This is a genomic window from Herbiconiux gentiana (genome assembly GCF_024978135.1).
In the GTDB taxonomy this organism is placed as follows: domain Bacteria; phylum Actinomycetota; class Actinomycetes; order Actinomycetales; family Microbacteriaceae; genus Herbiconiux; species Herbiconiux gentiana.
This window is the reverse complement of record NZ_JANTEZ010000004.1, coordinates 113,378-168,711: the sequence shown is the minus strand read 5'-3', so window position 1 is coordinate 168,711 and position 55,334 is coordinate 113,378. Positions and strand designations below refer to the sequence as shown.

Below are 55,334 nucleotides of genomic sequence, written 5' to 3'. Positions count from 1 at the left end.
GTCGTGACCTTCGCAGTTGGAGCCTAAGCGCTAGGTGGGCAGATTCGGCGACAGGCCACGCTATCCGTGAGGACGGAGTGGCCCGCCCAGGTTGATCGTGCCGCTTTCCCAACTCGAACAATTGTCGGAGCTCCTGAGAGAAGTGCCTCCCAAGCCTCATGCCTCACCGAGTGCACACCCGACTGACCACTAGGCTCTGACGCAGCGGGGACCGCGGTGCATCCCCACAATGCGCCGCGGTCCCCGTCTAAACAAACGCTTGTAGCCGCTCGATTGCCTCATTCGGAGTCTCAAAGGCACCGAGTTCGTAACCGAACTGCGACCAGTCCGCGTCATCCGCGTGGCCAAGGCGATACCCATCGGTCTCACGCTCGATCCTCCAGGGAGTCTCGACGAGGACCCCATCCAGCTCTCGAACAACCCAGAAGTGGTCGTCCTCGATGCCCCTGGCCAACATGATCATGATGGTCAGGCTAGACCCGAAGCGTCACTACCCGGAGGGCCCTATTTCTGGGGGTACGACGACAGCATCCTGACCTGGACGCGTCCGCGCTGAGACCGCCCATCACAGGTAGTCTGCCAACATGGCCAAGCACGAGCCCCGCGCGATCAACCGTCGAACTGTGATCGGAGCTGTCTGGGCAACACCGGTCATCGTCGCCGCCACAGCAGTGCCGGCGATGGCAGCGAGCGCCCCGCTCTCTCAGTTGTCGCTCGAGGTATCCCCGCCGTCCCCCTACGAGAACCGCACCAGCTTCGTGATCCGAGCGACCAACGAGGGTGCTGCCGCTATCCCGGCCGGAGCTTTGACGGCTTACCTTCCGTTGAACGGGTTCTGGTTCAGCGGGTTCAGCGGCGACATCGCCTGGAACTACGGCCCTGACGATCCCACCGGTGAGTCCTACACCTTCGTCTACAACGCATCGGTCCCAGCAGGGGACACGGCCGGACCACTTCTGCTCATCCTCGGTAAGAACGACCCCGACCAGTCGCCACCACCGGTAGCGACCCTGACTATGTCGGCTTCGGGCTATTCGTCAGTCTCTGGCAGCCTCCCGCTGCTCTAATCGAGTCGCAACCGGTCCCGGGCACTCGGGTCAGTCGGCGCTGCCCGTGGACGCAAATCGTCTACCCGTCGGGGACTCAGGGCCGTCCGCCTCCAGCGCATCCCAGCGAAGCTTTCGTTGCAGGAAGACGTCTCGCTCCGTCCAGTGGCATCTGAGCCGGCCTGCTGGCACCCATGAGACCTTGCCGCTTCCGCGAGATGTTCAATCTCGACCCTTTTGTTGACGATCGCTCGTAGGTAGGCCGGTGTTAGCGCGGCTCGCGCGCCTGTTCGGTACGCCCAGATGTCCCCGGTGTCATACCTTCCATCGAATGCCGCACTGTCGTCTCCCTCGGCACCGACTGTCAGTGACCGTATAGGCATTTTGGCGGGTTGTCGGAGGCGCTGCCTACGATCGGGAAGGCGACCAGCCGTACGGTGTCATTCGCGAACTCACATTCGGTGCCGACAAACACACGGTCATTTGGTACCGACTGGTTACCTGGTCGCCAAGCTCGAGCGGACGCAGGCTGGTCGGATACCACCAGGATCCGAAGGTGCTGGCCGATCTCGCCTGGGAAAATTGCGTCAGTCGCGGGTCAGCGAGACGCGCCCACCAGAACCGTCTATCTGGGACTAACACCGGGCGATAAGGCAGAAGGCGGCACGGCTCTCCAGTTCCGATCACGAAGTTGGCACGGCGACGAAAGGTCCTTTGTAATCGACCTTCGGCAGATCATTCACTCTTCGCAGCTCGGACGCTAGACGGCGGATCTGCTTCTTCAGATCTAATGTCGGCTCTCGATAACTCCAGTGCTCGACTGCAAAGTGCGCAATTGCGTTCTTGTCCGGCGAACCGCTGAGAATTGGCGCACCCTCGAGGGGCTTCGAGTACCGCCCACCATCCCAAGTGGCCGCCCTGGATGGGTGAGTGGCTTCAAACGCCGCGTTCAGCAATTCGGCCGGCACATAATTCTCGATCTCACGGCCAGCGGTAACCCAGGCGAAACCGCCGGCAGAATCCTCGAACTCCTCAACGATCCGACGCTTCGTTGCGTTTAGCGGCGCTCGGGGAGACTTCTTGTCGCTGTCGATTAGAACGACCAGATTGCGATTCAACCGTCGTAGAGAGATGAATTCGGTAATTTCGCGCTGGCTTGCGTCGAGCTGGGAAAGCAACCTGCCTCCGTAAAACATGATCGAGTAGTGCACACCTTCAGTTAGGTGTGGATCGACGGTGCGCAGCCAGAACTCCAAGTAGATCCGATCCGAGGGCCCCTCGACCCAGATGACGGCGTTCGATTGCACAATGTCCGAGGCTCGGAACCCGAGATCGGTGGCAATCTTCCAAACATCCGTCGGCGAAACTGCTGCGTCAATAGTCGAGCCGCCAGATTCGAGTTGCACGTGAGATATAGAGGCGATGCTCGAATCGAGTATGTGAGCCGAGTGGGTGGCGATCAGGTAGTGATTCGAGGTTTCGGTCGCTAAGTAACGCAGAAGACGTTTCTGCATCAGAGGGTGCAGGTGGACCTCCGGCTCCTCAATACAGACCAGTTCGCCATCAAGAATCGTGGCCGCAACTGCCAGAATGATGACCTCGTGAACGCCCGTTCCTAGACTGTCCAAGGGCAGGACCCGGCCTCGGCTTTGGACCAGGATGTCGTCCTGAGTAGCTGGTACGCGGAGTCGGGCCGTCGGATCCTCGAGGACTATACGCGTGAAGCGATTTATAGCTTCAAACTTTTCGGCGTTTTCCTCGTAACCATCGAGGAGGGGGTTCTCTAGGCGCGCCAAGCGCTTGATTAAGCCGATCCCGCTGTGATCAATGACCCCGTCGTCGGCGTCGCGAATCTGGCGAAATGCGGCGATCGTCGAAACTGCCGGCACAGGAATTGATCGTGCGATCTGGCTAATCAACGCTCGAAACTTTGCGGCCTGGTTGAGATTCGTGCCGACGTTGTACGAAGCGAGCAGGGCAGCAAGGCCGTGGCGCATTTGCCGCTCCGAGTAGTCGAGCTCACTCCAATATGCGCTGTACTGCTCTGCGGCCGTTTGCATCTGCGCTGACGAAACCAGAGGCTCCTTACCCATCCCCGGGCCCGACTCGAAGTCGAACCAAGGGTCTCCCCGCGGGCCCACAGGTCGGAATGCCGGCAGCGACAGCAAGGCATCAAGCTCCAGAAGCTGCTGCAGTAATTGGTGGTCGGGTATCTCTTCGCTTCTGAGCTTGGTTTCCAAAGCACCTCGAACATCAGCAGAGATAGAGAGCGCGAATTCAACGCTGCCGTCGTAGTCGTTCGGCAGATCAAGATCAGTCGGACGGCGAAACTCCTGTTTCCGGAGTAGTGGTAGATACCTCTGGGCAACTCTTAGAACATTTGACTTGCCGCTATTGTTCTGCCCCACCAGGAGGTGGAGCTTCGACATTGGCCCCACCCGCTGAATGTCTTCCCTGCGGAAACTCCGGTACCCACGCAGACCCAAGCCACTAATCACGGTGCAAGTGTGGCACGCCTTCGCTGCGGACTCATTGGCGGTTTCACTCGCGCCAAACACGACTAGCGACGCTCGCGGATGCCGCTGGATGCCATAGTTGTCGAATAAATTCAGGAGGTGGGAAGTTGGGCATCAAGCTCTTTGGCAACGGAACACACTCCGGCCCTTCCTACTTAGATGACTCCAACATCGTCGACCTGACTCGCGTGACATTCATTACCCCTGGGTCGACCGTTCTAGTCGCCATGGAAATTGATCGAATAGTGCAGCAGGGTGTCGATCCCGTGTTCATCCGTCCCCAGAGCGGTGATGTATCGAATTACCTTGCCCGCATGCGACTCGGACAGTTCCTGACTGACCTCGGAGTACCTCACGACCTGCCTCACGTGCGCGAGCACAATGTTGGGAACGCCTTAGCTGAGCTGACCCTATTTTCTAACTCCGCGGAAGTGGCAGATCTTGGAGCACAACTTCACGGATTGTGCGAACGCATCGACGAAGACCTGGCGGCGTCGCTCTACGTCTGCGTATGCGAAGCGGGAAACAACGTTCAGTATCACTCTGGACGCAACGTCGGCTACTTCGCCGCCCAAATGACGCACAACAAGACTAGATTTCGGTTCGCAATTGGAGATGCGGGACGGGGGCTCCGAGCATCTCTCGCGCATAAGGGTGCGACAGACGATCTTTCCGCAATCCAGCTGGCACTCGAAGAGGGCGTGTCAGCCATCGACGAAGACGGCAGGGGCTATGGCGTTCGAGACATGACCGATGGGCTAGTCGCTATTGGTGGCAACATCGCGATAACCTCCGGCACGGGGTTTCACATAGAGAGTCCCACCGGGCCGGTCAGGAGAGACTTCGAACGGTCAGTGCAAGGAGTGCTCATCCACGGGTTCGTTCCAATCAAGTAGCGTCCAGGGAAGGCGTCACACTATGGTGTGAGATAATAAACGTGGCACTATTTGACAGTGCCTTTATTTGTTGGTAAGGGTCGTGATCATGTTCAAGATTGAGCTACCGCGCCTTGTGGGAACCCGGGAAGCTGCAACTGAGCTACTCGAGCAAAAGCAGATTCCAGTGGAACTCGCTGGCGCAGACGTATACATCCTTGGCCGAAGCCTCGCGACATCGACGATCTCATTCGCCGATGAGTTGCTGAAGCAGCTCTCTGCTCGTCATGCCGGGGACATTATCCTGGTCGGAACACCCGGCCGTTTCGAGAACGACATCAAGAACGCAGCGGCCCGTCGGAAGCTTGACAGCGTTCGGCTGGGAACGCAGCAAGACGTCGCTCTGTTCTAGTTTTTCTTCCGTGAGAATTCGCGGATACGTTCCACCACCGCGATGAATGCAACTTCCTCGTGTTCGGTGCTGGTGAAGACGTCCTTTGAGGCGTACTTTTGGCCGACCTCGATGTATTTTTTGGCGAGCTCCACTACCTCTGCGTCGGTAGTGCGAGCGGCCGAGATGATGATGTCGGTGTAGATCTCATCTAAATGCGCATCCCTCTTGGAATCCACAGCCTTACCCCCGCTGCCGTACTTTCGATACGCGTTTCGACCACGGCGCAAAGCTTCCAGGGTGGCACTCGCATCTTTGCGGTTGTTAGTTCTCCGCCTGGAACTGGACTTCCACGAGTTGTTGACTAGGGCACTGATAACTCGCGACCCTGCGAGGCCAACGAGAAGTGATCCGATGAGACCCCACCAGAACTCCGGCGGCACCGCTACGTTCACGGATTCCGCTGCTAGAGCGTTCGCGATGCGCATGAGGGGATCCTACTGCGAGCTAACACTTCAACTCCCACATCGCGGGCGCGACGGCCGCTCAGCTTGAACTGACGACTCTGCTTGTCCTAAAGAGATGGGCCGTACTCATCGCATGACCCGATTGTGCAAGCAGTGGCAGAGGGATTGCGGCATGCAGGTCGGGAGAAGTGTCCGCCCAAGGTGGACACACCCCCCGCCTGATTTCATGCCATCCGTCCCCGCAGTTTCCTGGTTGCATAGGCGGCGGCCGACCGGCCAATTAGTTCCTCCGACATCGCCGTAGATGGATTGATCGTCTGATTGAACGTGACGTTGCTACCACTGCCCGCGGCCGCACCTCCCGCAGTCACGTAGGTGGGCTGCACTGGCGTTCCGTACCTGAGTGCGGCGTCGTTGACGCCGTAGATCTCGGCGGCTGAGGCCAGGTCCATCGAGGTGGACGGGTAAAGACCATTCGTCGCGGCGTCCTGGGCGGCGAGGGAAGCCAACCCGACAGCTCCCAAGCCTCCATTGATCCCATCAAGCAGAGCTCGGTGAGAACTAGCCTCAGACGCTCGAATCATGTACTCGCCGTTGGATGCGCGAATGATGATGTCGTCGGAGGTGCCGGAACCGGGGCCATAAATCGGCCCGCCCGTCGCGTACCCGTCTGGACCTCGATTCGCTGCAGCTTCGTCCTGTCGGATGACATAGGCGGGGATGTTGATTCCGCGGGCCTCCCAGAACGAAACGATGGAGGCGATCCTGTCGCTCATCGTTTCGGCACCGGTCAGGGTCACGTTTGTCACGACGTCGGTCGGGATGAGCCCAACCTGATCGGCGAGTGCCTTGGCCGCGTCCTCGGTGAGCCCCATCTCGGTGGCGGTGCTAATGAATTCCGCTCGACCCTTCTCCATCGCGTCCCGCGCTGCCTCGGTGTCTCCGGTCTGAGTGACGATCGCTGACGACAGGGCCAGCGTGGATGATGCGAGGCTGTCCAGCATCTCGTTATTGGCACGTCCGGCTGCTTCCGAGTCGTCAAGGGTCGCGGTCCAGCCCTCTGCACCCATCGCCTCTTCGATGTCATCAATTGCCTGCTCGAACTGCCGGGTCGCATCGCGAGTATCGAGGTTCGCTTTTCCGAACCCTAGGATCTGATCGGCGAGGGCGTTGATGTCGTCCGCGGCCTTCTGCGAAACGGTTCCGACACCCTCGATCGCTATGGCGGTGTCGTCGGCGGTTTCGCCGGCGTCACCCATTGCCTCCTTGTTGTCCCGCCACTGCGCCTGAGCCTCGGACAGCTTCTCGTTCTGACCGCTCAGCCGATCCGTGAGGGTCTGGTACTGGTCCTGGTTGATGTCTCCCAAGATGTCGAAATCGCCGTCTTTGACTGTGGCGGCGTACTTCTGTGCGATGGCATCCACTTGGGCCATGGCGTCACGGTTCCCGAGCGCAGCGTCAGTTGCGATGTCCAGGCCGATTCCTGCTTTGCGGGCCAGGTTGAAGGTGCCGTCTGCCTCAAGCTGGTTGATGACGAGCTGGCGGGTGTTCTTCGTGAACGCCCCGGTGTTCTCGTCCAAAGACGCGGACAGGTCATCTACGGCCTGCTGCTGGTCGGCGTTGATCTGCAGGAACTGAAGGCCGATAACGCTTGCGGCGGCGATGGCGAGTCCCCACGGGCCGGTGAGGACATTCGCGACCCCAGACAGTGCCCGCCCGGTGATCGGCATCTGGGTGGTGATCGTGGTGAATGCGTCGCGGAGCTCGGCCAGCTTGACGACACCGAACCCTGCAGCGCCGGCCAGCAGCCCGGCTCCCGCGGTGAAGCCGGCAACGCCGAGAATGGCGTCCTTGACCGGGTCGGGGAGGTCGTTGAACCCGTCGACGGCGTCAGTGACGTTCTGCACGAGATCACGGAGAACGTCGTTCGCGCTCGACCCCGTTTCGATGAGCGCAGTATCGAGGGCACCGCCCAGAGCCTCAATGTCACCGTTCAGGTTGTCGAGTCGTGTCGCGGCAGTCTCCGCGGCATAGCCCTGATCATTGACGGCCTCCGTCCACTCTCTGATGCCTTCGGAACCCTCTTGGTACAGAACCGACGCCGCCCGAACCGCATCCGCTCCAAAGATCGTCTTGAGGGTCGCGTTCTGCTGCTCAGTCGTCAGACCGCTGAGACCGTCCTTGAGCTTCCCGGCATACGCCTCGAGCCCGATGAACTGGCCCTGTGCGTCGTAGGCGGTCAGGTTGTACTTTTCCATCGCCTCTCGCGCCTCCGCGGACGACGGCGTAAGAGACTGCAGCATCGTCTTGAACGACGTACCAGCGTCAGACCCCAGCAGGCCCTTAGAGGCGAATGCAGCAAGCGCGGCGGTAGTCTCTTCGATCGAGAGGCCCGTCTGCTGGGCAACCAAACCGCCCTGGTTTAGCGCGGCGGCGAGATCGGTTACGTCACCCATCGCCTTGCCCGCACCGGCGGCAAGTAAGTCGGCGACGTGAGAGACGTCCGAACCCTTCAGCCCGAAGGTCTGCAGAGCCGTCGCCGCGATACCCGCAGCGTCAGCAACTTCCAGGTTTCCCGCTGCCGCGAGGTCGAGCGCTCCGGTCAGCCCTCCGTCAAGAACGTCAGCGGTTGAGATACCAGCCTTCGAAAGTTCCTCGATCGACTGAGCGGCCTCCGTCGCGGAATAGACCGTCGATGCCCCCGCTCTGAGCGCGGCGTCGCGCAGTAGATCCATGTTTTCGGCGGACTCGTGTGTTGCGGCCTTCACCGCTGAGAGCTGCTGATCAAAGTCAGCGAACTTCTTCACGGCCAGGGCGACGCCAGCGCCCGCAGCAGCACCGATGGCGAGCATGCCGCCGCTCAGCTCGCGAATACTTGTGGAGCTTTTTCCGATCTCCTTGTTTGCTGAATCGGCGAAGTCGACAGTCTTCTTTCGGGCCTGCTCCATAGCAGCCAGGTAGTTGCTCACCTGAGCGGAGAGGGTTACTTTCACGACGCGATCGGCCATGGGGGTCACTCCTTGTGTTTGAATTCGTTTTGAAATACGGGTTTGAATACATCGGATGGGCAAAAGAAAGCCCCAACACCCGGTGTTGGGTGTCGGGGCGGAAGAATGGGGAAATTCCCCACTCTCAGAGCGGCGAGGGTTACCTACTGAGGAATAACGCCGTTCTCGTCGGGGCGGACTCGCCGGTACATGAGTAGGAGGTGGTTGATGTTCTTGAGGATGATCGGCATCTGGAACGTATTCGCCTCCTCCGCGAGGTAGAAAGACATCAACTTCAACGACTCATGCAGGACAACCCGCGTGTAGTCAGGCGACTTCTGCGCGACGTGAATCTCCGCCAAATACTGGCTCGCAAGGTGCTTGCGCTTGCTTTCATCGAAGGCAAGCAGCAAGCCGGCCGAGATCCGTTTCACGTCCGCATCAAAGCGCTCCTTGTCGATCAGGATCTCTTCACCATCGCTCCCCACGATCCACGTAAGCGGCTTGTCCGGTTGGTCTTGGTCTGTCACGTCTCTCCTTGTCTCGCCGGGGCAGGTGAGTCGTTTGACTCACCAGGATTGTGGGCTAGATGTCCTCTGGGCGGAACACCCCATCCGGGAAGGCAGCCCACGCCTCATCATCGCCAGGCAGAACTTCAATGCCGCGGGCCTCAGCCCACGCGTTGCGGGCGCGCATCCACTGGGCGTAACGTTCGGCGTCGTCGCGGCCCTCCCACCGCTCCTGATCGAACACAGCCAGACGAGCCGGCAGACCGCCGTTCTTCGCGACCTTCTCGCGCCGCCTCATGTCGCCGCGCTCGCCCGCCGAACACCCACACGCTGCTGAGGCTTCCTGCCGGCCGACTCCTCCTCACCCATCGGGATGCGAAGCGATGCCATGCATTTCGCGAGAGTCACGGCCTGCTGCCGAAACTCAACAATTGCGGGGTTTGCCTTCATACCTTGAGGGGAGGCAACGACCACATCACCGTCATCTATTACCTTCTGCAAACGATCAAGCGTGTCCGCAATGCGGCAAGCCTGCAGCAGTACAGACCTCTCGTGCTCGTCCAGCTCGAAGTCATCCATCACCTGCTTCCAGAGGCGTCTGCCGCCCAGCCTGAGCCCCACAGGGGGCTTCGCCTTCGTCATTGTTCCTATCCTTTCCGGGGCTCATACAGGCCCTCACGACCCAATAGGGCGATTGATCCAGCCTCCGGAGACGTACGTCGCCTACACCCGGAGGGGCGGGAGGAGCCGGTTTGGGGTGGGTCCCCCCTGGGTGCCTGCATCGTCGTGATTGGTGGTCACATGCGTCTCATCACACCAGCGCGTGTTGGGTCGTGCTCTTCCGTGAATCCGCCGGTGATGGTGATGCTCACTTCGGTGCCGGGTTTCACCACTGTGGTGATGTCTGGGCTGATGACGAGGGCTGCGGATCGTTTAGATGCGTAGCCGGCGGCGAGGAACAGCGCTCGAGCCTGCTCCTCGGGAAGGGTGAGCGTGTGCCGTCCGATCGTCACGGTGCCCGTTGTGTTGTCTGTGCCGGTCACGGTCACACCATGTAGGCGAGGGCTCGTGCCATGCCACCGGATGTGAAGTAGTGCTCCATGACTGCGAGGTCTTTCGCCGCTTCCGCGATGGCCGGGTTGGCGGATGCGTAGGAGTTGTAGACGTCGCGGTAGCCGCGGTCGAGTGCGACCTCGGCGACTGCCGATGCGAGCGCCTTGTCACCGCTGGTGAGTGCGCGTTCCATGACTCGGGCGGCGTCGTCTCGGTCGGCGAGCTTCGCGGCGCGGTCCTGGGCGTCTCGGTAGCTGATGATGGAACTCGAGTCGTAGCCGACTGTTCCCATCACGGTGCGGCGCAGCGAGTCACGCCTGTCAGTCGCGAGCTTGTTCTCTTCGGCTCGAATCGATGCCATTCGCGACCGCGCTGCTTCCTTCATCTCTGCGAGGTCGGCTTTGCGGCCCTCGGGTGAGAGGTTGGGGTTGTTCTCGATCGCCTTCTGGTCATCCCCGATGGTCTTCTGAAGGCTCTTAGCTCGAGCTCGCACTGCTTCGATCTGCTGGTCAAGTGCTTCAAGGCTCATGGTGTTCTCCTTTGTCGGTAGTGTTCGAGGTCTTCGCGGGCGATAGTCCATCTCCCGTCGATCTGTGTTGCGGTGAGGCGGTGTTCTGCGATCGCGAGTCGTACTGCTCGGGGTGTGATGTGGAGCAGTTGAGCTGCGGTTGCGGTGCCTACTGATGTTGATGTTCGCTCGGCTTCCGCCTTGGTTGCAGGCTGGGTTCCGGTTGCGGAAGCGACCCAGCTGAGGCCGGCGACCTTCAGCGCGACGAGCACGTTGCTGATCTCCGCGTCAGCGCCCCGCACATCTATGCGGTGGCGGTCGAGGTCGCACGTCCGGTAGAGCCAGGCTGCGACTCGTGCAGGGACCACCACTACCGGGGCTGAGCCGCCGTGAAGGTATGACTCTGGTTCCCGCGCTGGCATCGTCGATGTCCTCCCGCCCACGCACTAGGCATCAACTGGCTTCCTTCCTTCCGGGCGTCGCCGTTGGCCAGTCGATTACCCGCCCATCGTTTGCTTCTTCGCGCTCGCCTAATTGCCTGTCCTGTCCTGTCCTTTCCTCGCCTGTCCTGTCCTCCGTCGAGCCCGTTACGTCACGCGTTACGTCACCCGGTACAGGGAAGGAGGGTTTGGCTTTGGCTCTCGCCTTCCGTTGCCGGAGTCTGTTGTTCTCTCGCCTCGCCTCGACGACGGTCGCAAGCTCCTGACCCATGCGCCGTTCCCAATCGGGTACGACGATCGCGTCGCCATTGGGTCGCCAGAGATCGGCCTCCACGAGCTCACCCAGTGTTCGAGCGTCTACCCCTTCAGGGTGCAGAAACCGCATCGCGCGTCTTGGAATAGACCCATCGGTTCCCGCCTCGTTCGACCACATAAGCGAGCCGGTGAAGGTCCGCCACGCTTTGTCACTAAGGCCGTCCATGATGGGGTCAGTGAGCCACCGGGCGGGTAGTCGTGTATCTGTCAATCGGAGTCACCTCCTTTCATAGGAGAGGGGCCAGCGGGATCGCTCCGCGCTGGCCCCTCGGGGTCAAGTAGTCGTCGCCGCACCTACGGCCATTCGGATTCGCCCTCCCGCTCCGTGCGAGCTGCAGCCTCTATGAGTCGCACGGCGAGGCGGACTGCCTCGTCAGGGAAAAGGTCAGCCTGAACACCGCATAGGTTGACGATGACGACAGGGGACGTCTCCTCGAGCGCCCCCGTCTCCGTGGTGATCGCGCCTGCTGCTCTCGTCTCGATCGTCGTCATGATCGCTGTCCTCTCGTAGCGGGTCGTTCGGGCATCCTGTCGGCGATCCGGTCTAAGTCCTGCTTGTCGTACAGCACCCGGCGGCCGCGCCCCTTCGGCGTAATATCCTTCTGCTCTCGCAGTGCGTCGAGATCACGGAGGCTGAGGCTGAGGTAATAGGCAGCCTGCTCGCGCGTCATCAGCCTGGGCGCGAATTCGACTCGCGTCACGTAGAGGGACATCAGGCGTCGCCTCGGAGGTAAGCCGGGACCGACGCTGACGGGGCGTCACACCAGCCTTGCTGCTTCAGCAGGCTGGCAGGTGTGACGCCGAGAGAGCCGGCGATCTGCGCCAACTCGGTCATCGTGGTGTCGGCAAAGATTCGACGTCGCGGAGTTGCGTTGCGGTCGACTGCTGCCTCCACGAATTCACCAACGGTCGTGTCGGCGGCCGTCGACAGCGTCGCGAGCTCTTCCAGTAACGCTGGACGTCTCCCGGCGTAAAGGTCACGAGCTCGTCCGACCGAAACCTGCAGGATCTCAGCCAGAACTATGCAGCTCCATCCATGCGCACCGCACTCATTGCGGATCTGAGCCGCAATCGCCTGGCGCAGACTTAATGAGCTCTTCGCTTGTGGGACAATGGTGTCAAGCATTTCGGACTCCCTCGTGGTTGTTGGATTCGAACTGAGCCCCCGCCTCGTCCGCGGGGGCCTTCTTTTTTGAGCCCCAGACGAGCCCGCGCCGGGACTGTCTGAAGGTGTAAAGACTTGTCAGGATTCGCACGAGCGGCCCCGAGTCGGACTGGTTGAGGCGGATCGTGAATCCGTCGGGCCACGAGATGAGAACTTCGCCGTCAAGGCGTCGCACTACCTCATCCCCCGTCGGGTCCGCGTAAGTCAGCGGGTTGAATCCGAGGGCTTCGCCAGCTCGGATTGGGGAGCTCATGTCTAAGAGGCCTCCCGGGCGAACTGAGCCTCGATCCAGGCGTCGATCTGATCTTCACGGAACATCCGTCTCCCGCCGATCAGTGCCGAACCGGGTGCGGTCCCGCGGTGAATCATCCATCGGATCTGAGCCTCCGATTTGCGCAGCCGTTCGGCTGCTTCCGCCAAGGTGAGGAGCTTGGTCACAACATCTCCATTCAGGATTGAGATTGACTGTACGCAATCGAGCATAGCCGATTTTGATTGGGATCTCTAGCGAATATGATTGCGGCGTGCCTTCCGAAGAAAACACCCTGTCCAGAGACGAGCGCCGCTTTGCCGAGCAGGTGCGGATATTGCGAGAGGAAAATGGGTGGACGCAAGCCGACCTGGCCGAGCGTATGCAGCAGCAGTCCCTGGCCTATGTCACGCAATCCACGATTTCGCGGATCGAGAAGGCAACTCGCCCTGTTCGCATGATGGAAGCGCAGGCCTTCGCCCAAATCTTCGGGAGAAGCACCAGTCTGTTGATTCATCCAGACTCGAGAGAGAAATTTATTCAGATTGCCGCGTCGAACCACAAGCACGGCAGGGGGTCGTACGTGAAGCTGAAAGAGGGAGCGCGAGAGATGGCCGAGGCGCAAGCGCGCGTCTCGAACGATCTAGAACGCCTTGAAGAGTTGTTCGGCGACGGGTCAACGCTCCATGAAGACTCGCGGCCGATCTTGGAAATGCTTCGTCACAACATGACTCGGTTCGTGGCGATAGACCCGATAGCTGAGACCACCGAGATCATCGAGGCGGTGAGAAAAAGGCGTGTCGAGCATTCAGAAACGCCCTGACGGTAAGTGGCGTGCCCGATACCGTGATGCGGACGGCAAAGAACACGCCCGGCACTTCAAGTTCAAGAACAACCCACGCGACCCTGAGAACTCCGCACAGCACTGGCTCGATCAGGTCACGACTGCCGTTCATACTGGGCAGTACGTCACGCCCGACCGTGGACGGCTCACCCTCGGGGACTACTTCGACGAGATGGCCGCTCGAAAGGACTGGGAGAGCTCCACACATCGCCAGATGCGTCTGGCGGTCGACGACAGCGGTATGCGCGGACGTCGTCTTCAGTCCATACACCGCGCCGACGTCGAGACCTATGTCCGGGCAATGGTCGACCGGAAGCTCGCGCCTCGAACGGTCAAGACGCGGCTAATGCACCTCGGGGCAATCTTCAACGGTGCCGTGCTGGACAAGCGCATCGCCTCCAACCCCGCCACCGGAGTCAAAGGTCCAGCGCTCACCAGGAACCGCTCAACGGCCGCTGACGCCCCCGACTCGATCGGGCCAACCTTCCCGTCCTCTGACGACGTCTCAGCGCTTCTCGCGACCGCCGAGGGGACCCCGTTCGCCATCGCCATTGCAATTGCCGCGTTCGCTGGCCTCAGGCTAGGTGAGATCTGCGGCCTCACCGCCGCCGACGTTGACCAGGCCGGGGGAGTGCTCCGTGTCCGCCGGCAAGTGCAGCGCGACGCCTCAGTCTCGACAGCGATCGAGATCCGCCCGCCCAAGTACGGATCCGTCCGAGACGTGCTCGTTCCCGAGCAGCTCGTCGAACGCATCCGCGAGCACATCTGCGTGCACGGCACGTACGGTGAGGTTGGATGGCTGCTGCCCGGGCGGGTGCTTCCGGCGGGGCTCGCCGACGTCGCGTTCCCCATAGCTCCCGGTGGCGTCGGACCGATGTGGCCCCGAGCTTTCGAGACCGAGTGGACACGCACCCGCCGAGCAGCCGGCGTCGACACCAAGTTCCACAACCTCCGCCACTACGCGGCGGGCGGAATGATCGCAGCCGGATGCGACGTCGTCACCGTGCAGCGCCAGCTCGGACACAAGAATCCGAGCCTCACCCTCGACGTCTATGCGGCCCAGTTCCGTGGCCCCGACTCGCGGGCGAAAGATGCTCTCTCGCGACTCATGGCCGACACTCTTGCGGACTAGGCGCGGACTGAAGCGGCCTAGTCCCGCGTGATCACTGGCCTGTAATGGCTGAGAGCGCAATTCCCCCCATCTCCACCAGCGCCGTTGTCGTACGTTGTTGTTTTCCGGCCCTCGCCCATCCGGGCGGTCGGGCAATCCGTCTTGTCGACGAATGCTCAGCTGAGCTATCCTCGGGTCATGGAGACCATCAGCCCACGTCGTTCAGTCGCAGCCGTCGGCCTGGTCGCCGTCGTCGCCGTCGTCACCTCGGCCTTGAGCGGATGCTCGGCCGGCGCAGGCCCGGCGTCGTTCGACCGGGTGCAGTCGGCCACGCTGCAGATCGAGGCCGAGGGCACGTTCGCCGATCCCGAGAACGGGCAGAGCGGCGAGCAGCCGGGGGCGGGCTCGGGGTTCTTCATCTCCTCCGGGGGCCTCGCGGTCACCAACAACCACGTCGTCGCCGGTGCGGGCACCATCTCGGTTCGGGTCGGTGGAGACGACGGCAAGGAGTACGACGCCCGGGTGCTGGGTGCCTCGGAGTGCCTCGACATCGCCGTGCTGCAGGTCGACGGCGAGTCCTTCCCGTTCCTCGGCTGGCAGAAGGGCGACATCACCACCGGCGAGCAGGTCTACGCGGCGGGCTTCCCGCTCGGCGACCCCGACTTCACGCTCACCCAGGGCATCGTGTCGAAGAACGACACATCCGGTGAGTCGGCCTGGGCATCTCTCGATCACGTCATCGAGCACGACGCGAAGATCAGGCCCGGCAACTCGGGTGGCCCCCTCGTCAACAAAGACGGCGCGGTGGTCGGGATCAACTACGCGAGCATCGGCGAACTCGACTACAACTTCGCGATCCACCGCGACGAGGCGCAGGCGGTGCTCGACCGCCTGATCGACGGCACCGACGTCCAGAGTCTCGGAGTGAACGCCCAGGCCCTCCCGGTCGACGACCAGGGCGAACCGCTGGGCGTCTGGGTCAGCTCGGTCGATGCCGGTTCGCCGGCCGATGCTGCGGGAGTCCTCCCGGGCGACGTGCTGTTGCGCATGGCCGGCACGACCCTCGCCACCGAGGGCACGCTCGAGCAGTACTGCGACGTCCTCACCACTCAGGGCGCCGACGACACGATCGACGTCGACGTGTACCGTCCGGGTGACGACACCTTCTACCGGGGCCAGTTCAACGGAACCGCTCTCACCGCCGTGGTGGTGCCAGGTGCCGACGCGGGGTCGGCGCCGACCGACGACGGCCGGGAGTACGCGACGATCACCGACGACACGGGTGTGCTGAGCGTCGACGTGCCCGTCGAGTGGGCCGACGTCGACGGAGCGTCGTTCACGGGTCCGGGTGGGCACGAGTTCCTCGATGTTCGAGCGAGCACCGACCTCGAGGCTTTCGCTTCCTCGTGGGGCACGTCGGGCGTCACCGTCTCGGCGGCCGAGGCGGCGGTCGATCTCACGCCGGAGAGCATCTTCGCCTCGTTCGGCGGGTACACGGCTCAGTGCACCCTGAAAGAGACCGACGGGTACTCCGACGGGGTCTACACCGGGCAGTACCAGTACTACACGGGCTGCGGGGGCGTCAGCGACTACGTCATCGTGGTGGCGCAGCCGAGCGACGCCTCGTACGTCATGGTCGTCTCGGTCGCCATCGCCGACCCGGGCGACCTCCCCGCCATCGAGCACATCATGGGGAGCTTCGCGGCCACGTTCGAGTGACCCCGGCTCAGACGGCGGGCTCAGACGGCGGGCTCGCCCGTCGGGTCGGGGGCGGTGGGGTCGTCGAGGGCGGTGCCGCCGAGCGGTTCGCCCGCCCACTCCACGCAGGTCCACCCGTCGTCGGGGGAGCCCTCGAGCACGACCACGGCGGTGTTGGCCAGTTCGAGCGAGATGCTCGTCGACTCGTCGATGTTCTGCGAGAACCACGCCGCCCAGGTGCGGATGGCGGCGCCGTGGCTGAACACCGCCACCGTTCCCTCCGGATGCGCGGCGGCGAGCTCGGCGATGGCCGCCGAGTACCGTGCCACGAACTCGGTGCCGTTCTCCCCGCCGGGGATGCGTGCCTCGATGTCGGTCCACCACGACAGCAGCGTGCGCATGTAGCTCGTGACCGATGGCCGGTCGCTCCGGCCCTCGAGGTCTCCGGCGGAGATCTCCTGCAGGCCCTCGAGCACGACGGGATCGAGCCCCAGGGCGGCGGCGAGCGGTGCCGCGGTCTCCTGCGTGCGCCGCATCGTCGAGACGGCGATCGCATCGATCGACTCGGCGACGAGCGCGGCCGGCACGGCGGTCGCCTGCTCCCGGCCGAGCTCCGTCAGGCCGGGGCCGGGCACGACCGTGCCGATCTCGCCGTTGACGTTGTCGATGGTCTGGCCGTGTCTGATCAGGAGGAGTCGCATCCCGCCCAGCCTACGGCTGCCCACCGGTCAGCGCCCGCAGCCGATCGCGCAGGCGCTCCGCGTCGAAGGGTGCGTGACCGGCCGCGTCGTTGTCGAAGTACACCACCACGTCGCGCGGGTCGCCGTCGGGGGTGCCGCTCCCGTCGAGCCAGCGCCCGATCCGGGCGGCCCAGTCGTCGAGCTCCTCGTCGGTGTAGCCGCTCGTGTAGAGCTCCCGGGATCCGTGCAGCCGCACGTAGACGAGGCTCGACGTGATCGCCCGCGGCTCCACCCAGCGCCCGGCGGTGTCGGCGATCACCAGGCCGATGCCGTGGGAGCGCAGCAGCGCGGTGGGGCCGTCGCCGAGGAACGACGGGTGCCGCACCTCCAGGCTATGCCGGAGCGGCAGGTCTGCCTCGATCTCCAGGTGCACACGACCCTGCAGCCGGTCGTCGTGACCGCGGGCGAGCGTCAGCGCCTGGCTGGTGCTGCGGGGCAGCTGATCGAAGAAGCTCTCGAGCAGCGGGCCGTCGAAATCCTGCCGCTCGGGCAGCTGCCAGAGCACCGGGCCGAGCTGCGGGCCGAGGGCCAGCACGCCCGAGGCGAAGAAGTTCGCCAGAGCGGTCTCGACCCCCGCCAGCCGCTTCATGTGCGTGATGAACCGGCCGCCCTTGACGGCGAAGACGAAACCGGGCGGCACCTCCGAGCGCCAGCGCCGGTAGCTCTCCGGCCGCTGCAGCGAGTAGAACGAGCCGTTCAGCTCCACGCTGTCCATCCGCTCGGCCACGTAGGCGAGCTCTCTTCGCTGCGTCAGCCCGGTGGGGTAGTAGTCGCCGCGCCAGCGCGGGTAGCGCCAGCCCGAGATCCCCACCAGGGCCCGGGTTCCGGATGCGCGGCTGTCCACCCTGCAGACGATACGTCCGCGGCGCCTGGGCCGGGAGGGCCTGGCGCCGCGGACGCGGAGGGGGTAGTGCCGTGGGTCGCGGGAGCTACTTGGCGGCGCCCTTGAGCGTTCCGGCGACCTTGCCGTTCGGGTCGCCGATCAGGCACGAGACCAGGCGGTCGTCGCCGTCGGTCCACGAGCCCTCGGTGGGCGTGAAATACGTGTAGCCGAGCGTCGAGTCGTCGTAGGAGATGCCGACGAAGCTCTCGAACTCGGTCAGGCACTGCTCGTCGGCCTGGGTGTTGATCGCGTCGGTGCCGGGGAACTCGTCTCCGGTGAGCTCGAAGTCGGCGTAGACCTCGAAGTCGTGCTCGTCGGCGCAGTCGACCAGCGGCACCTCGCTCACCTCGGTGCCGTCGGTGTCGTTCAGGCACTCGCCCACGCTCAGCGCGAACACGTCGGTGTCGGTCTGCTCGATCTCCTCACCCGTGGTGGAGTCGGTGGCCGGCGGGGCCGAGCTCGGGAACAGCGCGGTGCAGCCCGACAGCGAGAGGCCGGCGAGGAGCACGGCGGCTGCGGCGAGCGAGCGGGTGGACGATGAGAGCTTCATGAGGCCTCCGAGCGTAGGGATGGACGCCGGGAACCCCGCCCCCGGCATCAGCACCTGGGAAACGGCTGTGCAGGCCCCCGCGAGACCATTATGGCCCCGACGTGACCAATTCGGGGGCGGGCGACGACGACGTCAGGCGCCTCGCGCGATCAGCGACAGCGCCTTCTCGTGCAGCAGCCCGTTGCTCGCCAGGGCGCTCCCGCCCCAGGGGCCCTCGACGCCGTCGGCCGAGCTGAACCGTCCGCCGGCCTCCTCGACGATCGGCGCGAGGGCGGCCATGTCGTAGGGCTTGAGGTCGAACTCGGCGGCGAGCTCGAGCTGCCCCTCGGCGACCATCATGTACGACCACATCTCGCCGTAGGCGCGCGTGCGCCAGACGGAGCGAGAGAGGGCGACGAGCTCGTCGAGCCGGCCCTCATCGTCCCACCCCTTGAGGCTGTTGTAGCTGAGCGAGGCGTCCTCGAGTGAGGAGATGCCGGAGGTGCGGATCGCCCGGGCACCGTCGCCCCGGGCATCCAGCCGATCGGTGGTGAAGGCGCCGAGCCCCGTGGCCGCCCACCAGCGGCGGCCGAGGGCGGGGGCCGAGACCACGCCGACCACGGGCACCCCGTCGATCGCCAGCGCGATCAGCGTCGCCCAGACCGGCACCCCGCGCAGGAAGTTCGCGGTTCCGTCGATCGGGTCGACGATCCACTGGCGGTGCGGGTGGGCTCCGGATGCGCGGCCCCCGCCCTCGTCGGCACTCTCGTCGGGGTCGGCCTCGCCCTCGGTCTCGCCGTACTCCTCGCCGAGGATCGAGTCGCCCGGGCGCGCGTTCGCGAGACCGTCGCGGATCGACCGCTCGACGGCCTGGTCGGCATCCGTCACCGGCGTGCGGTCGGGCTTCGTGGTGACGTGCAGGTCGTGCGCGCGGAAGCGCTGCTGCGACAGCAGGTCGGCGGCATCGGCCAGCTTCAGGGCGAGGGCCAGGTCGTCGGAGAGGTCGGTCAGGGACTCGGGGCGGGGCGTCGCGGAGCTCACGCGACCAGGCTAGCGGGAGCGACGCTCAAGCGCCTCGCGAGCGGGCTTCTGCCGCGACCCAAGGACATGCACGAGCCGCGCTCAGGCGGTGGTCTGCAGCAGCTTCTGCAGCGACTCCAGGCGGGCGCGCCCGCTCTCGCCGAGTTCACCGGCCTCGACGCGGTCGACGATCTCCCAGTCGTGCGCCTCGGTGAGCGGGATGCCGCCGGGCGGCTCGCCCTCGGGCACCCGGGCGGTCTGCGCGAACGAGCGCAGGATGTTCGCCGGGTCGACGTGGCCGAGACCGAACGATCGCACCCCGGGTGTGTCGATGATCCACCCGGTGCGGCCGTCGGACGAACGCAGCCGGAGGCACAGAGTGGACGACGAGGTGTGCCGGCCGCGGCCCGTGACGGTGTTCACGACGCCGGTCGCACGGTCGGCGCCCGGCACCAGCTCGTTCACCAGTGTCGACTTGCCGACGCCCGAGTGGCCTACCGTCACCGTCGTGTGGCCGACGAGCAGATCGGTCAGCTCCTCCAGCGGCACCTCGTCGCGGGAGAGGGTGATCACCCGGATGTCGAGGCAGGCGAACTCGGCCAGCAGCTCGCTCGGGTCGGCGAGGTCGGTCTTGGTGATGCAGAGGATGGGCGTGATGCCGGCGTCGAACGCCGCCACCAGGTAGCGGTCGATCAGGCGGGCCCTGGGCTCGGGATTCGCCGCGGCGACCACGATCAGCATCTGATCGGCGTTCGCGACGATCACCCGTTCGACCGCGTCGGAGTCGTCGGCGCTCCGGCGCAGCAGCGTCGAGCGCTCCTGCACCCGCACGACGCGGGCGAGGCTGCCCGGTTCGCCGCTCACGTCGCCCACGAGGTCGACCAGGTCGCCCGTGACGATGGGTGTGCGGCCGAGCTCTCGGGCGCGGGAGGCGGTGATCTCGTGCTCCTCGGCGGTGTCCTCACCGATCAGCACGGCGAAGCGGCCGCGGTCAACCGTCATGATGCGGCCTGTGACCGCGTCCTTGTGGTCGGGGCGCTGTTTCGTGCGCGGGCGGTTGCCCTTGGGGTTCGGGCGGATGCGGACGGCCGACTCGTCGAAGTCGGGGTCGTCGTCATCGTCGTCGGCCGAGTCCCACCAGCTCACAGGCCACCCACGACCGTGGGCTGCTCGGGGGAGGCGTGGCCGAGCATCGACGCCCAGAGCTCGGGGAACTGGGGCAGCGTCTTCGCGGTGGTGGCGATGTCGTCGACCAGCACCCCGTCGACGGCCAGTCCGATGAGGGCGCCCGCGGTCGCCATGCGGTGGTCCTCGTAGCTCGACCAGAGGCCGCCGTGCAGCGGGCGCGGGGTGATCTCCAGACCGTCCTCGAGCTCGATCACCTGACCTCCGAGGTTGTTGATCTCGGTGGCGAGGGCAGCGAGCCGGTCGGTCTCGTGGTGCCGGATGTGGCCGATGCCCGTGATGCGGCTGGGCTCGTCGGCCAGCGCGGCGAGGGCGACCAACGGCGGCGCGAGCTCGCCCCCGGTCGACAGGTCGATCGACACGCCCCGGATGCTCGTGCCGCCGGTGACCGTCAGCCGGTCTCCGTGGCGCTCCACAGTGGCGCCGAACAGGGGCAGCAGCTGCTCCAGGTCGGCCCCGACCTGGGTGGTGGACTCCGGCCAGCCGGAGATCGTGACGCTGCCGCCGGTGACGAGCGCGGCGGCCAGGAACGGAGCCGCGTTGGACAGGTCGGGCTCGATGTCGATCTCGATGCCCGCGATCGGCCCGGGAGCCACCCGCCAGCGGCCGGTCTCCTCGGACTCGGCGTCGACGCCGCGGCGCACCAGCGCGGCGACGGTCATGTCGATGTGCGGCTGGCTGGGCAGCCGGGCGCCCTCGTGCTGCAGCTCGAGGCCGTTCTCGAAGCGCGCGGCGGCGAGCAGCAGCCCGCTGACGAACTGGCTCGAGGAGGAGGCGTCGATGGTGAGCGCTCCGCCCTCGACGCGGCCGGAGCCGTGCAGGGTGAACGGGAGTGCGGCGCGGCCGTCGTCGGCGATGTCGGCGCCGAGCGCGCGGAGCGAGCTGATCGTGGTGGCCATCGGCCGGCGGCGGGCGCCCTCGTCGCCGTCGAAGGTGACGGGGCCGAGCGCCAGGGCGGCGACCGGGGGGAGGAAGCGCATCACGGTGCCGGCGAGTCCGCAGTCGATGGTGGTGCTGCCGAGGAGCTCCGCGGCGGGGGTGACGACGAGGTCGGGGCCGAAGGCGCCCTCGCCCGGTACCTCGACGATGGTGGTGCCGAGGGCTCGCAGAGCATCCGTCATCAGGGCGCTGTCACGGGAGTGCAGGGGAGCGCGCAGCCGCGACGGGCCGTCGGCCAGGGCCGAGAGCACCAGCTCGCGATTGGTGAGCGACTTCGAGCCGGGCAGAGAGAGCACGGCCGAGACCGGGCCCGAGGCGCGCGGCGCGGGCCAGTGCTCGACCACCGACTGCGGCGAGTCGTCGCCGTAGGGGTTGAACTGCGGGGCGGAATATCTCTGGACAGGCATCGGTTATCAGAATAGTCGCCTGCAGCATCGGCTGCCGGGGCGGCACGAGCACAGTGCAGGCGCATCGTGCCTCGCACAGTGAAGGAGTGATGTGACCGCGACAGCCGTGTTGGAGCGCCCGGTCGTAGACTGGCGGGTGATGAGTGAGACCACCCCTGATCCGCGCGCGCTCTTCGAAGAGCAGGCCATCCCGTTCCTCGATCAGCTCTACGGTGCTGCCCTGCGCATGACGCGCAACCCGAGCGACGCCCAAGACCTGGTTCAGGAGACCTTCGTCAAGGCCTATGCGGCGTTCGGTCAGTTCGAGCAGGGCACGAACCTCAAGGCGTGGCTCTACCGCATCCTCACGAACACCTTCATCAACACGTACCGCAAGAAGCAGCGCGACCCCTACCAGGGCTCCACCAGCGAGATGGAGGACTGGCAGCTCGGCACCGCCGAGTCGGTGACCGCGAGCATGTCGAGCCGCTCGGCGGAGGCCGAGGCCATCGACCACCTGCCCGACAGCGACGTCAAGGAGGCGCTGCAGTCGATCCCGGAGGACTTCCGGCTGGCCGTCTACCTCGCCGACGTCGAGGGGTTCTCCTACCAGGAGATCGCCGACATCATGAAGACCCCCGTAGGAACCGTGATGAGCCGCCTGCACCGAGGCCGACGGCTGCTTCGTGGACTACTGACCGATTACGCGCGGTCCCGCGGCCTCGAGGTCGCCACCGCCACCGCCAAAGGGAGCAAGAAATGAGTGACTGCGGCTGCGACAAGGCGCGTGCCGAGCTCGAGGAGTATCTGCGCAACGAGATCTGCTCGACCGACGCGGAGGACATCCGCGACCATCTCGAGACGTGCGAGGGCTGCCAGTCCGAGCTGCACATCGGCGTGGTGCTGACGCAGACGGTGCAGCGGGCCTGCAAGGAGACCGCCCCCGAGGAGCTGCGCGACCAGCTCATGGCGCGCCTCCGCGAGGTTCAGACGCACTAGCGGTCACACGCAAGGGCCCCGCACGACTCTCGTCGGCGGGGCCCTTCTGCCTGTGCGGCCGGCTCGGGGCCGCTAGCTCAGTGCGCGGGCGATCAGGGCCGCCTGCTCCGTGGCGTGGCGCTTCGCGCTGCCGGCCGCGGGCGAGGCCGCTGCGGGCCGCGACACCACCGAGATGGTGCGACCGTCGAGGTGACGGGCCAGTTCGGTGAGGATGAACGGCCAGGCGCCCTGGTTCTGGGGTTCGTCCTGCACCCAGACCAGCTCGGCGTCGGGACAGCCCGCGAGCGTCGCCGTGATCTCCTCGATCGGCAGCGGGTAGAACTGCTCCAGGCGAACCAGGGCGATCGAGTCGTTCGGGTTCTTCTGCAGCTCGCTGGCGAGGTCGTAGTGGATCTTGCCCGAGTGCAGCAGCACCTTGCGCACGGCGCCCTTGTCGCTGATGCGCGCGTCGTCGATCACCGGCTCGAAGCGACCGTTCGTCAGGTCCTCCACCGAGCTGGTCGCCCCGCGCAGCCGCAGCATCGCCTTCGGGGTGAAGACGATGAGGGGCTTGCGCGGACGGGCGTAGGCCTGGCGGCGCAGCAGGTGGAAGTACGAGGCCGGGGTCGAGGGACGGGCGACCGTCATGTTGTCCTCGGCGCACAGCTGCAGGTAGCGCTCGATGCGGGCGGAGGAGTGGTCGGGGCCCTGACCCTCGTAGCCGTGCGGCAGCAGCAGCACGAGCGACGAGCGCTGGCCCCACTTCTGCTCGGCCGAGGAGATGAATTCGTCGATGATGATCTGGGCGCCGTTGGCGAAGTCGCCGAACTGGGCCTCCCAGAGCACGAGCGCGTCGGGGCGCTCCACCGAGTACCCGTACTCGAAGCCCATGGCCGCGTACTCGCTGAGCAGCGAGTCGTAGATCCAGAAGCGGGCCTGCTTGTCGCTGAGGTTCGCGAGCGGCAGCCACTCCTGCCCGTTCTCGCGGTCGTGAAGCACGGCGTGGCGCTGCACGAAGGTTCCGCGACGCGCATCCTGACCCGCCAGGCGAACCGGGGTGCCCTCGTTGAGCAGCGAGCCCAGCGCAAGCAGCTCGCCGAAGGCCCAGTCGATGCCGCCGTTGCGGCTCATGTCGACCCGCTTGGTGAGCAGCTGCTGCAGCTTCGGATGCACGGTGAAGCCGGCCGGCTTGTTGTCGAACGCGTCGCCGATGGAGTGCAGCGCCTCGAGCGACACGGCGGTCTCGAACGGCGCGGTGGTGCTGTCGTCGCGCTGGGCCTCCGGCCGCTCGAGGTCGGAGGCCGACTCGGTGTCGGCCGTGATCACCGGGATCGACGCGGTCTGCGCGGCGTGCGTCTCTGCGAAGGCGCGCTCGAGGCGGTCCTGGAAGTCGCGGTGGGCGGCCTCGTACTCCTCCTCGGTGATGTCGCCGCGGCCGACGAGCGCCTCGGTGTAGAGCTTGCGCACCGAGCGCTTCGCCTCGATCAGGTTGTACATCAGCGGCTGGGTCATCGAGGGGTCGTCGCCCTCGTTGTGCCCGCGGCGGCGGTAGCAGATGAGGTCGATGAAGACGTCGCGGTGGAACTTCTGGCGGTACTCGAACGCCAGCTGCGCCACGCGCACGACCGACTCGGGGTCGTCGCCGTTCACGTGGAAGATCGGGGCCTGGATGGTCTTCGCCACGTCGGTGGAGTACACCGAGCTGCGGGACTCGCTCGGCGGCGTGGTGAAGCCGACCTGGTTGTTGATGTTCACGTGGATGGTGCCGCCCGTGCGGTAGCCCCGGAGCTGCGACATCTGCAGCGTCTCGACCACGACGCCCTGGCCGGCGAGGGCCGCGTCGCCGTGGATCAGGATCGGCAGCGTGGAGAAGGTGCCGATCGGCTTGCGGTCTTGCTTCGCCCGCACGACGCCCTCGAGCACGCCGTCGGCGGCCTCGAGGTGCGAGGGGTTCGCGGCGAGGTAGACCGGGATCTCCTTGCCGTCGGAGGCGGTGAAGGTGCCCTCCGTGCCGAGGTGGTACTTCACGTCGCCCGAGCCCTGCACGGTGCGCGGGTCTTGCGTGCCCTCGAACTCGCGGAAGATCTGGCCGTAGGTCTTGCCGGCGATGTTCGTCAGCACGTTCAGGCGGCCGCGGTGGGCCATGCCGATGGCGACCTCGTCGAGGCCCTCCTCGGCGGCACCCTGGATGATGGCGTCGAGCAGGGCGATGGTCGACTCGCCGCCCTCGAGCGAGAAGCGCTTCTGGCCGACGTACTTGGTCTGCAGGAAGGTCTCGAAGGCCTCGGCCTCGTTGAGCTTCTCGAGGATGCGCATCTGCTCGTCGTGGCCCGGCTTGGCGTACGGGCGCTCGACCTTCTCCTGGATCCAGCGACGCTGCGCCGGGTCTTGGATGTGCATGTACTCGATGCCGATCTTGCGGCAGTAGGAGTCGCGCAGCACACCGAGGATGTCGCGGAGGTAGGCCTGGCGGGTCATGCCGAACTCACCGGTGACGAACTCGCGGTCGAGATCCCAGAAGGTGAGCCCGTGGGTCGCGATGTCGAGGTCGGGGTGGGTGCGCTGGCGGTACTCGAGCGGGTCGATGTCGGCCATCAGGTGGCCGCGCACGCGGTAGGCGTTGATCAGCTCCTGCACGCGGGCGGTCTTGTCGATCGCGCTGGCCTCGTCGACCGAGATGTCGGCGGCCCAGTGGATGGGCTCGTAGGGGATGCGCAGCTCGGCGAAGATGTTCTCGTAGAAGCCGCGCTCCCCGAGCAGGAGCTCGTGCACCTTCTTCAGGAACTCGCCGGAGCCGGCACCCTGGATGACGCGGTGGTCGTAGGTGCTCGTGAGCGTGATGACCTTGCCGATGCCGAGGTCGGAGAGCACGCGGGGCGAGGCGCCCTGGAACTCGGCCGGGTACTCGAGGGCGCCGGCACCGATGATGGCGCCCTGGCCCTTCATCAGGCGGGGCACGGAGTGCACCGTGCCGATCCCGCCCGGGTTGGTGAGCGAGATGGTGGTGCCCTGGAAGTCGGTGGCGGTGAGCTTGTTGCCCCGGGCGCGGCGCACGAGGTCTTCGTAGGCCGCCAGGAACTCGTTGAACGACATGGTGTCGGCGCGCTTGATGCCCGGGACCAGGAGGGCGCGGGTGCCGTCGGGCTTCGGGATGTCGATGGCGATGCCGAGGCCCACGTGGGCGGGGGCGACGACCGAGGGCTTGCCGTCGACCTCGTCGTAGTAGACGTTCTGGCTCGGGAACTCCTTCAGCGCCTGCACGAGCGCCCAGCCGATGAGGTGGGTGAAGGAGACCTTGCCGCCGCGGGCGCGACGCAGGTGGTTGTTGATGACGATGCGGTTGTCGATCAGCAGCTTGGCCGGGATGGAGCGGACGCTGGTGGCCGTGGGCACCGTGAGGCTGGCGTCCATGTTCGTGGCGAGCGACTTGGCCATGCCGCGGAGCGGGCTGACCGAGTCCTTCTCGGCGTCGGCGGCGGCGTCCTTCGCCGCCTCTTCGGCGGTGCTGGTTCGGGTCGAGGGCGCCTCGGCGGGGATGGGCTGCGGCTTCGCCTCGACGCTCGTGGTTCTCGCGACCGGGGTCGTGGCCGGTCGGGCGCCCGAGGCTTCGGCGATCTGCGCCGACTCCGTCTGCGGCACGGGGGCGCTCGTCTCGGCCTGGGCGGGCTGGGCCGGCGCGGCCGACTGCGCCGGAGCGGGAGACTGCGCCGGGGCAGGGGACTCCGCAGCGGCCGGCGTCTTCGCCTGCTGATGCGAGCGGTAGCTCTCCAGCACCGGCCACCACGACTTGTCCACCGAATCCTTGTCGGCGAGGTACTGCTCGTACAGCTCGTCGACGAGCCACTCGTTGGCGCCGAACTCTCCCGACGCGCCCTCGTCCGTATTCGTACCCGTCAATTGGCTAGCCAAAGCCGATCGCCCACTTCCCGTTGCCTCGTGATGGCACGTGCCGGTGTCTGCTTCGCTGCGTGTTCACGCGCGGACACGTGCACCCTCAACCCTAAACCTTTCCCGGTGCCGTTCGGGCGGCTGTAGAGTCGTGGAGACAATGGCTCTCGAATGGATTCTGCTCGGTGTCGGGCTGCTGCTCACGGTCGGCACGGGGTTCTTCGTGGCCAGCGAGTTCTCGCTCGTCAATCTCGACCGCTCCGATCTCGAGGCGCGCGCCTCCCGCGGGGAGAAGGGTCTGCAGCCGGCGATCACCGCCCTGCGGCACACCTCGACCCACCTCTCCAGCGCCCAGCTCGGCATCACGCTGACGACGCTGCTGACGGGTTACACGATGGAGCCGGCCGTCTCGAGCCTGCTCGAGGCGCCGCTGACGGGTGTGGGCATCCCCGAGGCCGTCGTGCCCGCCATCAGCGCCACCGTGGGCATCCTGTTCGCCACCCTGCTGTCGATGATCGTCGGCGAGCTCGTGCCGAAGAACTTCGCGCTGGCCCTGCCGCTCAAGACCGCGCGCATCGTCGTGCCGTTCCAGCTCGTCTTCACGATGGTGTTCCGGCCGGCGGTCGCCCTGCTGAACAACAGTGCGAACGGTCTGCTGCGGCTCGTCGGCATCGAGCCGAAGGAGGAGCTCTCGGGCGCCCGGACGGCGGAGGAGCTGTCGTCGCTGGTGCGCCGCTCGGCGGTGCAGGGCAGCCTCGACGTCGACACGGCCACACTCCTTAACCGCACGCTGCTGTTCTCCTCGCGCGACGCCTCCGAGGTGATGACGCCGCGGCCGCGCATCGTCAGCGTCAAGCGTGACGAGTCGGCGTCGGCCGTGCTGGAACTGGCCCGCACGACCGGCCACTCGCGCTTCCCGGTGGTCGACGACGACATCGACGACATCGTGGGGCTCGTGCACGTGAAGCAGGCGGTGTCGATCCCGCGTGACCGGCGCGGCGACGTGCCGGCCGTCGCGATCATGACGGAGACGGTGCGTGTGCCCGAGACGATGACCCTCGACCTGCTGCTCGGCGAGCTGCGCGGGCAGGGGTACCAGATGGCCGTCGTGATCGACGAGTACGGCGGCACCGCCGGGGTCGTCACCTTGGAAGACCTGGTGGAGGAGCTCGTGGGCGAGCTCGTCGACGAGCACGACCGCTCCCGCGCCGGGGTCGTGCGCACGCGCGCCGGCACCACCTTCCCCGGCATGCTGCGGCCCGACGAGCTGGCCGATCAGGCGGGCATCGCGGTGCCGGAGGACGGTCCCTACGAAACGGTCGCCGGCTACGTGATGAGCGTGCTCGGGCGACTGCCCGAGGTGGGAGACACGGTGGCGCTGCCCGACGGCGTGCTGCGGGTCGAGCGGCTCGACGGCCGCCGTGTCGACCGCCTGCGCTTCGTGCCGTCTCCGGCCGAGAGCCAGGAGGCGACCCATGGCTGACTGGCTGGGGATCGTCTGGCTGATCGTACTGCTGGCCGGCAACGCCTTCTTCGTCGCGGCCGAGTTCGCCGTGATCTCGGCGCGCCGCTCGCAGATCGAGCCGCTGGCCGAGCAGGGCCGGGCGAGCGCCAAGACCGCGCTCTGGGCGATGGAGCACGCCACGCTGATGCTCGCGACCACGCAGCTCGGCATCACGGTGTGCTCGCTGCTCATCCTGAACGTGTCCGAGCCGGCCATCCATCACCTGCTCGAAGGGCCGCTGCACCTCGTCGGGCTGCCCGAGGAGGCGAGTGGCGCCGTCGCCTTCGTCATCACCCTCGTGCTCGTGTCGTTCCTGCACGTCGTGCTCGGCGAGATGGTGCCGAAGAACATCTCGTTCTCGGTGCCCGACCGCGCGGTGCTGCTGCTCGCGACGCCGCTCGTGGCCATCGCCCGCGTGCTGCGCTTCGCGATCGTCGCGCTGAACGCCACGGCGAACGGGGTGCTGCGGCTGTTCCGGGTCGAGCCGAAGAGCGAGGCCGCCAGCGCGTTCACCCTCGACGAGGTCTCGACGATCGTCGCCCAGTCGCAGAAGGAGGGCGTGCTCTCCGACACGGCGGGCACGCTCACCGCGGCGTTCGAGTTCACGGCGAAGACCGTGGCCGACGTGGCGGTGCCTCTCGACTCCCTGGTGAGCCTGCCGCCCGAGGCGACCCCCGCCGACGTCGAACGGGCCGTGGCCAAGTACGGCTTCTCCCGCTACGTGCTGCTCGACGACGAGGGGATGCCCGCGGGCTACGTGCATCTGAAGGACGTCATCGACCTCGACGACGACGAGTTCGACGACCCGATCCCGGCGAAGCGCGTGCGCCAGCTGCCGTCGCTGTTCGAGAAGACCGAGCTCGAGGACGCGCTCGCGAACATGCGCAAGTCGGGGGCGCACCTCGCGCGCTCGTTCACCGAGTCGGGGGTCACCACGGGTGTGCTGTTCCTCGAGGACATCATCGAGGAGCTCGTGGGCGAGGTTCACGACGCCACCCGGCGCGTGCGCTAGCGGCGGGTCGCCCGTCCGCCGGCGCGGCGGCCGGGCTCAGCGGGTCGGCCGCGCCCGCACGTACTGCGGCGCCCAGTAGTCGATGTCGGCGTCGAGCTCGTCGGCGGCGCGCAGCGCGAAGTGCGGGTCGCGCAGCAGCTCGCGGGCGAGCATCACGGCGTCGGCCCGCCCCGAGGCCACCACGTCCTCGGCCTGCTGCGGGGTCGTGATCAGGCCGACGGCCGAGACCGGCACCCCCGAGCCGTCCTTGACGGCCTCGGCGAGGGGCACCTGGTAGAGCGGCCCGAGCGGGATGCTCTGATGCCGCACGTTCCCGCCGCTGGAGACGTCGACCAGGTCTCCGCCCGCGTCGCGCACCCAGCCCGAGACGGTCGCCGTGTCGTCCTCGTTCCAGCCGCCCTCGGCCCAGTCGGTGGCGGAGAAGCGCACGAAGACGACGAGGTCCTCACCCACGGCGGCGCGCACGGCCCGCACGATCTCGAGCACGAGCCGCGCACGGTTCTCCAGGGAGCCGCCGTAGGCGTCGGTGCGGGTGTTCGACAGCGGGGACAGGAACTGGTGCAGCAGGTAGCCGTGGGCGGCGTGCACCTCGAGCACCTCGAAGCCCGCCTCGACGGCCCGGCGGGCGGCGTCGCCGAACGCGGCCACGAGCGCGGGCAGCTCGGCGGCGTCGAGCGCGCGCGGCACGGCGTAGTCGCCGAACGCGATCTCCGACGGGGCCACGGTCGGCCAGCCGCCCTCCTCGACAGGCACGGAGCCGCGGCGGGCGTCCCAGGGGCGGAACACCGAGGCCTTCCGCCCGGCGTGGGCGAGCTGGATGGCGGGCACGGCGCCCTGGGCGCGGATGAACGCGGCGATCCGGGCGAGGGCGTCGCGCTGCTCGTCGTTCCACAGCCCGAGGTCCTGCGGGCTGATCCGGCCCTCGGGGACGACCGCGGTGGCCTCGGTCATGACGAGGCCCGCCCCGCCGGCGGCGAACTGGCCGAGGTGCATCAGGTGCCAGTCGGTGGCGACGCCGTCACGCTCCTCCACCGAGTACTGGCACATCGGCGCCACCCAAACCCGGTTGCGGGTGGTGACGGAGCGCAGGGTGAACGGACGGAACAGAGCGGTCTGGGGCACGTATCGTGGAACCATGTCCGACCCCGCCGCTATTCCCGACGACCGCGACGACCGCGACGCCCCCGTGCAGTGGCGCGACTGGACGGAGCTCTCCGCCTCGGGGAACATCGCCGTGCCCGGCGCCGACGACGACAAGTACAGCCGCGGCGTGCTCGGCGTGGTCACGGGCGGCGACGAGTTCCCGGGGGCCGCGGTGCTCGGCGTCGACGCGGCGGTGCACACGGGTGTCGGCATGGTGCGCTATCTCGGCCCGGCTCGCGCGGCCGACCTCGTGCTGCGCCGTCGGCCCGAAGTGGTCACCGCCCCCGGCCGCGTGCAGGCGTGGCTGATCGGCTCGGGCCAGAGCGTCGCGAACCGCGACGACGAGACCTCGGCCGCCCTCGAGCACGCCATCGCCGACGGGGTGCCCCTCGTCGTCGACGCCGGGGCCCTCGACCTCGTCGCACGCCTCGGCGCACCGGCCGTGCTCACCCCGCACGCCGGCGAGCTCGTGACCCTCCTGAAGAGCGCGGGCACCGGCGTCGACCGGGCGACGGTGACCGCCGACCCCGAGCGCTGGGCGGCCCGCGCGGCCGATGCGACGCGGCACGTCGTGCTGCTGAAGGGGCGCGTCACGCACGTCTGCGCGCCCCTCGCCGGGGCCGGGCCGCGGATCGGCGCGCGGGTGCAGGCGCCGTCGAGCTGGGCGGCCACCGCGGGCAGCGGCGACGTGCTGGGGGGCATCGTCGGATCCCTCGTGGCGACGCACTCGGACGAGGTGCTCGCCGACCCCAAGATGTTGGTGGCCCTGGCGGCCACGGGCGCGTTCGTGCACGCCTGGGCGGCGGAACGCGCATCCGATCGCGGACCCATCGCGGCCCTCGACATCGCCGAGGCCGTGCCCCGGGTGATCGCCCGCCTGGTCAGCGGCGTCGCCGACTGACGGCCGCCTCAGGTCGCCACACCGGGCCACCACCGGCCGCCCGAAGCGAGGCGACCGCGATCACCTCAGGACGACGGCTCCGCCACGAGGTCGATGTCGATGTGTGCGGTGTCGGACGCCCCCACCACGGCCAGCGCGGTGCTCGAGAACCCGTAGTCGGACAGCGCGATCGGGATGCTGCCGGTCAGCGTTCCCGATCGGCCGTCGAAGCCGATCTCGGCCTCCGCCTCGACCTGATGGCTGATGCCGCGCACCGTGAGCGTGCCCGTGATGGTCGTCTCGACGGGATCGCCGCCTGCCTCGGGCAGCGCCACCGGGTCGGCGAGCACGAACGACGCGGTGGAGTTGCCGCCCGTCGCCGCGATGAGCGCGCTCAGCACGGCGTTCCGCGGCCCGCCGTCGCCCGCGAGCGTGGCGAGGTCGACCATGAATTCGGCCGTGGTGATGGTGTCGCCGGTGCGGGCGATCACGCCCGAGATCTGACTGGTCTCCGCCGAGACGACGTCGTCGCCCGCGGTGCTCTGCATGCGGTAGCCGATGGTGGAGGAGCGGTCGATCGAGTAGCTCGTCGACTCGACCGAGCTGTCGAGCTGGTCGTCTGGGGTGCCGAAGACGGTGGGCATGACGGCCTGCACCGTGGCACTGGAGTCGAGCGTCATGCTGCGCGCGAGGATCGGAACGGCGACCAGGGCGACGGCGCCGATGGCGGCGACGGAGGCCATCAGGGCGACGGCGGTCTTGGCGGGTCTGTTCACGAAGGGCTTCCGGTTCGGTGGCAGTGGTATCAGTGAACCAAGGAAAGGTGGTTGCGGGCTGAGAACGACCGGTGCGCGGCCTGGGCCACCGGCGGCAGGCCTGGACATCAGGGCCCACCCACACGGCACACCCTAGGATGACCCTCGTGCTGACACGCCTCCACCGCCTCGCGGCCAACCCCCTCGTGCTCTGGGCGGCCTTCCTCGCCCTCCACGTCTGGCTCGGCTACGACGGGCTGACGCACCCCAACCAGCCGTTCGGCGACGTCACCAGTGTGTACAAGGGCTGGGTCGAGCAATCGCTCGACGGCTACCGGCTCGGCATCGACGGCCCGTGGGTCTACCCGATCCTCGCCTTCGTGCCGATGCTCGCGGCCATGGGGCTCGGCCCCGGCCTCTACGGCATCGGGTGGATGATCGTGGTCGGCATCGCGGACGCGGCGATCTTCGCCTACCTGACCACACGGGGTCGCCGGGACGGCCGGGAGCTCGAGACCGGCGAACGCCTGAAGCTCGCCGCGGCCTGGTGGTGGCTGCTCTTCCTGCTGCTGCTCGGCCCGGTCGCCCTCGGGCGCATCGACATCATCACCGTCGACCTCGTGATCGCCGGCCTGCTGGTGGCGCGCAACCGTCCGGTGCTCGCCGGGGTGCTGCTCGCGATCGCCACCTGGGTCAAGGTCTGGCCCGCCGCCATGATCGCGGCCGTCGTCATCACGCTGCGTCGACGGATGCGCGCCGCCGTCGCCGCGGCCGTCACCCTCGTCGCGGTGCTGGCCGGGGCGCTCGTGCTCGGGGCGGGCATGAACGCCTTCAGCTTCGTCACCGAGCAGACCGGACGCGGCATGCAGGTCGAGGCGCCGGCCTCGGTGTTCTGGCTCTGGTCGGCCTTCGCGGGTGGCGGATCGCAGGTCTACTACGACATGGAGATCCTCACCTTCCAGGTGACGGGTCCGGGCAGCGACGTCGCCGCGATGCTGATGACCCCGCTGCTGGTCGTGGCCGTGGCCGCCGTCCTGCTGTTCGCCGTCTACGTCGTGCGCAAGGGCGCTCCGGCGACCCACGTGCTGCCGCCGCTCGCGCTCGCGCTCGTGATGGCCCTGATCGTCTTCAACAAGGTGGGGTCGCCCCAGTTCATGGTGTGGCTGTCGGCCCCGATCATCCTGGGCATCGTCACGCAGGGGCGCCGGTTCTTCTGGCCCGCCGTGCTCGCGTTCGTGATGGGCGGGCTGACCCAGCTGATCTACCCGATCGCCTACGACGCCATCCTCGGGCTCGACCCGGTGATGCTCACCGTGCTCACGCTGCGCAATCTGCTGAGCATCACGATGCTCGTGATCGCCGTGATGATGCTGTGGCAGAGTAGAAACGGATCAGGAAGGGCGGATCAGCATGCTCGTGGCGTTTTCGGTGGCACCGTCGGGCGGGGCGTCTCCCGCGGGTGAGGGCGACGGGGCGAGCGTGCACGACGCCGTCGCCGCCGCGGTCGAGGTGGTCCGGGCATCCGGTCTGCCGAACTCGACCGACTCGATGTTCACGACCATCGAGGGCGAGTGGGACGAGGTGTTCGACGTCGTCAAGCGGGCGACCGAGGCCGTCGGCGCCTACGGCTCGCGGGTCTCGCTCGTGCTGAAGGCCGACATCCGCCCCGGGCACACGGGGGAGCTGACCGGCAAGGTCGAGCGCCTCGAAGCGGCTCTCGAGCGCCGCACGGGCGAGTAACGCCGCACCGGCGAGCAGCGCCGCACCAGCGACAAGAGCAGCGCTCAGCTCGGCAGGACGTCGTCCTCGAAGTCCTCGGCCGTCTGGTTGCCGAGGTACTCGTCGCGCGGCAGCAACCCGTCATGGATCGCGCGCTTGCGCAGAGCGACCTTGGTGCCGACGTCGATGCCCACCAGGCGGTACTTCTCGCGGATGCGCTTGAGGTACGACTTCGCCGTCTCCTCGGAGATGTCGAGCGCCTTCGCGACCTGCTTCACCGGCTCGCCGCCACCGTAGAGCGCCATCACGCGGCGCTCCTGGGCCGAGAGGCGGGGGGAGGAGTCGAGGTCGTCGGCGGCGAGCGCGAGGTCGAGCTCGGTGGAGATGAAGCTGTCGCCGGCCGAGGCGGCACGGATGGCCTCGACGATCATGTCGGCCTCCTCGCTCTTGACGAGGTAGCCGAGGGCGCCGGCGGCGATCGCCTCGCGCACGACGACGGGCTCGGAATAGGTGCTCATCAGCACGGTCTTGACGCCCGCCGACTTGAGGGCGCGCAGCTTCACCGAGACCGGCAGGTTGTCCTTCAGGTCGAGGTCGAGCAGCACGACGTCGACGGGGAACTCCGGGTGGGTGAGCAGGTCGGGCCAGGTGGTCACGGCCGCGACCATGGAGATGTCGTCGGCGGCGCCGCGGATCCACTCGGTCAGGGCGCCGAGGAGCATCCGGTGGTCGTCGACGATGGCCAGTCGGATGGGTTCGCGTGTGATCGTCACCACAGGTCTCCTTCTGTCCGGCTCACCGTGAGGCGTCCGGCACGACAACATGGGCGTCGACACTGACCCGCAGGCGACCGGAGCGGCCGTCGACGGAGTACTGGCCGACTCGGGAAAGTGCCGACCAGACAGCCGGATCGATGCGGCGCCTCGGGACCTCGCCGACCGACATGGCTATCGGGAGCACCATCCTATCCAGAGCGTCGGGCCCGCTGAGGGAGCCGGGCCGCCCGATCTCGACTTCGATCGTGGGCGTCCAGCGGGCCGATCCGTCGACGATCAGCCAGATGGCCGAGAGCAGGCCGTCGCGCTGACCGGCCTCGAGATAGCCGGCGAGACCGTCGGGGTCGACGAGGCGCACGGCCGAGGCGAGGTACTCGGAGTCGGCGACCGCGTGGTGCAGCCAGGTCTCGCGGCGACCCGCGACGAGCAGCCGGCGCAGGTCGGTGGCGAGGCCCGAGGCGGTGGCCGCCTCCGTGCGGTCGAGCGGCAGGGTGGTGCGCCCGCTCGCGACGTCCTGCAGCAGCTCCTCGGCGGCGAGGTCGAGGCGGGCGAGCTCGGCCGAGGCGAGCAGGCCCAGGCCGTAGCGGGGTGCGGTGATCGTGCTCTCGGCGACGGTGCGGTCGAGCTCGCGCTGCACCAGACGCTCGAAGGAGCGCACGACGATCACGCCGGCGAAGAGGGGGCCGACCGCGAGCGAGATCTGCTGGCCGGTGTAGGCGACACCCGACGGGTCGATGGCGCCGACGACGACGATCGAGGCGAGCTCGGCCACCGTCAAGCCCACCGCGGCCAGCAGCACCTGGTTCACCGGGCGGAACGTCGAGCAGGCGAGGAGCGAGGCACCGACCCCGATCGGCACCGAGACGTAGTTGGTGTCGGGGGAGTTCCAGACCGCGACGTGGTCGAGCGTCAGGGCGACGGCGTCGACGGCGAGCAGCGACACCCAGGCCCAGGTCGGCAGGCGGCCTCGGGAGTGCCGGGCGATCAGCACGACGGCGACGAAGGCCGAGATCACCATCAGCCAGCCGGCGGTGCTGAGGCCGACCAGCTCGTTGCGCTCGAAGGTCCAGCCGTAGGAGACGAGGCCCCGCAGCACGAGCAGCGCGCCGATGATCACGGCTCCGACGCCCAGGTAGCGGATGCCGAGGCGGGAGTCGCGGGCGATTCCCTGGCGCACGGCGTCGACGGCGTCGGGGCCCAGCCGGCGCGCGCGCACGAGCTGGGTCAGCGCCCCGTCGGGGTCGGCGCTGCGCATGCGGCTGCGGGTGCCGGCGCCGGGGGTGAAGGTGACGGGGGTCGGATGCTCGGGGCGACCGGTGCCCTCCGGCCGCCCAGTGCCCTCCGGCAGCCCGGTGCCCTCCGACCGCCCGCTCACTTCGGCACCTCCAGCACCACGGTCGTGCCGGCACCGGGCGAGGAGAACAGTCGCACCTTGCCGCCGACGTCGCGCACGCGCGCCATCACCGACTCGGCGAGGCCCAGCCGCTCGATGTCGACGGTGTCGAGGTCGAAGCCGACCCCCGCATCCGTCACCATGGCGCGCACCGAGCTGTCGTCCTCCGAGATCGTGACGTCGGCCGAGCCCACCTGGGCGTGCCGGCGCACGTTCTCCAGGCACTCGGAGAGCGAGAGCAGGAAGGCGTCGAGCACGTGCGAGGGCAGCAGGATCTGTCCGCTGCCGTGCCACGCGACCTGCAGTCCCATGCGCCCGAAGCGCTGCTTGACCGACTCGAGGGTGTGCCCGAGGTCCCCGGTCTCGACGTGCTCGAGCGTGTACCCGCCCGAGGAGCGCGGCATCGGGGTGCCGCCGAGCCGCAGCTGGCGCAGCAGCCGCGCGTCCTCGGCCGCCTGCTTGCGCAGGGCATCGGGCTGCACGCCGATGCCGGAGTGGGCGAGCAGGGTCAGCGTAGCGAGCACCGTATCGTGCAGCAGCCGGGCGCTCCGGCGGCGCTGCGCCTCGAACTCGCTCGCCTGCCGTTCCACGGCGTGGGCGCGCCCGAGCCGGGCCATGCCGCCGAAGGCGCGGCGGAGGCTCGCCGACAGCCAGGTGGCGGTGATGAACAGGGCGACCCAGCCGGCGACGACGGACAGGATCACGAACACCCCGCGGCCGGTCGGCCAGGTCACGACGGAGGTGAGGACGAGCACCGGCAGGTAGGCGGGCACGACGATCCAGAGCAGCCGCCGTGTGGTGGCCACGGTGAGGATGAGCGAGGGGATCGCCGTGGAGGCGAAGAAGGTCACCGCCCCGGTCGTGGCCACGTCGGAGATCAGACTGCCCGAGAAGGCGAAGCTCGCCAGGGTCGCGAGGCTCAAGGCGTAGACGACGCCGGGCCAGAGCAGGGAGCGGGCGCTGCCGACGAGGTAGAACCCGAGCCCGGTGAGCACGAGAAGCACGACCGGCGCGGCCACGTGCTCGAGCCGCCCGAGGTTCGCCAGCACGACCGATCCGAGCGAGGCGCCGGTGAACAGGATGCCCAGGTCGCGCGCCGAGCGGGTGAGGAGCTTTCGCCGTTCACGGTCGGTCCTGGGCACAGTCTGAATAGTACAGGCGGGCCTCCCCAGAACGGGGGCGGTGTGCAGCTCGACAGTTGTCGCTAAGCTGGACACAGTTCCGGGGGGAAATGCACCGGGGGTCGTCGAGGCGGCCCCCGGTTTTCTCATTCCGGCCGGGTGCGTTCCGAGGCGCCGGGCGCCGCGAGCAGCCGCGCGATCTCGCGCCCGACCGCGTCGAACTCGATCAAAAAGCCGTCGTGGCCGAACTTCGACTCGATCACCACGGGCCGGTCGCCGTCGAGGGTGTTCGGCAGGTGCTCGGCGATCAACTCCTGGTCGGCGACGGGGAACAGCCGGTCGCTGTCGATGCCGACCACGAGCGCCGTCGCCCGCACCGACTCCAGCGCCGCCTGCACGCCGGCGCGCCCGCGGCCGAGGTCGTGGGAGTTCATCGCCTCGACCAAGGTGATGTAGCTGTTCGCGTCGAACCGCCTCGTGAACTTGTTGCCGTGGAAGTCGAGGTAGGACTCGACGGCGAACCGTCCGCCGCCGCCGAGGGGGTCGAGCCCGCTCTGCCAGCTGCGCCGGAAACGGTCGTTCAGCTCGCTCGGGCTGCGGTAGTTCAGCAGTGCCATCCGCCGTGCTAGCGCCAGCCCGTGGTGCGGCCCCTCGCCGTCGGGGGCGTCGTAGTAGTCGCCGCCGTTGAAGGCGGGATCGGCGCGGATGGCCTGGACCTGCACCGAGTTCAACCCGATCTGGTCGGCCGAGCTGAACGCCGGCGCCGCGATCACCGCGATCCGCTCCATCGCGTCGGGGTAGCGCACCGCCCACTCGAGCACCTGCATGCCGCCCATCGAGCCGCCCACCACGGCCGCCCAGCGCTCGATGCCGAGCGCCCGGGTGAGCGCGTGCTGCGCCCGCACCTGGTCGGCGATGGTGGTGAACGGGAAGCGGGCGCCCCACTCGGCGCCGTCGGGCGCCATCGACGACGGGCCGGTGCTGCCCTGGCAGCCGCCGAGCATGTTCGGCGCGACGACGAACCAGCGGTCGGTGTCGATCGGCAGGCCCGGCCCCACGAGCCCCGGCCACCAGCCGTCGGTCGGATGCCCGGGCTCGGCCGGATGGTTGAGGTTGCTGTCGCCGGTGAGCGCGTGCAGCACGAGCACCGCGTTGTCGCGGGCGGGGGAGAGGGTGCCGTAGCTCTCGTAGGCGAGCTGCCCGTTCGGCACGGTCTCGCCGGTCTCGAAGACGACGTCGCCGATCGCCGCGAACGACCGCCGGCCGACGGGGTCACCGGCCCGCCACGCGCCGGACGCCGGCGGCTTGCCGAGCACCGAGCGGATCTGGGCGTCGGTGACGAAGCCGCTCGGAACCGTGTCCTCGTTCGTCTGCCAGTCCATGTCGCTGTCGATTCTGCACGAGACGGGGGCCCGGTGCGCGATTGTTACGCGCACCGGGCCCCCGGAGGGTCACCGGGCATCCGGTGACGGGCGATCAGGTCAGACGGCGTTCGCCGCGACCACCTGGCGCGCGGCCTCGAGGCCCGACTCGAGGTCGGCCTTGAGGTCGTCGATGTTCTCCAGGCCCACCGAGAGGCGCACGAGACCCGGGGTCACACCGGCGGTGAGCTGCTGCTCGGGCGTGAGCTGCGAGTGCGTGGTCGAGGCCGGGTGGATGACGAGCGAGCGCACGTCGCCGATGTTCGCCAGATGGCTGAACAGCGACAGGCTCTCCACGAAACGCGCGCCCGCCTCGACGCCGCCCTTCAGCTCGAAGCTGAGCACCGCGCCGACACCCTTCGGCGCGTAGCGGTTCGCGGCCGCGTACCAGGGGCTCGACGGCAGGCCGGCGTAGTAGACCGAGGCCACGTCGGGGTGCGAGTCGAGCCACTCCGCGATCTCCTGGGCGTTCTGCACGTGCCGCTCGATGCGCAGCGACAGCGTCTCGATGCCCTGGATCAGCTGCCATGCGCTGGCCGGAGCGATCGACGCGCCGAGGTCGCGGAGCAGCTGCACGCGCGCCTTGATGATGTAGGCGATCGGGTCGCCGAGCGCGCCCGTGTAGCTGACGCCGTGGTACGAGGGGTCGGGCTCGGTGAGCGCCGGGAACTTCTCGGTGTTCTTCGACCACTCGAACCGCCCGCCGTCGACGATGATGCCGCCGATCACGGTGCCGTGCCCGCCGAGGAACTTGGTGGCGGAGTGCACGACGATGTCGGCGCCGTGCTCGAACGGGCGGATGAGGTAGGGCGTGGCGATCGTGTTGTCGACGATCAGCGGCACCCCGTTCTCGTGGGCGACGCCCGAGACGAGGGCGATGTCGAGGATGTTGATCTTCGGGTTGCCGATGGTCTCGGCGAAGAACAGCTTCGTGTTCGGGCGCACGGCGCGGCGCCACTCCTCGGCGTCGTCCTGGTCCTCCACGAAGGTGGTCTCGATGCCGAGCTTCGCGAGGGTGTACTTGAAGAGGTTGTAGGTGCCGCCGTAGATCGACGACGACGAGACGATGTGGTCGCCCGCCTGGGCGATGTTCAGCACGGCGAAGGTCTCGGCGGCCTGGCCCGAGGCGACGAGCAGGGCTGCGGTGCCGCCCTCGAGGGCGGCCACCCGCTGCTCCACCACGTCCTGCGTGGGGTTGTGGATGCGCGTGTAGATGTTGCCGAACTCGGCCAGGGCGAACAGGTTCTTGGCGTGGTCGGCGTCGTTGAAGACGTAGGAGGTGGTCTGGTAGATCGGCGTGGCCCTGGCGTTCGTGGTCGGGTCGGGCTGTGCGCCGGTGTGGATCTGCTTGGTCTCGAACTTCCAGTTCGCTGCGGTGTCGCTCATGACGTCTTCCTCGAGGTCGAAGGTCGGGGGGATCTGGTTGCTGAGAGAGTACGGCCGGGGCGCCGGGGCGATCAATCGCGGGCGACGCGGGGCGTAACGAACAGCCACCGGGCGCGCGGCTCGACGAGCGGCCGGGTGACGCGGCGCACCGGCTTCGATGCCAGCACGAGGGTGAGGAGGATGCTGAACACGATCATCCCGACCAGCAGCAGGTCGTTCTGCGGCCCGCTCAGAACGCCCGACTCGCGGATCGGGTAGAGCACGAAGGAGTGCAGCAGGTAGACGTACATGGTCGCCTGGCCGAGCGGGGAGAACCAGGTCGCGCTGCGGGGCATCAGCACCAGGAAGGCGAACACCAGGATGCCCGCCAGCGCGATCACGCCGAGCCGAACCGCCCCGGCCCACCACTCGTCGTAGCCGAAGGTCGGGTAGGCCTCCTGGAACAGCAGGAACCGCCTGAGCTTGATCTCGCGGAGCACCGGGACGTTCAGTGCGATCACGAGCGCCACCGCGGCGAAGACCGCGATCGCCGCCGCCCGCACCAGGATCACGGTGCGCGCTGACGCCCGCAGCCAGATCGCGGTCAGCGGGAGCTGCCGCAGCCGCCAGCCCAGCACGAAGAACGGCAGCAGCGTGAGGGTGCGGTCGAGGGCGAAGACCCCGCCGATGGCGGGCAGGTAACCGGAGGCCACCGAGATGACGACGGCGATCAGCAGCGGGTGCTTCAGCAGGGCGAGGTAGGGCAGGCTGACCCGCCAGATGATCAGCGCGAGCAGGAACCACAGCGTCCACGACGGCATCGCGTAGTCGAACAGCAGGGAGCCGGCCACGATCGAGTGGATGACCGACCAGATCGTCTCGAAGATGAGGTACGGCAGCACGAGGTCGGTGACGATGCGGCGCAGCTGCTTCGGGCCCGGAGCATCCGCCTTGGCGAAGTAGCCGGCCACCGCCACGAAGACCGGCACGTGGAACGCGTAGATGAACAGGTAGACGCCGTAGGCGGTGTCGGACTCGGCGATCAGCTTGAGGACGGCGTGACCGACCACCACGAGCAGGATGGCGATGAAGCGCGCGTTGTCCCAGAGCGGGACCCGCTTCGGCCGGGACGGCGCCGTCTCGGCGGGGGTGGCGGGCTGAGTCACCCTCGTCACACTACCTTTGTAGGCACGGAAGGGACCGGGGCGGTCCCGGTCGGAGAGGTTCGCTGATGAAGCGCGCGGTTGTCACAGGGGCGAGTTCGGGGATCGGGGCGGCGACGGTCCGTCGGCTGCAGCACGACGGCTGGAAGGTCGTCGGCGTGGCGAGGCGGGCCGACCGGCTCGAGGAGCTGGCCGCGGAGACCGGCTGCGAGGTGTTCACTGCCGACCTCACGGACGCGGCCGACATCGAGGCGCTCCGCGACTTCCTGGCCTCGACCGGGGGTGTGACCGCCCTCGTGAACAACGCCGGCGGCGCCATGGGCCTCGACAGCGTCGAGAACAGCGACGCCGACGACTGGCGGTGGATGTTCGAGATCAACGTGCTGGCGGTGAAGCGGCTGACCTCGGCGCTGCTGCCGCTGCTGCGCTCCTCGGTGGAGCCGGGCGGCTCGGCTGACATCCTCACCGTGTCCTCGATCGCCGGGCACGTGTCGTACGAGGGCGGCGGCGGCTACAACGCGGCGAAGTTCGCGGTGCACTCGATGGTCGACGTGCTGCGGCTGGAGCTGAGCGGGGAGCCGATCCGCGTGCTCGAGATCGCGCCCGGGATGGTGAAGACGGAGGAGTTCTCGCTGAACCGCTTCCGCGGCGACCAGAAGCGGGCCGACTCGGTCTACGAGAACGTGCCCGACCCGCTGAGCGCCGACGACGTGGCGGCCACCATCGCGATGATGCTCGGCATGCCCGCGCACGTCAGTCTCGACCTCGTGGTCGTGAAGCCGGTCGCCCAGTCGGCGGTGCACAAGATCGCGCGCGGCGAGCTGACGGTCAAGAAGAGCTGACGGTCAGGGAGAGCTGACGGGCGCGGCGACCGGATCGGCGAAGGCGAGCTTCGGCACGAAGAACAGGAGCACGGCCGCCGCCAGCGCGCCGCCCGCGCAGATCGCCCAGACCACGAGGTAACCCTCGAGGCTCGAGGCGGTGGCCCCGACCGCGGTCGACGCCCCGTGGAACAGCACCACGGCGAACACGGCCGAGGCGAACGATCCGCCGATCGTCTTGGTCGTGTTCGTGAGCCCGGCGGCGATGCCCGTCTGGCCCGCCGGCGCTGCCGCCGCGGCCGCCGCCGGCAGGGCTCCGACGAGTGCCCCCGAGCCGAGGCCGGCGATGATCATGTTCGTCACCACCTGCCACGTCTCCTGGTGGAACGGCAGGAACAGGGCGTAGCCGCTCGCCACCAGGAAGGTGGCCGCGATCAGCGCCACCCGGGGGCTCGACCGCCGCGAGACCATTGGGAACAGCACGGCTCCGACGATCATCGCCAGCAGGTACGCCCCGATCAGGATCGACCGGCTGGTCGCGGCGAGCCCGAGCCCGTAGCCGTTCGACGGATCGGTGCCGGCGAAGGTGCTGAGAGGCGCCTGCGCGCCGAGCAGGCTGATGCCCACGAGGCCGGCCGTCAGCTGCACGGGCCACATCGAGGGCTGACGGAGCACCCGCAGATCGATCGCCGGGTCATCCTGCCGCAGCTCCCAGCGGCCGAACGGGATGAACGCCAGCACCCCGGCGGCCATCAGCACCCAGACCCACCAGGTGCCCGGGCCGTTCACCCGCAGGAAGGTGAGGCCGCTCGTGATCAGGAGCAGCCCGATCGTGAGCAGGGTGAAGCCCACCACGTCGAGGCTGCGTCGACCGGGCTCCGGCACCGACTCGGGTACCCCGAACAGGATGACGAAGAACACCAGCGTGACGGCGATCGCCGGGATCATCAGCGTCAGGCCCACGTCGCCGCCCAGGGCGGTGAAGACGGCCCCGCCCGCCAGCGCGCCGACGATGGCGCCGGTCTCCAGCGCCACGACGAGCAGCCCGGCCGCGCGCCTCGTCTGCGAGGCCGCGCGGCCGGTGCGGCGCCCGCGGTCGAAGATCAGCGCGACCTCGAGCGGCAGCCACACCACGTAGAAGCCCTGCAGCGCCCAGGCCACCAGGAAGCTCGTGAAGTCGCCCGCGACGACGAGCCACCAGCTCGCGCCGGCGGTGACCACAGTGGCGACCAGCAGCATCCGCTTGTGCCCCGTCATGTCGCCGAGCTTCGCCAGCACCGGCACGACGAGGGCCGAGAGCAGCAGCTGAGCCGCCTCGAACCAGTTGAAGTCGGCGTCGCGGATGCCGAGGTGCTGCACCAGGTCGGAGATGAGCGGCACGTAGTAGCCCTGCAGCACCCCGCTCGTCAGCTCGACCGCGAACAGGAAGCCGATCAGCGACGCCGAGACGCCGAGCGCGCCGCGGGCGGACGGGGCGGCGGGGGCGGCGGCTCGGGTCATGAACGGATGCTAGCGGCCGGGTCGTCCGCGCGGGCGGATTACCGATAGCGTTGCCTCCATGAATTCGGCCTCAGACGACCTCGCCCTCGACGACACCGCGGCCGCCCCGGCCGCCCCGGCCGCTCCGGAGCGCGAGGTGCTCGGCTGGCTCGAGTTCGGCGACGCGTCACGCTCGCTCGCCCGCGACATCGTCGAGAGCGGCTTCGAGCCCGACTTCGTGATCGCGATCGCCCGCGGCGGCCTGATCCCGGGCGGAGCTCTCGCCTACGCGCTCGGCGTGAAGAGCTGCGGCAGCCTGAACGTGGAGTTCTATTCCGACGTCGAGGAGACCCTGCCCGAGCCGATCATCCTGCCGCCGCTGCTCGACAACGAGCCGCTGATCGGCAAGAACGTGCTGCTCGTCGACGACGTGGCCGACTCCGGGCGCACGCTCGCCCTCGTGGTCGAGCTGCTCGAGAAGGTCGACATCACCGTCAAGTCGGCCACCCTCTACATCAAGCCGCGTTCGGTGATCGCGCCCGACTTCCACTGGAAGACGACCGATCGCTGGATCGTGTTCCCGTGGTCGGCGCACCCGCCGGTGGGCGACGAGCGGTCGCTCGAAGCGTGAGCATCCACCTCATCGGCGGCGGCTGGCCCGTCGAGGACGACGGGGCGGTCTACCGCCCGTTCTTCGACGAACTGGCGGCGCACGCCGAGGCGGCGGGCAAGCTCGAGGGCGCCCGCCTGGCCATCGTGCTGGTGCGCGACGGCGACGCCCCCGAGAAGTACGCCGAGCTCGTCACCGTGTTCGAGCAGCTCGGCAAGATCGAGCCGGTCGCCGTGCTGGCGCCCGAGAACGCCCCCATCGCGCCGGCCGCGTTCGCCGACGTCGACGGCATCGTCGTCTGGGGCGGGCTGACCCCCGCCTACCGCACGTCGCTGGCGCCCTCCTTCCTCGAACTGCGGCGTCTCGTCGCCTCGGGTGTTCCCTACCTCGGCTTCTCGGCCGGGGCCGCGATCGTCGCCGAGCGCGCCATCGTCGGCGGCTGGAAGATCGACGAGGTCGAGATCGGCGCCGAGGAGGCCTCGGAAGACCTCGAGCAGCTCACCGTCGCCGAGGGCCTCGGCCTGATCGACCTCGCGGTCGACGTGCATGCCGCGCAGTGGGGTTCGGTGTCGCGGCTGATCGCGGCGACCGAGGCCGGGCTCGTCGACGGCGGCGTGGCGATCGACGAGCACACGGGCCTGGTGATCGGCGAGGGCCCCCTGCGGGTCGTCGGCCGCGGCAGCGTCTGGAAGGTCACCCCCGACACCGGCAGCGTGCGCGTGTCGACCGCCGGCACCGACCGGGCGTGAGCGACACCCGGCAGCCGCGCGGGCACGAGCCGTCGCCCGCGTCGTCGCCCCCGCCCGGGCACTCGCTCGCCGAGCTGGCCGAGCACGGGCTGATCGACGCGGGCTGGGCGGATGCGCTGGCCCCCGTCGCCCCGAGGATCGCCGCGATGGGCGACTTCCTGCGCGCCGAGACCGCGGCGGGCCGCCCCTACCTCCCGGCCGGCGACGACGTGCTGCGGGCCTTCCGCGCGCCGCTCGCCGGAGTGCGGGTGCTCATCGTGGGGCAGGACCCGTACCCGACGCCCGGGCATCCGATCGGCCTCTCGTTCGCGGTCGAGCGCCACGTGCGCCCGGTGCCGAGGAGCCTCGCGAACATCTACCGCGAGCTGCACGACGACCTCGGTCTGCCGCCCGCCGAGCACGGCGATCTCTCGTCGTGGGGCGAGGCGGGCGTGATGCTGCTGAACCGGGTGCTGACCGTGCGGCCCGGCGAGCCCGGCTCCCACCGGGGTCGGGGCTGGGAAGAGGTGACCGAGCACGCCATCCGGGTGCTGGCGGGGCGGGGCACGCCGCTGGTCGCCGTGCTCTGGGGGCGGGACGCGGCCCGGTTGGAGCCGATGCTCGAAGGAGTGCCCGTGGTCTCGTCCGCGCATCCGAGCCCCCTGTCGGCCTCGCGGGGCTTCTTCGGCTCGCGGCCGTTCAGCCGGGTGAACGCGCTGCTCGAGCAGCAGGGCGCCGCACCCGTCGACTGGACCGTGCGCTGAGCCGGGGCCCGCGCTCGGTAGGCTGAACCGCATGTTGGAAGAGGAGTACCAGCCGCGCCGCACGCTGCCCCGTGAGCTGCGCCCCGCCAGCACCGAGAAGCCCCCGCTCGAGGTGCCGTTCGAGTACGAGCTGCGGGATGCGGTGGCCACCGACCTTCCGTACATCCGCGAGATCTACAACCACTACGTGGCCAACACCGTCGTGACCTTCGACGAGGACGCGATGACGCTGAAGGAGTGGCGGCACAAGTTCGCCTGGACGCAGAAGCAGAACTACCCCTTCATCGTGGCCGTCTCACCGAGCGGAACGCTGCTCGGCTTCGCCTACGTGTCGGCCTGGAAGCAGAAGGCGGCCTATCGCCGCACCGTCGAGGACTCGATCTACCTCGGGCCGGCGGCCACGGGCAAGGGCCTCGGCACGGTGCTGCTCGGCGAGCTGATCGACCGCTCGAAGAAGGCCGGCATCAAGGAGATGCTCGCGGTGATCGCCGACCAGGGCGCCGACGCCTCGATCGCCCTGCACGAGCGCTTCGGCTTCAAGGAGGTCGGCCGGCTCGGCCGAGTGGGCTTCAAGTTCGGTCACTGGCTCGGCACGGTGCTGCTGCAGAAGTCGCTGAAGTAGGCGCGGTCGATGGCCGATCGACCGCCGACCGAGCTGCACGACCTGGGCGCGTTGCAGCTGTACCGGCTGCTGCAGCGCCGTGAGCTCGGGGTGCTCGAGCTCGTCGACCACTACCTGTCGCGGATCGAGCGGTGGAACCCGTCGCTCGGCGCCTTCCACACCGTCACGGCCGAGGCGGCACGCGAACGGGCCCGGATGCTCGATGCCTCCGACGACCGCACCGCGCTGCTCTGGGGCCTCCCGCTCGCCGACAAGGACCTCGTGCGGCGCGCGGGCGTACGCACGACGTTCGGTTCGCGGCTGTTCGAGCAGTTCGTGCCCGAGGAGTCGGACGAGCTCGCGCTGCAGCTGGACGGTGCCGGCACGATCAGCCTCGGCAAGACGGCGACCCCGGAGTTCGGGCTCACGGGCTACACCGAGTCGAGCGTGGCCCCGCCGGCGCGCGACCCCTACGACACCGCGCTGGGCGCCGGCGGCTCCAGCGGGGGAGCGGCCGTCGCCGTCGCGGCGGGGCTGCTCCCGTTCGCCCCCGGATCCGACGGCGGGGGCTCGATCCGCATCCCGGCGGCCGCCTGCGGTCTCGTCGGGCTGAAGCCCTCGCGCGGCCTCGTGCCGGCGGGGTCGGGGCAGGACTCCCTGGCCGGGCTGCCCGTCGCCGGCCCGATCGCCCGCACGGTCGTCGACGCGGCGCTGCTGCTCGACGGCATGATCGAGCGCACCGGCGACCGCATCCGGCACACCCACACGCTGCGGCCGCCCGCCCACGACGACGGCCTCTTCCTCGGTGCCGCGGTGCGCGGCGAGGGCCGGTTCAACATCGGGGTCACGACGAGCACACCCTGGGAGCTGGTGCAGGAGATCCGGCTCGACGAGGCGGCGACGGATGCCCTGGCCGTCGCCCGCGACACGCTCGCCTCGCTCGGGCACGGCGTGGAGGAGTTCGCGCTCGAACCGGCGCCGGAGTACGGGCCCGCGTTCCGCACGATCTGGCAGGCCGGCGCCTCCACCCTGCCGGCCGACGACAGCACGGAGCACCTGCTCGAGCCGCTCACCCGCTGGCTGATGCACCGCGGGCGGGCGCTGCCCGCCGCGCAGCTGGTGACGGCCCTGGCGACGCTGTCGCGCTTCGAGCGCTCGATCGTGCGCCAGTTCGACCGCTTCGACGCCGTGCTGACGCCGACGCTGGCGCTCACCCCGCGCCCGGTCGGCTGGTACGACCAGAAGGACGGGGAACGGAACTTCGCCCAGCAGGTCGAGTACGCACCCTTCACCTCCTACGTCAACGTGGCGGGGCTGCCGGCGATCACGCTCCCGGTGCACCGCACGGCCGACGGCATCCCGATGGGAGCCCAGATGATCGGACGACCCGGGGGAGAGGCGACCCTGCTGGCGCTCAGCACGCAGCTCGAGCGCCGGCTGCGCTGGGGACGGGTGCACCCGCCGCAGTGGTGAGCGACCACCGCGGGAGGCCGATCATCCTGGGGGATCGCCGAAGGTGTGGCAATCCTAAGTAAGGCATGCCTATACTCATCAGGACATGTACTCGATCGCCTCCGACGCCACCCTCGTCTCCCGTGCCACCGGCCGCGTGCTCCTCGCCGGAACCGAGGCCGACCTCGACGCCATCCGCGCCCTGGTCGCCACGCTCGGCCACCGCGCCCGCGGCCAGGTCTTCGTCGAGGTTCCGACCGCCGCCGAGATCGATCCGATCGCGACGCCCGAGCGCGTCACGGTCACCTGGCTGCCGCGCGACGTACGCAGCGGCGCCATGGGCACCGGCCTGGCGTGTGCGCCCGGTCAGGCCCTCGGCCGCGCGGTCTCCACCTGGATCGGCGAGATGTCGACGGGCGAGCCCGAGTTCGACGGGGACGAGATCTGCGTCTGGCTCGGTCAGGCGGTTCCCGCCGAGCACGTATCCGTCTGAATCTCTTTCAGCCTTTTCGGCGCCTCGGCAGGTAGTTGCCGTCCTCCAGGCCCGCCTCGATCTCGAAGTGGTTGTGCAGCGGATCGCTGCCGGCCAGGGCGTACAGCACGGGAAACATCAGCCCGTACGTCTGCCACTGCCGGCGGTGCACGGCCTCGTGCGTCAGCACGTGCGGAGCGTCGTTGCCGTCGGTGAGGTAGACACCCCCCACGCAGGTGCCGCCCCGCTTGAAGGCCCACTTCGGCAGGCCGGTGCAGACGATCAGGCCGTCGTCGGTGCGGCGCACCCGGCCGGTGCCGAGCAGCGTGCCGAGCGTCGCCGCGACACCGGTGGCGTAGAGGTAGCCGGCGCGGGCGAGCGGCGGGTAGTACAGGATGCGCCGCACCCGCTCCATGATCGGGCCGCCCGGTGCCGCCCCGGTCGTCGCCAGCGCCTCAGCGCTCCCGGCGTCGCTCATGCGCTCTTCCGTCCATAGCCCTCGAGCAGGCGCAGCCACACCTCGCTGATCGTGGGATACGACGGCACCGCGTGCCAGAGCCGTTTCAGCGGCACCTCGCCCACCACGGCGACGGTGGCCGAGTGCAGCAGCTCCTGCACGTCGGGGCCCACGAAGGTGGCGCCCACGATCACCTGGCGGTCGTCGTCGACCACGATGCGCGCCGTGCCCGTGTAGCCGTCCGTGTGCACCGCCGCACCCGCGACGCTGCCGATCTCGTAGTCGACCACGGTCGTCGTGAGGCCCGCCTTCTCGGCCGCCTCGGCGGTGAGACCGATCGAGGCCACGGCCGGGTCGGTGAAGGTCACCTGCGGCACCGCCCGGTGGTCGGCGGTGGCCACGTGCCGGCCCCAGGCCGCGTCGTCGACCGGCTCGCCCTTCGCGCGCGCGACGATCACGTCGCCGGCGGCCCGGGCCTGGTACTTGCCCTGGTGGGTCAGCAGCGCCCGGTGGTTCACGTCGCCGGTGGCGTAGAGCCACTCGCCCTCGAGCGGGGCGCCGTCGGAGCCGAGCACGAGCATCGTGTCGTCGACGTCGAGCCATTCGTCGGGGGTGAGCCCGACGGTCTCGAGGCCGAGGTCGCCCGTGCGGGGGAGTCGCCCGGTGGCGACGAGGATCTCCTCCGATTCGATCGTGCCGGCGTCGGAGAGGGTGGTGCGCACCACGCCGTCGTCACCGCGCTCGACGCGCTCGGGGGAGTCGCCGAGGCGGAGGTAGACGCCGAGCTCCTTCAGGGCATCCGCCACCAGCTCGCCTGCGAAGGGCTCGAGGTTCGCCAGCAGGCCGCTGCGGGCCACGAGGGTGACGCTCGAGCCGAGCGTGGCGTAGGCGGTCGCCATCTCGACGGCCACCACGCCACCGCCCACGATCGCGAGTCGCGGCGGGACGGTCTGGGAGCTCGTCGCCTCGCGGCTCGTCCACGGTGCGGCTTCGGCGAGGCCGGGGATGTCGGGCAGCAGGGCGACCGATCCGGTGGAGATCGCGACCGCGTGGGTGGCCCTCAGCTCGGTGGTGCTGCCGTCGGCCGCGGTCACGGTGAGCTGCTTGACGCCGGTGAGCACGGCGTGGCCGCGCACGAGGTCGATGCCGGCGCCCTTAACCCAGTCGACCTGGCCGCTGTCGTTCCAGTCGCTCGTGAACGAGTTGCGGCGAGCCAGCACGGCGGCGGCGTCGACGTCGCCGGTCACGGCCTCCTTCGCTCCGCCGACGGCACGGGCGGCGCGCACCACCTCGCCGGCGCGCAGCAGCGCCTTCGAGGGCATGCAGGCCCAGTAGGAGCACTCGCCGCCCACCAGTTCTGCCTCGACGAGCGCGACCGACAGGCCGCCCTGCGCGGCGCGGTCGGCGACGTTCTCGCCGACGGCGCCGGCTCCGATGACGATGAGGTCGTAGTCCTTGGTCACTGCTGCTCCTGGTGCTTCTCGGGTCGAGTCGGGGGGTGGTGCGGGTGGTGCGGGTGATCCGGATTCCGCGGCTGGTGCGGGTGGTTCGGATCGCCCGGGTGGCGCGGATTGCGCTGGCGGCGCGGGTCTCGCGGTCGCTAGCGCACGAGCGCCGAGACGATGCGGAGGATGGCGGGCAGGTCGTCGACCGCCGCCTCGGGGGTCGACGGCGCGAACTCGGTGATGCCGGCACCCGTCAGCGGGAACCGCTCGCGCACCGCCCGGATCGCGGCGACGAGCTGCGCGACCGGCAGCCCGAACGGCTCCGGGAACTGCACGCCCTCGATCTCGCCCGGGTCGATCACGTCGAGGTCGACGTGCAGGTAGACCTCGGTGGCGCCCGAGGCGGTCAGGCTCTCGACGAGGGCGGCGGGGTCGGCGAGCTCGGTGGGCGCGAGCATCCGGATGCCCGCCTCGGCCACGTACTCGGCCTCGGCGTCGTCGAGGGCGCGGGCCCCCGCGAGCACCACCTGGGCGGGTTCGAGCACGACGCCGGCCGAGCCCGCGCCGGACGGGTCGGAGAGCGCGACCGGCCCGCCGCCGAGGAGTGCGCGCAGCACCATGCCGTGGAACGCCCCCGAGGGGGAGCTCTCGGGTGTGTTGAGGTCGGCGTGGGCGTCGAACCACACCACGGCGAGCCGGGCGTCGGGCGAGCGCCGGGCGGCGACCGCGGCGGCGTGCCGGATGGCGGCGAACTCGACGCCGCAGTCGCCGCCGACGACGATCGGGGTGCCGGGCGCCTCGGCCAGCACGGCCTCGGTCGCCTGGGCGATCGCGGAGATCGACGAGAAGCGGTGCACCCCGGTGTCGAGCGACTCGCCGGCGCCCTGGGGCACCTCGACGACGCGGGTGGCGGCGGCCGGCAGGTCGCCGCGCACCGCCTCCGCGCCGTCGATGAGGCGCATGGCCCGGCTCGAGCCGGAGCCCTGCCAGCTCGGCACGACGACGAAGGTGGCGCTCATCGTGCCCGCCCCCGCTGCCCGCCCATCGCGATCGCCGGGCCTACTCGCCGCTCGTGACGGCGGGGGTGGAGCTGCCCGAGCCGGCCTTCAGCGCGGCGAGCCGCGCCTCGACCTCGGTCAGCTCGCCGAGGTCCTCGAGGCTCTCGAACTGGGAGTCGACGCTGGAGGCGTTGAGCTCCTCCTGGCCGCGCACGCGGGCCTCCTCGCGGCGGATCTTCTCCTCGAAGCGGCCGAGGTCGGAGGTGGGGTCGAGCACGTCGATGTTCTTCAGCGCGTTCTGCACCTGGCTCTGCGCCTCGGCGGTCTTGGCGCGGGCCACGAGGTTGTCGCGCTTGGACTTCAGCTGGTTCAGCTTCTCCTTCATCGCGGCGAGGCCCGACTTCAGCTTCTCGACCGACTCGGTCTGGCTGGCGATCGAGGGCTCGGCGTCCTTCGCCTCGTTCTCGGACTGCAGCTGACGGGTCAGCGCGACCTTGGCGAGGGCGTCGAACTTGTCGGCGTCGACCGTGTTGCCCGCCGAGCGGAACTCGTCGGCCTTCTGGCTCGCGGCGAGGGCCTTGCGACCCCAGTCGGAGGCGGCCGCGACGTCCTCGCGGTGGTCGTCCTCGAGCAGGCGCAGGTTGCCGATGGTCTGCGCGATGGCGCTCTCGGCGTCGGCGATGTTCGTGGTGTAGTCGCGCACGAGCTGGTCGAGCATGAGCTGGGGGTCTTCGGCCTGATCGATCAGCGCGTTGATGTTCGCCTTCGCGAGCTGCGCGATGCGACCGAAAATGGACTGCTTGGACATCCTGTCTCCTTCATGATGGTGCCGATGGATTGTGGGTACTGCTGAGTCTGGTCGTGGGCCCGTGGGGTCGTGGTCCCGATGCGGTCGTCGTGGGCCGGGGCTAGAAGCGGCCGCCCCCGCCGCGCCGGCCTCCGCCGCCGAAGCTGCCGCCGCTCGAGCGACGGCTGCCGCCTCCGCCCCCGCCGCCGAAGCCGCCGAACCCGCCGCCGCGTGACGAGCCGCCGCCGAAGCCTCCGCGGTACGACGAGCGTCCGCCGCCGCCCCCGCCGAGCATGCTGCCGATGATGCCGCCGAGCAGTGCCCCGCCGAAGTCGTCTCCGCCGCCGCTCTGCCGGCTCCCGCTCGAGGTCCAGCTGCCCCCCGTGCCCCAGCTGCCCTGGCCCGACTGCGCCCACGAGACGTCCTGCTGGGCCGACGCCGCGGCGCGGGTGGCGAGCTCGGAGGCCGAGGTCGCCTCGCGCAACGAGCCCTCGGGGTCGGTGGTCGCCAGGGCGTGGGCCTGGTCCAGGTGGCGCTGGGCCTCCGAGAGGCGGGTGCGCGCATCCGGCCCGACGGCGCCGCGGCGGGTCTCGAGGAACTGCTGGGTCGACGCGACCTGGCTCTCGGCCGAGCTGATCGCCCGATCCCGCTGGGCCAGGATGCGCGACTGACGCTCGCGCTCGGTGCGGTCGGCGGCCAGGGCCTGATCCAGCGGCGCGTCGGCACGCTCCAGGGCCTGCCGGGCGTTGAGGGGGTCGCGGGCCCCGGCGGTGCGTGCCCGCTCGAGCTCCACGGTGACGGCCGCGACGAGCCCGGCGATCCCGGTGCCCGGCCGGCTCGCCTCGAGCTGCGCGGCGGCCGCGACGTCGGACTCGGCGTCGGCGACCGCGGCCGCGAGACCCGCGGAGGCCTCGCGCAGGTTCTTCTCGAGTGTCAGCACGGCGAGGGCGAGAGTGCGCACCTGGGTCGACGCCTGACGCGCCGCGCGGATCTGCACCGCCGCCTCACCCGAACGGCCGGCGGCGATCGCCTGCTCGGCCTCGCCGAGCTGGGCGGTGGCGAACTGCCGGAGCTTCTCGATCTGCTCGGCGCTGCCCTCCACGGTGCCGAGCGCGGCGGGGTCGTAGCTCTGCGCCAGGGTGGCGAGGCGCTCCCGCACCTCGGGGGCCGCGGTCTCGGAGTCGGCGAGCTCGGTGCGCGCCTCGGCGAGGGCCGGAGCGGGGTCGCGCTCGACGTCGCGCAGGGCGTCGAAGGCGGCGGCCTGGGAGTCGAGCCGGGCATCCGCCTTCTCGCAGATGTCGATGATCTCGAGCGACCAGGCCCGGCGCTCTACGGCGGTGTCGGGCACGGCGTCGTCGAGCTTCTGCTTGATGGTGAAGGCGCGGGACAGCTCGGTCTTCACCTCGGTCAGGGCGGTCTGGAAGGGCGCGGTGGTCTCGGCGCCGAACTGCGCCACGGCGAAGCCGAGCTCCTCGGTGCTGGAGGTGACGGCGTCGTCGAGCTCGACCAGCAGGGCGCCGACCTTCTGGTCGAGCTCCTTCTGGCTGGGGCCTGCCGCCTGCACCTGGGCGGTGACGGCCTTGTCGAGCGTGCGGCGCCGGCGCAGCACGAGGGCGATCACGACGGCGCCCACGAGCAGGACCACGAGGATCGCGACGACCCAGACGAGGCCGCCGAACAGGCCGCCGCCGCCGCCCGCGCCGCTGCCGGAGGAGGAGCCCGAACCGCCGCTGCCCCCGAGAGCTCCGTCCAGCCCCTGCGCGGCCGCGACGGCGGCACCCGCCCAGTCCTCGTTCCTCAGCTGCGGAACGATGTCGTCGGTCTCGATGCTCTGCAGCTGCTGGTCGTCGAGCGGGAAACCGGCGTCGACCGAGAGCTGGTAGAGCCGGTCGTCGACGGCCACGGCGAGCAGCACGTCGTTCGTGCCGAGCTGGTTCAGCTGGGCGGTCTCGGTGGCCCATTGCTGGCGGTCGGCGGGGTTCTCGAAGCGTTCGGTGTAGACCACGAAGAGGTTGACGCCCTGCTCGGTGGCGAGCGTGTCGATGGCGTCCTGCACCTCGGCGGTCGAGCCGCCGAGCACCCCGGCCTCGTCGACGACGTAGCGGCCGTCGAGCGACACCGGGTCGCCGGCGAGGGCCGACTGGGCGGGCCCGACCAGCACGAGTGCGGCCAGGGCGATCGCGGCGAGGGCCGCGCCCACCCGTGCACGCCCGAGATGACCAGGGTGGCGGTGCGGCGGGCGCGCGTCGTGGCGGGCCGGGCGGGTCTGTCTCATTGCCTGAAGTCTAGGAGGGAGCCGCCTCCGCCGCCAGGAACCCGTCGCATCCGTCGCCGGCGCCGAATCCCCTGTGTTGCGCCGCGTGACACGAGCGGATGCATGGCCCGCCCCCGCTCGACAGGATGGACGCATGACCACCGACCGCCGCCTCAGCATCGTCACCGTGACGGCCCACCGGCCGCACGCGCCGGAGTACCACGCGTACTCGACGATGCTGATGCGTCGCGCGGTCGCGGTGTCGCAGGCGGCAGGCTGGACCGTGGACGTGGTCGCGGCGGAGGACGTGCCGGTCGGGGAGACCCTCGCGCGCACCGACGCCGCCGACGCGGTGGTGCTCCTCGGCGGCGAGGACATCGCCCCGGAGTACTACGGCGCCGCCCGCGGCTACCGCGCCGAGGGTCGGCACGCCGAGCGCGCCGACGAGGCGCAGATCCTGCTCGCGCGTCGCGCCGTCGACCGCGGAACGCCGCTCCTGGGCATCTGCCGGGGTCATCAGATCATCAACGTCGCGCTCGGCGGCACGCTCCTCCAGGACCTGGGGGAGGGTTCCGCCCACCGTCGCGACGGCGAGCCGATCGAGCGCGTGATGTCGACCCATGACGTGCAGCTGACCGCCGGCACGGCGATCGCCGGATCGCTGATCGGCCGGCTCGGCCGTGTCGTGTCGACCCAGAGCGCCCACCACCAGGCCGTGGCCCGGCTGGGCAGCGGACTCGAGGTCGTCGCCGTCGCCGACGACGGACTCGTCGAGGCGATCGCCCACCGCGACGCGCCGGTGCTCGGCGTGCAGTGGCACCCGGAGGACCCGGGCGCCGTCGACGGCCAGTTCGGGGCCCTGCTGGCGGTCGTCACCGAGCCCGCGCGCGCCGTCGCCGTCGCGGCCTGAGCGCCGCACCCTACGCCCGACCCCGGCCCCGGGGTGTCATTGGCGACGGCGTGTTGCTAGAGTGACCGAAGTTCTTGATGTTGCGCGTGTTACTGGAGTGACCGATGAGGTCTCCTCCATCGATGCGTCACCCGATCATCAGAGGTCTCCACGATGCCGCTCGACACCACGCCCGCCCGACGCCGCCGCGCGTCCGCCGTCGCCGCCCTGGCGACCGCCGCCGCGATCTGCGCGAGCGTCCTCATCGCCTCGCCGGCCTCCGCCACCGACTACCCCTCGTGGAACGACGTGGTCGCCGCCCGCGCCAGCCAGAGCGCCACGCAGTCGAAGGTCGCCGAACTCGAGGGTCTGATCGCGGGGCTGCAGACCCAGGTCGACCAGGCCAAGGCCGCCGCCGCCGAGGCCTGGGTCGCCGACAAGGCCGCTCAGGATGCCCTCGCCGCCCAGACCCGCGCCGCCCAGACCTTGAAGGCCCAGGCCGACCAGGCCGCGGCCGACGCCGAGGCGTCGAAGAAGCGCGCCGCCGGCCTCGCCGCGCAGTTCGCCCGGAGCGCCGGCAACGACCTCACCTCGCAGCTGAT

General features: G+C 68.9%; 57 protein-coding genes (1 of these 57 cut by a window edge). 22 read left to right on the top strand and 35 right to left on the bottom strand.

Translation table 11 applies throughout. The annotated features are described in order from the left end of the window. Window positions 1-247 precede the first annotated feature (247 nt). Complete coding sequence (locus NVV95_RS11215; RefSeq protein ID WP_259486633.1) at window positions 248-463, bottom strand: hypothetical protein; 216 nt, start codon at window positions 461-463, stop codon at window positions 248-250. 121 nt (window positions 464-584) lie between these two features. On the opposite strand from NVV95_RS11215, the gene NVV95_RS11210 reads away from it, so the two are divergent. After that, window positions 585-1,067, top strand: a complete 483-nt coding sequence (locus tag NVV95_RS11210) for a hypothetical protein (protein WP_259486632.1) — start codon at window positions 585-587, stop codon at window positions 1,065-1,067. Between the two features lie 662 nt (window positions 1,068-1,729). On the opposite strand, the gene NVV95_RS11205 is transcribed toward NVV95_RS11210, so the two are convergent. Continuing rightward, window positions 1,730-3,475, bottom strand: a complete 1,746-nt coding sequence (locus NVV95_RS11205; RefSeq protein WP_259486631.1) for an AAA family ATPase — start codon at window positions 3,473-3,475, stop codon at window positions 1,730-1,732. Between the two features lie 194 nt (window positions 3,476-3,669). Here NVV95_RS11205 and NVV95_RS11200 point away from each other — a divergent pair, with 194 nt between their 5' ends. Together NVV95_RS11200 and NVV95_RS11195 are read left to right on the top strand one after the other, a co-directional pair. Beyond that, window positions 3,670-4,458 (top strand): hypothetical protein, encoded by a 789-nt coding sequence (locus NVV95_RS11200; RefSeq protein ID WP_259486630.1) that lies wholly within the window; start codon window positions 3,670-3,672, stop codon window positions 4,456-4,458. Between the two features lie 88 nt (window positions 4,459-4,546). Further along, window positions 4,547-4,849, top strand: coding sequence for a hypothetical protein (locus NVV95_RS11195; protein ID WP_259486629.1), 303 nt, complete (start codon window positions 4,547-4,549; stop codon window positions 4,847-4,849). Here the strand turns inward: NVV95_RS11195 and NVV95_RS11190 are convergent. The 12 genes from NVV95_RS11190 to NVV95_RS11140 all read right to left on the bottom strand — a co-directional run bounded on the left by NVV95_RS11190 (window position 4,846) and on the right by NVV95_RS11140 (window position 12,710). Continuing rightward, window positions 4,846-5,316 carry a hypothetical protein gene (locus tag NVV95_RS11190; protein WP_259486628.1) on the bottom strand — a complete coding sequence of 157 codons (471 nt, stop codon included), beginning with the start codon at window positions 5,314-5,316 and terminating at the stop codon, window positions 4,846-4,848. The two genes, NVV95_RS11195 and NVV95_RS11190, sit on opposite strands and share 4 nt — an antisense overlap. 203 nt (window positions 5,317-5,519) lie before the next feature. After that, window positions 5,520-8,303: a phage tail tape measure protein gene (locus NVV95_RS11185; protein WP_259486627.1), complete on the bottom strand. Its 2,784-nt coding sequence runs from the start codon at window positions 8,301-8,303 to the stop codon at window positions 5,520-5,522. Between the two features lie 143 nt (window positions 8,304-8,446). After that, window positions 8,447-8,812, bottom strand: coding sequence for a hypothetical protein (locus NVV95_RS11180; protein WP_259486626.1), 366 nt, complete (start codon window positions 8,810-8,812; stop codon window positions 8,447-8,449). Between the two features lie 55 nt (window positions 8,813-8,867). Then, a complete protein-coding gene (locus NVV95_RS11175) occupies window positions 8,868-9,089 on the bottom strand; it encodes a hypothetical protein (RefSeq protein WP_259486625.1) in 222 nt (73 codons plus the stop codon). Further along, a complete protein-coding gene (locus NVV95_RS11170) occupies window positions 9,086-9,433 on the bottom strand; it encodes a terminase (protein WP_259486624.1) in 348 nt (115 codons plus the stop codon). The genes NVV95_RS11175 and NVV95_RS11170 overlap by 4 nt, the downstream gene beginning before the upstream one ends. Before the next feature lie 155 nt (window positions 9,434-9,588). After that, window positions 9,589-9,834 carry a hypothetical protein gene (locus NVV95_RS11165; protein ID WP_259486623.1) on the bottom strand — a complete coding sequence of 82 codons (246 nt, stop codon included), beginning with the start codon at window positions 9,832-9,834 and terminating at the stop codon, window positions 9,589-9,591. A 2-nt stretch (window positions 9,835-9,836) separates the two neighbouring features. Continuing rightward, window positions 9,837-10,373 (bottom strand): hypothetical protein, encoded by a 537-nt coding sequence (locus tag NVV95_RS11160; protein ID WP_259486622.1) that lies wholly within the window; start codon window positions 10,371-10,373, stop codon window positions 9,837-9,839. Beyond that, window positions 10,370-10,774 (bottom strand): helix-turn-helix domain-containing protein, encoded by a 405-nt coding sequence (locus NVV95_RS18485; protein ID WP_375163812.1) that lies wholly within the window; start codon window positions 10,772-10,774, stop codon window positions 10,370-10,372. The genes NVV95_RS11160 and NVV95_RS18485 overlap by 4 nt, the downstream gene beginning before the upstream one ends. Before the next feature lie 627 nt (window positions 10,775-11,401). Then, entirely contained in the window at window positions 11,402-11,599 is a 198-nt protein-coding gene (locus NVV95_RS11155; RefSeq protein WP_259486621.1) for a hypothetical protein, read from the bottom strand. Further along, complete coding sequence (locus tag NVV95_RS11150; RefSeq protein WP_259486620.1) at window positions 11,596-11,820, bottom strand: helix-turn-helix domain-containing protein; 225 nt, start codon at window positions 11,818-11,820, stop codon at window positions 11,596-11,598. Before NVV95_RS11150 ends, NVV95_RS11155 begins: the two co-directional genes overlap by 4 nt. Next, the gene (locus NVV95_RS11145; RefSeq protein WP_259486619.1) at window positions 11,820-12,233 is read right to left on the bottom strand and encodes a hypothetical protein; all 414 of its coding nucleotides are present in this window, start codon (window positions 12,231-12,233) and stop codon (window positions 11,820-11,822) included. The genes NVV95_RS11150 and NVV95_RS11145 overlap by 1 nt, the downstream gene beginning before the upstream one ends. A gap of 294 nt (window positions 12,234-12,527) precedes the next feature. Next, window positions 12,528-12,710 carry a helix-turn-helix transcriptional regulator gene (locus tag NVV95_RS11140; protein WP_259486618.1) on the bottom strand — a complete coding sequence of 61 codons (183 nt, stop codon included), beginning with the start codon at window positions 12,708-12,710 and terminating at the stop codon, window positions 12,528-12,530. 86 nt (window positions 12,711-12,796) lie between these two features. Here NVV95_RS11140 and NVV95_RS11135 point away from each other — a divergent pair, with 86 nt between their 5' ends. The 3 genes from NVV95_RS11135 (at window position 12,797) to NVV95_RS11125 (ending at window position 16,196) form a co-directional block, all read left to right on the top strand. Beyond that, window positions 12,797-13,345, top strand: a complete 549-nt coding sequence (locus NVV95_RS11135) for a helix-turn-helix transcriptional regulator (protein ID WP_259486617.1) — start codon at window positions 12,797-12,799, stop codon at window positions 13,343-13,345. Next, window positions 13,320-14,498 carry a tyrosine-type recombinase/integrase gene (locus tag NVV95_RS11130; RefSeq protein WP_259486616.1) on the top strand — a complete coding sequence of 393 codons (1,179 nt, stop codon included), beginning with the start codon at window positions 13,320-13,322 and terminating at the stop codon, window positions 14,496-14,498. The genes NVV95_RS11135 and NVV95_RS11130 overlap by 26 nt, the downstream gene beginning before the upstream one ends. A 177-nt stretch (window positions 14,499-14,675) precedes the next feature. Beyond that, window positions 14,676-16,196, top strand: coding sequence for a S1C family serine protease (locus tag NVV95_RS11125; RefSeq protein WP_259486615.1), 1,521 nt, complete (start codon window positions 14,676-14,678; stop codon window positions 16,194-16,196). Between the two features lie 20 nt (window positions 16,197-16,216). Here the strand turns inward: NVV95_RS11125 and NVV95_RS11120 are convergent, their stop codons facing one another. From NVV95_RS11120 to aroA, 6 genes are all read right to left on the bottom strand, one after another. Beyond that, window positions 16,217-16,876, bottom strand: coding sequence for a histidine phosphatase family protein (locus NVV95_RS11120; protein ID WP_259486614.1), 660 nt, complete (start codon window positions 16,874-16,876; stop codon window positions 16,217-16,219). Window positions 16,877-16,886: 10 nt separating this feature from the next. Next, the gene (locus tag NVV95_RS11115; RefSeq protein WP_259486613.1) at window positions 16,887-17,759 is read right to left on the bottom strand and encodes a DUF72 domain-containing protein; all 873 of its coding nucleotides are present in this window, start codon (window positions 17,757-17,759) and stop codon (window positions 16,887-16,889) included. A gap of 85 nt (window positions 17,760-17,844) precedes the next feature. Beyond that, window positions 17,845-18,348 carry a septum formation family protein gene (locus NVV95_RS11110; protein WP_259486612.1) on the bottom strand — a complete coding sequence of 168 codons (504 nt, stop codon included), beginning with the start codon at window positions 18,346-18,348 and terminating at the stop codon, window positions 17,845-17,847. Window positions 18,349-18,480: 132 nt separating this feature from the next. Further along, a complete protein-coding gene (locus tag NVV95_RS11105) occupies window positions 18,481-19,368 on the bottom strand; it encodes an inositol monophosphatase family protein (protein WP_259486611.1) in 888 nt (295 codons plus the stop codon). An 81-nt stretch (window positions 19,369-19,449) separates the two neighbouring features. Next, window positions 19,450-20,493 carry a ribosome small subunit-dependent GTPase A gene (gene rsgA, locus NVV95_RS11100; protein WP_259486610.1) on the bottom strand — a complete coding sequence of 348 codons (1,044 nt, stop codon included), beginning with the start codon at window positions 20,491-20,493 and terminating at the stop codon, window positions 19,450-19,452. Beyond that, complete coding sequence (gene aroA / locus NVV95_RS11095; RefSeq protein WP_259486609.1) at window positions 20,490-21,878, bottom strand: 3-phosphoshikimate 1-carboxyvinyltransferase; 1,389 nt, start codon at window positions 21,876-21,878, stop codon at window positions 20,490-20,492. The genes rsgA and aroA overlap by 4 nt, the downstream gene beginning before the upstream one ends. Before the next feature lie 139 nt (window positions 21,879-22,017). Between aroA and NVV95_RS11090 the strand changes: the two genes are divergently transcribed. Beyond that, complete coding sequence (locus NVV95_RS11090) at window positions 22,018-22,620, top strand: sigma-70 family RNA polymerase sigma factor (protein ID WP_259486608.1); 603 nt, start codon at window positions 22,018-22,020, stop codon at window positions 22,618-22,620. After that, a complete protein-coding gene (locus NVV95_RS11085; RefSeq protein WP_259486607.1) occupies window positions 22,617-22,856 on the top strand; it encodes a zf-HC2 domain-containing protein in 240 nt (79 codons plus the stop codon). Before NVV95_RS11090 ends, NVV95_RS11085 begins: the two co-directional genes overlap by 4 nt. A 72-nt stretch (window positions 22,857-22,928) precedes the next feature. Here the strand turns inward: NVV95_RS11085 and NVV95_RS11080 are convergent, their stop codons facing one another. Next, window positions 22,929-26,744: a multifunctional oxoglutarate decarboxylase/oxoglutarate dehydrogenase thiamine pyrophosphate-binding subunit/dihydrolipoyllysine-residue succinyltransferase subunit gene (locus NVV95_RS11080; protein ID WP_259486606.1), complete on the bottom strand. Its 3,816-nt coding sequence runs from the start codon at window positions 26,742-26,744 to the stop codon at window positions 22,929-22,931. Window positions 26,745-26,883: 139 nt separating this feature from the next. Here NVV95_RS11080 and NVV95_RS11075 point away from each other — a divergent pair, with 139 nt between their 5' ends. Both NVV95_RS11075 and NVV95_RS11070 read left to right on the top strand, forming a co-directional pair. Then, window positions 26,884-28,206 (top strand): hemolysin family protein, encoded by a 1,323-nt coding sequence (locus NVV95_RS11075; RefSeq protein WP_259486605.1) that lies wholly within the window; start codon window positions 26,884-26,886, stop codon window positions 28,204-28,206. Next, on the top strand, window positions 28,199-29,239 hold the full coding sequence (locus tag NVV95_RS11070) for a hemolysin family protein (protein WP_259486604.1): 1,041 nt from the start codon (window positions 28,199-28,201) through the stop codon (window positions 29,237-29,239). The genes NVV95_RS11075 and NVV95_RS11070 overlap by 8 nt, the downstream gene beginning before the upstream one ends. A 36-nt stretch (window positions 29,240-29,275) precedes the next feature. On the opposite strand, the gene NVV95_RS11065 is transcribed toward NVV95_RS11070, so the two are convergent. Further along, entirely contained in the window at window positions 29,276-30,376 is a 1,101-nt protein-coding gene (locus NVV95_RS11065; RefSeq protein WP_259486603.1) for an NADH:flavin oxidoreductase/NADH oxidase, read from the bottom strand. Here NVV95_RS11065 and NVV95_RS11060 point away from each other — a divergent pair. Then, window positions 30,375-31,283: an ADP-dependent NAD(P)H-hydrate dehydratase gene (locus NVV95_RS11060; protein WP_259486602.1), complete on the top strand. Its 909-nt coding sequence runs from the start codon at window positions 30,375-30,377 to the stop codon at window positions 31,281-31,283. The genes NVV95_RS11065 and NVV95_RS11060 overlap by 2 nt on opposite strands. A 65-nt stretch (window positions 31,284-31,348) precedes the next feature. Here the strand turns inward: NVV95_RS11060 and NVV95_RS11055 are convergent, their stop codons facing one another. Continuing rightward, complete coding sequence (locus NVV95_RS11055) at window positions 31,349-32,038, bottom strand: YceI family protein (RefSeq protein ID WP_259486601.1); 690 nt, start codon at window positions 32,036-32,038, stop codon at window positions 31,349-31,351. 146 nt (window positions 32,039-32,184) lie between these two features. Here NVV95_RS11055 and NVV95_RS11050 point away from each other — a divergent pair, with 146 nt between their 5' ends. Next, window positions 32,185-33,480, top strand: a complete 1,296-nt coding sequence (locus NVV95_RS11050; protein WP_259486600.1) for a glycosyltransferase 87 family protein — start codon at window positions 32,185-32,187, stop codon at window positions 33,478-33,480. Continuing rightward, the gene (locus tag NVV95_RS11045) at window positions 33,428-33,757 is read left to right on the top strand and encodes a thiamine-binding protein (RefSeq protein WP_259486599.1); all 330 of its coding nucleotides are present in this window, start codon (window positions 33,428-33,430) and stop codon (window positions 33,755-33,757) included. The genes NVV95_RS11050 and NVV95_RS11045 overlap by 53 nt, the downstream gene beginning before the upstream one ends. A gap of 44 nt (window positions 33,758-33,801) precedes the next feature. Here NVV95_RS11045 and NVV95_RS11040 read toward each other — a convergent pair whose 3' ends face one another. The 6 genes from NVV95_RS11040 to NVV95_RS11015 all read right to left on the bottom strand — a co-directional run bounded on the left by NVV95_RS11040 (window position 33,802) and on the right by NVV95_RS11015 (window position 40,987). Further along, window positions 33,802-34,509 carry a response regulator gene (locus NVV95_RS11040; protein WP_259486598.1) on the bottom strand — a complete coding sequence of 236 codons (708 nt, stop codon included), beginning with the start codon at window positions 34,507-34,509 and terminating at the stop codon, window positions 33,802-33,804. A 22-nt stretch (window positions 34,510-34,531) separates the two neighbouring features. Next, entirely contained in the window at window positions 34,532-35,887 is a 1,356-nt protein-coding gene (locus NVV95_RS11035) for a hypothetical protein (RefSeq protein ID WP_259486597.1), read from the bottom strand. Next, on the bottom strand, window positions 35,884-37,047 hold the full coding sequence (locus NVV95_RS11030; protein WP_259486596.1) for a sensor histidine kinase: 1,164 nt from the start codon (window positions 37,045-37,047) through the stop codon (window positions 35,884-35,886). The genes NVV95_RS11035 and NVV95_RS11030 overlap by 4 nt, the downstream gene beginning before the upstream one ends. A 125-nt stretch (window positions 37,048-37,172) precedes the next feature. Beyond that, entirely contained in the window at window positions 37,173-38,408 is a 1,236-nt protein-coding gene (gene metX, locus NVV95_RS11025) for a homoserine O-acetyltransferase MetX (RefSeq protein ID WP_259486595.1), read from the bottom strand. Between the two features lie 99 nt (window positions 38,409-38,507). Continuing rightward, window positions 38,508-39,833 carry a bifunctional o-acetylhomoserine/o-acetylserine sulfhydrylase gene (locus NVV95_RS11020; RefSeq protein ID WP_259486594.1) on the bottom strand — a complete coding sequence of 442 codons (1,326 nt, stop codon included), beginning with the start codon at window positions 39,831-39,833 and terminating at the stop codon, window positions 38,508-38,510. Between the two features lie 71 nt (window positions 39,834-39,904). Beyond that, entirely contained in the window at window positions 39,905-40,987 is a 1,083-nt protein-coding gene (locus tag NVV95_RS11015; RefSeq protein ID WP_259486593.1) for an acyltransferase family protein, read from the bottom strand. Window positions 40,988-41,043: 56 nt separating this feature from the next. Here NVV95_RS11015 and NVV95_RS11010 point away from each other — a divergent pair, with 56 nt between their 5' ends. Further along, on the top strand, window positions 41,044-41,817 hold the full coding sequence (locus tag NVV95_RS11010; protein WP_259486592.1) for an SDR family oxidoreductase: 774 nt from the start codon (window positions 41,044-41,046) through the stop codon (window positions 41,815-41,817). 3 nt (window positions 41,818-41,820) lie between these two features. Here the strand turns inward: NVV95_RS11010 and NVV95_RS11005 are convergent, their stop codons facing one another. Then, complete coding sequence (locus tag NVV95_RS11005; RefSeq protein ID WP_259486591.1) at window positions 41,821-43,296, bottom strand: MFS transporter; 1,476 nt, start codon at window positions 43,294-43,296, stop codon at window positions 41,821-41,823. Between the two features lie 58 nt (window positions 43,297-43,354). Here NVV95_RS11005 and NVV95_RS11000 point away from each other — a divergent pair, with 58 nt between their 5' ends. The 6 genes from NVV95_RS11000 to NVV95_RS10975 all read left to right on the top strand — a co-directional run bounded on the left by NVV95_RS11000 (window position 43,355) and on the right by NVV95_RS10975 (window position 47,923). Beyond that, entirely contained in the window at window positions 43,355-43,906 is a 552-nt protein-coding gene (locus NVV95_RS11000) for a phosphoribosyltransferase (RefSeq protein WP_259486590.1), read from the top strand. After that, window positions 43,903-44,634, top strand: a complete 732-nt coding sequence (locus NVV95_RS10995; protein ID WP_259486589.1) for a type 1 glutamine amidotransferase family protein — start codon at window positions 43,903-43,905, stop codon at window positions 44,632-44,634. Before NVV95_RS11000 ends, NVV95_RS10995 begins: the two co-directional genes overlap by 4 nt. 74 nt (window positions 44,635-44,708) lie before the next feature. Further along, window positions 44,709-45,377, top strand: a complete 669-nt coding sequence (locus NVV95_RS10990; RefSeq protein ID WP_259486942.1) for a uracil-DNA glycosylase — start codon at window positions 44,709-44,711, stop codon at window positions 45,375-45,377. Window positions 45,378-45,408: 31 nt separating this feature from the next. Next, the gene (locus NVV95_RS10985) at window positions 45,409-45,999 is read left to right on the top strand and encodes a GNAT family N-acetyltransferase (RefSeq protein ID WP_259486588.1); all 591 of its coding nucleotides are present in this window, start codon (window positions 45,409-45,411) and stop codon (window positions 45,997-45,999) included. A 9-nt stretch (window positions 46,000-46,008) separates the two neighbouring features. Beyond that, window positions 46,009-47,451, top strand: coding sequence for an amidase (locus NVV95_RS10980; RefSeq protein WP_259486587.1), 1,443 nt, complete (start codon window positions 46,009-46,011; stop codon window positions 47,449-47,451). A gap of 85 nt (window positions 47,452-47,536) precedes the next feature. Further along, window positions 47,537-47,923: an SIP domain-containing protein gene (locus tag NVV95_RS10975; protein WP_259486586.1), complete on the top strand. Its 387-nt coding sequence runs from the start codon at window positions 47,537-47,539 to the stop codon at window positions 47,921-47,923. Window positions 47,924-47,930: 7 nt separating this feature from the next. Here NVV95_RS10975 and NVV95_RS10970 read toward each other — a convergent pair whose 3' ends face one another. The 5 genes from NVV95_RS10970 to NVV95_RS18395 form a co-directional block, all read right to left on the bottom strand. Further along, window positions 47,931-48,317 carry a Fe-S oxidoreductase gene (locus tag NVV95_RS10970; RefSeq protein ID WP_259486941.1) on the bottom strand — a complete coding sequence of 129 codons (387 nt, stop codon included), beginning with the start codon at window positions 48,315-48,317 and terminating at the stop codon, window positions 47,931-47,933. A gap of 59 nt (window positions 48,318-48,376) precedes the next feature. Further along, window positions 48,377-49,822, bottom strand: coding sequence for a dihydrolipoyl dehydrogenase family protein (locus NVV95_RS10965; RefSeq protein WP_259486585.1), 1,446 nt, complete (start codon window positions 49,820-49,822; stop codon window positions 48,377-48,379). Window positions 49,823-49,959: 137 nt separating this feature from the next. After that, window positions 49,960-50,823 (bottom strand): arginase family protein, encoded by an 864-nt coding sequence (locus NVV95_RS10960; protein ID WP_259486584.1) that lies wholly within the window; start codon window positions 50,821-50,823, stop codon window positions 49,960-49,962. A gap of 40 nt (window positions 50,824-50,863) precedes the next feature. Then, window positions 50,864-51,610: a PspA/IM30 family protein gene (locus tag NVV95_RS10955; RefSeq protein WP_259486583.1), complete on the bottom strand. Its 747-nt coding sequence runs from the start codon at window positions 51,608-51,610 to the stop codon at window positions 50,864-50,866. Between the two features lie 100 nt (window positions 51,611-51,710). Next, window positions 51,711-53,864 (bottom strand): TPM domain-containing protein, encoded by a 2,154-nt coding sequence (locus tag NVV95_RS18395; protein WP_269909046.1) that lies wholly within the window; start codon window positions 53,862-53,864, stop codon window positions 51,711-51,713. Between the two features lie 133 nt (window positions 53,865-53,997). Here NVV95_RS18395 and NVV95_RS10945 point away from each other — a divergent pair, with 133 nt between their 5' ends. Then, complete coding sequence (locus NVV95_RS10945; RefSeq protein WP_259486582.1) at window positions 53,998-54,753, top strand: gamma-glutamyl-gamma-aminobutyrate hydrolase family protein; 756 nt, start codon at window positions 53,998-54,000, stop codon at window positions 54,751-54,753. 153 nt (window positions 54,754-54,906) lie between these two features. Next, window positions 54,907-55,334 carry the 5' end (the start) of a C40 family peptidase gene (locus NVV95_RS10940; protein WP_259486581.1) on the top strand. The gene runs 907 nt beyond the window's last position, so 428 of the gene's 1,335 nt are visible here — the first part of the coding sequence; the start codon lies at window positions 54,907-54,909; its stop codon lies beyond the right edge, outside the window.

Bases quoted from the DNA above. Each gene is read 5' to 3' on its own strand.
- NVV95_RS11215 (WP_259486633.1), bottom strand. From the start codon at position 463: ATGATCATGTTGGCCAGGGGCATCGAGGACGACCACTTCTGGGTTGTT.
- NVV95_RS11210 (WP_259486632.1), top strand. From the start codon at position 585: ATGGCCAAGCACGAGCCCCGCGCGATCAACCGTCGAACTGTGATCGGA.
- NVV95_RS11205 (WP_259486631.1), bottom strand. From the start codon at position 3,475: ATGTCGAAGCTCCACCTCCTGGTGGGGCAGAACAATAGCGGCAAGTCA.
- NVV95_RS11195 (WP_259486629.1), top strand. From the start codon at position 4,547: ATGTTCAAGATTGAGCTACCGCGCCTTGTGGGAACCCGGGAAGCTGCA.
- NVV95_RS11190 (WP_259486628.1), bottom strand. From the start codon at position 5,316: ATGCGCATCGCGAACGCTCTAGCAGCGGAATCCGTGAACGTAGCGGTG.
- NVV95_RS11185 (WP_259486627.1), bottom strand. From the start codon at position 8,303: ATGGCCGATCGCGTCGTGAAAGTAACCCTCTCCGCTCAGGTGAGCAAC.
- NVV95_RS11175 (WP_259486625.1), bottom strand. From the start codon at position 9,089: ATGAGGCGGCGCGAGAAGGTCGCGAAGAACGGCGGTCTGCCGGCTCGT.
- NVV95_RS11170 (WP_259486624.1), bottom strand. From the start codon at position 9,433: ATGACGAAGGCGAAGCCCCCTGTGGGGCTCAGGCTGGGCGGCAGACGC.
- NVV95_RS11160 (WP_259486622.1), bottom strand. From the start codon at position 10,373: ATGAGCCTTGAAGCACTTGACCAGCAGATCGAAGCAGTGCGAGCTCGA.
- NVV95_RS18485 (WP_375163812.1), bottom strand. From the start codon at position 10,774: ATGCCAGCGCGGGAACCAGAGTCATACCTTCACGGCGGCTCAGCCCCG.
- NVV95_RS11155 (WP_259486621.1), bottom strand. From the start codon at position 11,599: ATGACGACGATCGAGACGAGAGCAGCAGGCGCGATCACCACGGAGACG.
- NVV95_RS11150 (WP_259486620.1), bottom strand. From the start codon at position 11,820: ATGTCCCTCTACGTGACGCGAGTCGAATTCGCGCCCAGGCTGATGACG.
- NVV95_RS11145 (WP_259486619.1), bottom strand. From the start codon at position 12,233: ATGCTTGACACCATTGTCCCACAAGCGAAGAGCTCATTAAGTCTGCGC.
- NVV95_RS11125 (WP_259486615.1), top strand. From the start codon at position 14,676: ATGGAGACCATCAGCCCACGTCGTTCAGTCGCAGCCGTCGGCCTGGTC.
- NVV95_RS11120 (WP_259486614.1), bottom strand. From the start codon at position 16,876: ATGCGACTCCTCCTGATCAGACACGGCCAGACCATCGACAACGTCAAC.
- NVV95_RS11110 (WP_259486612.1), bottom strand. From the start codon at position 18,348: ATGAAGCTCTCATCGTCCACCCGCTCGCTCGCCGCAGCCGCCGTGCTC.
- aroA (WP_259486609.1), bottom strand. From the start codon at position 21,878: ATGCCTGTCCAGAGATATTCCGCCCCGCAGTTCAACCCCTACGGCGAC.
- NVV95_RS11090 (WP_259486608.1), top strand. From the start codon at position 22,018: ATGAGTGAGACCACCCCTGATCCGCGCGCGCTCTTCGAAGAGCAGGCC.
- NVV95_RS11085 (WP_259486607.1), top strand. From the start codon at position 22,617: ATGAGTGACTGCGGCTGCGACAAGGCGCGTGCCGAGCTCGAGGAGTAT.
- NVV95_RS11075 (WP_259486605.1), top strand. From the start codon at position 26,884: ATGGCTCTCGAATGGATTCTGCTCGGTGTCGGGCTGCTGCTCACGGTC.
- NVV95_RS11070 (WP_259486604.1), top strand. From the start codon at position 28,199: ATGGCTGACTGGCTGGGGATCGTCTGGCTGATCGTACTGCTGGCCGGC.
- NVV95_RS11060 (WP_259486602.1), top strand. From the start codon at position 30,375: ATGTCCGACCCCGCCGCTATTCCCGACGACCGCGACGACCGCGACGCC.
- NVV95_RS11065 (WP_259486603.1), bottom strand. From the start codon at position 30,376: ATGGTTCCACGATACGTGCCCCAGACCGCTCTGTTCCGTCCGTTCACC.
- NVV95_RS11045 (WP_259486599.1), top strand. From the start codon at position 33,428: ATGCTCGTGGCGTTTTCGGTGGCACCGTCGGGCGGGGCGTCTCCCGCG.
- metX (WP_259486595.1), bottom strand. From the start codon at position 38,408: ATGGACTGGCAGACGAACGAGGACACGGTTCCGAGCGGCTTCGTCACC.
- NVV95_RS11020 (WP_259486594.1), bottom strand. From the start codon at position 39,833: ATGAGCGACACCGCAGCGAACTGGAAGTTCGAGACCAAGCAGATCCAC.
- NVV95_RS11010 (WP_259486592.1), top strand. From the start codon at position 41,044: ATGAAGCGCGCGGTTGTCACAGGGGCGAGTTCGGGGATCGGGGCGGCG.
- NVV95_RS11005 (WP_259486591.1), bottom strand. From the start codon at position 43,296: ATGACCCGAGCCGCCGCCCCCGCCGCCCCGTCCGCCCGCGGCGCGCTC.
- NVV95_RS11000 (WP_259486590.1), top strand. From the start codon at position 43,355: ATGAATTCGGCCTCAGACGACCTCGCCCTCGACGACACCGCGGCCGCC.
- NVV95_RS10985 (WP_259486588.1), top strand. From the start codon at position 45,409: ATGTTGGAAGAGGAGTACCAGCCGCGCCGCACGCTGCCCCGTGAGCTG.
- NVV95_RS10980 (WP_259486587.1), top strand. From the start codon at position 46,009: ATGGCCGATCGACCGCCGACCGAGCTGCACGACCTGGGCGCGTTGCAG.
- NVV95_RS10975 (WP_259486586.1), top strand. From the start codon at position 47,537: ATGTACTCGATCGCCTCCGACGCCACCCTCGTCTCCCGTGCCACCGGC.
- NVV95_RS10970 (WP_259486941.1), bottom strand. From the start codon at position 48,317: ATGGAGCGGGTGCGGCGCATCCTGTACTACCCGCCGCTCGCCCGCGCC.
- NVV95_RS10960 (WP_259486584.1), bottom strand. From the start codon at position 50,823: ATGAGCGCCACCTTCGTCGTCGTGCCGAGCTGGCAGGGCTCCGGCTCG.
- NVV95_RS10955 (WP_259486583.1), bottom strand. From the start codon at position 51,610: ATGTCCAAGCAGTCCATTTTCGGTCGCATCGCGCAGCTCGCGAAGGCG.
- NVV95_RS18395 (WP_269909046.1), bottom strand. From the start codon at position 53,864: ATGAGACAGACCCGCCCGGCCCGCCACGACGCGCGCCCGCCGCACCGC.
- NVV95_RS10945 (WP_259486582.1), top strand. From the start codon at position 53,998: ATGACCACCGACCGCCGCCTCAGCATCGTCACCGTGACGGCCCACCGG.